This window comes from Mycobacterium sp. (assembly GCF_047975165.1).
GTDB lineage: Bacteria > Actinomycetota > Actinomycetes > Mycobacteriales > Mycobacteriaceae > Mycobacterium.
Map to the genome: position 1 here is coordinate 1 of NZ_JBKECZ010000024.1, position 42072 is coordinate 42072.

Genomic DNA, 42072 nt, shown 5'->3' on the forward strand with positions numbered 1-42072 from the left:
AGGCAGGGGGGTGAAATGGCAGCGGCGGCAGCGATGGCGGCTGTTCGCCCGGGGTCCCGCCCGGCGGCCCGGCGGCCCGGCGGCTCGTGTGCGGCGGGCGGCGTGCGGCGTGCGGCGTGCTGCAGGCGGCGTGCGGTGTGCGGAGCGGGCCTCCCGGGGCGAACACTGGCCCGCGAACACTGGCCCGCGAACACGCCGACCTCCTATCCTGGAAGGGCTGCCGGTGCAGACCGGAGACCGGAGCCCAGCGCTCGGAGCCCAGCGCCCAGAGCCCAGAGCGCAGCGCCCGGAGCCTGGCTCGTGGGTAGCAGGATGAGTCTCGGCACCCTACGGCTCGCCGGGACACAGAGGGCCCGGATCCGCGTGGACTTGCGGCGATGCGGACCGGCCGGTGTCGCACAGAGGCTAGGAGTCTAGGAGTCTAGTGTCAGCTCGCATTGCCAGGCTACGGCTCGAAGCCTTCGAGCAACTTCCCAAGCACGCTCGCCGGTGTGTCTTCTGGGAAGTCGACCCGGCAACCCTGGGAGAGGACGGCTACCTCGCGGATCCGGAGTTCGAAAAGGAAGCCTGGCTTTCGATGGTCATGTTGGAGTGGGGCTCGTGCGGGCAGGTGGCTACGGCCATCCCCGACGGCCGCAGCCAAGCCGACCCGCCCTGTCTGGGATATGTCTTCTATACCCCACCGAGGGCGGTGCCGCGGGCCCACCGGTTTCCGACCGCGCCGGTGTCGGCCGACGCGGTGCTGCTGACATCGATGGGAACTGACCGGGGCCAAGCCGACGACGACCTGCCGCACAGCCTCATCGCCGCCGTGATCGACGAAATGGTTCGCCGCGGCGTGCGTGCGCTGGAAGCGTTCGGGCGCACCGAGGCAGTTGCCGAGCTGCGGCCGGCGGACCCGGACATCCGACCGGTGCTGGAAGCCCTTGGCGACTGCTCCGTGGAGCACTGCGTGATCGCCGCCGACTTCTTGATCGACGCCGGTTTCGAAGTGGTGGCGCCGCACCCGTACTTCCCGCGGCTGCGACTGGAGCTGGACAAGGGGCTGGGCTGGAAAGCCGAAGTCGAGGCGGCGTTGGAAAGGCTGCTGGAAAACGCGGAACTCGAGCAACCGGTGGGAGCGGCTTCGGCCGGCAACGCGCTGAAGGCAGTCGATCTCGCCCGACCTCGGGGGCGGCGGTGGTGAATCGCTCCGGGGCGAGGTTTAGCCCGCTTGCTCGCGAGCGTAACGCCAGGGCGAAATCCGGAGCGCGAAATCGCAGCCACGTTACGCTCGCGAACGACTTGCACTCACTCCTGGGTCTTGAGCAAAATGTTCGAACTCAGGTCGAGCAACCGGTGGGAGCGGCTTCGGCCGGCAACGCGCTGAAGGCAGTCGATTCCGCGGATGGATACCGTAGTTGACGTGAAAGTTTCGGGCGTCCTGAGGATTTCAGGAGCCGGTTATACGGCTGGTCTGTTCGACGGACATTTCGTGTGCGAGCAGTTCGGCGAAAGTGAATGTGCCAGTGGGCCGGTCGTTCTTGCCCAGTAGATAGAGCCGCTTCACCGCTGCCAGAATCCCTTCGGCGACGACGTCCCGCACCTGTGTCGACACCAGCATGTCGCGATCGCGCGGGTTGGTCATATAGCCAACGTCGACCTGAACGGTGGGCATTCTGGTCAGACGCAACAGATCCCAGGTCCGCCCGTGAACGCGGCAGTCGCGTAGCCCGGTGCGAGCGACTATCTCCCGCTGGATGAAGTCGGCGAGGTTTCGCCCGATCGTGGATACCGACCCGTGGGAATTGCCGAAGTAGAAAGAAGCGACGCCGTTGGCTTCAGGGCGGGTTTGTGTTTCGCAACGGAGGCTGATCATCAGGTCCGCACCAACGGAATTGGCCATACCGGCGCGTTCGGTGTCAGACGGGCATCGATTGACGGCCCGAGAGAGGAATGTCTCCATGCCTATGGCCGCCATCCGGCCTTCGAGTCGACTCCCCAAGTCCCACAGTATGTCTGCCTCGCTGATCGGCCCCGACGAACTCGGGGTGAGCAGACCGTGATCGCTTCCGCCCCGCCCCGGATCGATGATGATCCGCTTACCCGACAGCCGGGGACCGGAGCTGCGAACCAGCTCTTCTTCGCGGATGGCATGCGGGGAACCGCCGCTGACCCTCGAACTCAGAAAGTACAGGGAGCGCAGCGTTTCCGGGCCGCAAATACCGTCCGCGGCCAGTCCGTACTCACGTTGGTAGGACATCAGCGAGCTGTGCGTCTGCAAACCGAAATACCCGTCGACCAAGCGCGTGTAGAAACCCAGATCTTGAAGCCGGGCCTGCAGGGTTGCGATGTCGTCGCCGTACAGGGGTGCGCCGAATTGATGGTAGAGAGTGCGCGCGCCGAGCCGGTAGGAGGCTTCCTTCAGTGCGCGGTAGGTGGCTTCACCGACGATGCCGTCCACCAGCAGTCCGCGATGCTGTTGGAAGGCGCGTATCCCATGGTCGAGTTCGGCATCGAACACATCGGCCGCAAGATGGCGGCCGGTGCTGAACTCCTCGTCGGGAGACTCCAGCATTCCCAGCGCGGCGAGGGCGGCCCGAATCTCGGCGACGGCAGCGCTGCGGTCGCCACAGCGCAGCACGTCGCGGTCCTCGCGGCGCGGACTCGGCATACCGATGGTCCTCCGAAACTAGTCGAGATCGCTGCCACCTGCAGCGCAGTCAACGGGCATTGTCTCAGATCATCAGCGATATCGGGAAACCCCAGGCCGCGCCGGGAGTCGATTCGCCGACGTGATGAGGCCGACGGGAGGCCAGCAGCAGGGATGCCCCCGGCCGCCCGCCCGCCGCCGCGACCGCTAACCGAGGCCGGGGACGGCGTCGGAGAGCTCGCGCAGCAGCGCCGCCTTGCCCTTGGCGCCGACGATCCGTTTCACCGGCTGGCCGTCCTTGAACAGGATCATCGTGGGGATCGAGACGACCTGGAAGTCGCGGGCGGTTTCGGGGTTGGCATCGACGTCGATCTTGGCGACGGTGAGGGTGGCCGAGTGCTCGGCGGCGATCTCCTCGAGCACCGGCGCCACCATCTTGCACGGACCGCACCAGGCAGCCCAAAAGTCAACCAGCACAGGCTTACTGCTGGACAGCACCGCGGTTGGGAAGGAGGTGTCGGACACCTCGGTGGTGGCGGACTTCTCGGAATCGCTCATCGCTTCGCTCCAATCAGGGTATCGGGCCGTCCGGTCGGTTCGTGCTCGGCAAGCCAGCGTTCGGCATCGATCGCTGCCGCACAGCCGCTGCCGGCCGCGGTGACCGCCTGCCGGTAGGTGCGGTCGACCACGTCACCGGCAGCGAAAACGCCGTCCATCGAGGTGCTGGTCGTGCGTCCCCGCGCCAGTACGTAGCCGTCCGGGTCGACGTCGATGGCGTCGCGCACCAGGGCCGAGCGGGGCTCGTGGCCGATGGCGACGAAAACACCGGTCACCGGCAGCGCCGTTTCCTCGCCGGTAACGGTGTCACGCAATCGCAGGCCGGTCACGGTCTGGTCGCCGTCCACCGCGACGACGGCCTTGTTGGTCACAACGGCGATCTTCTCGTTGGCCCGGACCCGGTCGAGCATGATCCGCGATGCCCGGAACTCCTCGCGGCGATGCACCAGGGTCACACTGCGTGCGAAGCGGGTGAGGAAGGTGGCCTCTTCCATGGCGGAGTCCCCACCGCCGATCACGGCGATGTCCTGGTCGCGGAAGAAGAAGCCGTCGCAGGTGGCGCACGAACTGACACCGCGGCCCAGCAGTTCCTGTTCGCCGGGCACGTGCAGATACCGGGGGGCCGCCCCCATAGCCAGGATGATCGCGCGCGCCCGGAATGTCTCGCCCTCGGCGGTGACCACCGATTTCACCGAACCGTCGAGCGACACCGATTCGATGTCTTCCATGCGCAAGTCCGCACCGAACCTGAGCGCCTGCTCACGCATTTCGTCCATCAATGCCGGTCCGGTGATGCCCTCGCGGAACCCGGGGAAATTCTCCACTTCGGTCGTGGTCATCAGCGCACCGCCGAACGAGGTCCCTTCGAAGACCAAGGGCTTGAGCTGCGCGCGCGCCGTATAGAGGGCCGCGGTATACCCGGCGGGACCGGAACCGATGACGATCACGTCGTGGATGGCTGGGGTGGAGTGCTCGGGCATGCGGGCCTTTCCGGATACGGGATCGCTCGGGTGATCTCAGATACTACGAACGCCAGCGTAGGCGGGGGTGTTCCCGGCAGTGAGCCGAGACACCTGGGTGCGGGCCGGCCATGCTCGCGAGCGTAACGTCACGGCGAAATCCGGAGCGCGAAATCGCAGCCCCGTTACGCTCGCGAACGCCGCACAGCCGCCGGACTCAGAACCCGACTACACCCATGAAGAGTCGGCAATCCCCGGGCCGGGCCGGGCCGGGCCGGGTTCAGCGTGGGACGACGGTGCTGGCCAGCAGGCCCGGGTCTGCGGCACTGCAATTCTGTGCCACGGCGTAGGCCACCACGGCTTGGTCGGTGTCCCCGGGCATGACCAGCAGGACACCGGGTTGGGCGCTGATCTCCACCGGCTGGGCGCCGAGCACCGGAGCGGAGGCCGGGTAGCCCAGCCCGTTGAGGCACGACGCGCGCACGGACACCTCGCCGAGAACCCCGAAGTCGGGTGGGCGGTGCAGCAGCGCGAGGATCTCGGGCCGGGAGAGGGGAATCACCGGCACGGCCGCGGATACGGTGATGTGGCCCGCGGTGGGCGATCCGCTCTGCGCGGCTGTGGGTTCGTCGAGCAGCTCCGCGGTACCGATACCGATCGCGGCGATGGCCGCGAACCCGCCCAGGACGCCGACGACGACCCGGGCCGGACGTGCAGCCGACCGCGCGGCATGGGGTGTGCGACCCTCGGCGGATCGCAGCGCTGCCAGGACCCCGGCGACCGTCTGCGGCGGGACTTCGGACGCGGATGCCCAACCGAGTGCGCCGATGTCGCCGCGGACTCGCTGTAGCGCCTGCCACGCCGAGGATGCCCGCGGATCGGTGCGGATCCGGTTGCGCAGGCGGGCCGCGGTGTCGTCGTCGAGTAGACCCGCTTGCAAGTCGGCGAGCAACTCGACGGTCAGTTCGGCGTCGTCGTCGGCGGCACTCATCCGCCCCAGTGTGCGGCATCGGCGTCGAGGTAGCACAGCAGGTGGGCAAGGCGGGCCCGTGCCCGGGCGCACCGGCTTTTGACGGTGCCTTCGGGGACTCCGAGCAATCGGGCGGTCTCGGCGATCGAGTAGCCCTGCATGTCGACCGCCACCACCGCGGCGCGTTGCTCGACGGACAGGCGCAGCAGTGCCTGCTGCACGCTGATCGCAGCCTCCACCCGGCCGGTTTCGTCGGTGGTCGGATATTCGTCGGTCAGCGGAACCACCGGCCGCCGCCGGGCGCTCCGCAGCCTGTCCAGGCAGGTGTTGAGCACGATGCGATGCAGCCAGGTGCCGACTTGTGCTTCGTACCGGAATGTGGCGGCAGCGCGGTGTGCTGCCAGCATCGCATCCTGAAGGGCGTCGTCGGCGTCTTCGGGGCTCAGGCTGGTCAACCGCGCCAGCCGGTGGAGCCGACGGTGGTGGCGCCGGAAAAGCTCGGCGAAGGCGTGTCGGTCGCCGGCGACATGGGCTGCCAGCAGGTCCGCATCGGTGTGTCGCCGGCGGCCTGCCGCACGCGGTCCTACTCCCGGGAAACCCACCGCCGGACCGTAGCGAATCCGGTGCCGGTCGGGCACTTCACCCGGTGGCTCAGGAAGCTGCTTCGACGGTGATTTCGGAGATCTCCGCCAGGCTCATGCCGTTGGTGGTGCCCAGGGTGGAGATCCACACCAGCAGATTCGAGGTCGGGTCGTCGGCGTCGACGTGAATCGTGTTGTGTCCGGGCTGCAGGGCGGCGGCCGGTGCCAGGGCCTTGGTCTCGTCCAGTTTGGACGGGTTCGGTGAGCTTGACGAGCGGAGCTCCACCTTCGTCCCGATGCTGGACACGTCGATGGTGACCACACCCACCTTCGTCGATCTGGGCAACTGCAACATCAGGCCCACACCGTTCTTGAAGGAGGGGAACGGCACCGGATCCGAGTAGACGTCGGTTTTCCACGCCGTCGTCGACTTGCCGTCTATCGCCAGCCCGGCGGTTCCGGGGTTGTCCGCTCCTCCGGCGGGGGAGAAGACGGTGGCCGCGGTGGGCTGGACCATGCTTCCTGGAGCCGCCAAGTCACCGGGCGAATCAGACGCCGACTGGCTCTCGTTGAGCCCGAGCTGGTCTCCCTGGAGTCCGCTGCCGAGGTCGCCGAAGATCCCGCGCACCACCGATGCCAGCACCAGCAACGTCACCAGCAGGGCGACGCCCCCGATAGCGGCGCCGATCACTATGTTGCGTCGGCGCCGCAAGGACGCGTTCGCGTCGCGCTCGTCTCCGCGCTCGGCTGGCCCGGCAGGCGTCTCCCCGCTGGACCCCAGCACCTCTGTGCCGCCTGCCACCGCATTCGCCGGCCGCAGCAGGTTCAGCAGGGTCGAGGCGGTGCGAATCCCGCCGTCCTGCTGCACCGATCGCGTGGCGACGGCAGAGATCTGGAACGGAATGGCGGGGTTTACCCGGTTCGGTTCGACGGGCCGGCCCTCGGCGTCGGTGTCGGCGGGCCGCAGGCCACTGCGCTCGCCCATCTCAGGCAGTGGCCACCGATCGATCAGCAGCGCATAAAGGCAGGCACCGATGCCGCGAATATCGTCCCGCGGGTTGGCGGCGGGCATGGTCGCCGGGTACGCCAGCACCACGTCGCCGTCGATGCTCACCCGTATCCGGCTGGGGTCATCGAGGGACAGCGCGACGCCGGTGTGGTGCGCGGACTGGGCTGCCGCCGTCAGCGCCTGCACGGCGCGGATGGCGCCCATCGCCGGCGGCGAGGTGTCGGCGACTTCCCGTAGCGAAGCGCCCCGGATCCATTCGGCGACGACCAGGCCGCCGGTGTCGATCTGGACGACATCGAGTACCCGGGCGATCCCGGGCTTGTCGATCTGGCTCAACCGTAGGGTGCGGGAAAGAATGTCCTGCACCACACCTTCGGGCAGGGCGCCCTCGGGGTCGACGAAGGTGAGTGCGACTTGACGGTCCAGAGCCGTGTCCAGAGCTTGCCAGAAGTGCAGTGGCGAGGTGCCGCCGTGGGAGATGAGCAGCCGGTAGCGTCCGTTGGCAATGCGTGCGCCGGGGACCAGGCCGGCCTCCTCGGCCGGCATCGGAGAATCGCCGAGACGTGAGTCCCCGGCCGGCTGGCGGTCGGGGATCGAAGGCGGTGGGGCGCTATCCGACGTGCGGTCGCTCACCTCCGGTCCTTTCGCTAGCCCGGCCGGGGTTGCCGGAGGTCGGGGCTGGATCGGCACCCCGCCCCCGCGGTCTCCCGGTGGGGACGAATTTCTCCGATCAGGGTACGCGACGCGGTGGTGCCGTGCCGAGACCGCAGCCTTCAACGGGGTCGGCCGGCTGCCGACCGTTTCAAGGGGGCGCTTGATGACCCGCAGCGCCGCAGTCGCCTCGGGGACCTGCGCACCGATCAGCACCGCGGCCAGGACGGGCACCATGATCACCGCCAGTGCCAGCAGGCGAAGCAGCGAACCCATGCCGCCGTAGGCGGTCCACCGATCCAGCCCGAGCAGCCGGTCGGCGACGAAGGCGATCAGGGCGGCCAGCAACGATGCCGCCGTCGTCACCAGGATCGTGCGAACCTCGGTCATCCCGAGCAGGGCGCCACCGCGGGGCCGTAGGCTGCGCCGTAACAGGATGTGGCCGACGATCGCACCAGCCAGGAAACCCAGGCCGTTGGCCGCTCCGAGCAGGCCAGCAACCAGGTCGCGGTTGGCGGTGAGGTGGGGCGCCAGTATCGATCCGAGGATCTTGACCGCGGTGATCACCACGATGATCGCAATCGGAGTCCAGGGTTGTTCGCGCGCGTAGAACACCCGCAGCTGCAGCAGGACCAGCGCGTAGGGGATCAGGGTGAACGCCGACAGCGCGATCGCGGTGCCCAGGTAGCCGGCGTCGACCTGGCCGAAATTCCCGTAGGCGAACAGCGCGCTGCCCATCGCCGGGCCGCCGACCGTCATGAACGCGACCGTCGGGATCAGGGTGATCATGGTGAGCCGGGTCGCCAGGGATAGATCGGCAAGCACAGCGGGGATGTCCTCGGCCGCGGCGTTGCGACTCAACCGCGGCATGACCACGGTCAGCACCGTCACGCCGATCATGCCGAACGGCAGCATCAGGACCAGCCAGGTGTAGTTATAGATCGCCGGACCGGAGGCGGCCGCCGTGCTGGCGATCTGGTTGCCCACCACCAGCCCGATCTGACTGATCGCGACGTAGAGCACCATCGCCGCCGCCATGGCGCCGAAGCGCTTGAGCCGTTCGTCGATGCCCCACAGCGGACGCAGACTGATGTGCTGACGCCGGATCGCGGCCAGCAGCACCGTAGCCTGGGCGAACACTCCCAGGGTGGTGCCGATCCCGAGCACCAGCAACTTGGGGTTGCTCATGTGCACCGGGTCGACGGAGAGTTCGCCGGGGACCGCCAGGTAGACCCCGAGTGTCGCGATCGCGACGACGTTGTTGACCACGGGCGCCCAGGCGGGCGGCCCGAACACGTTGCGGGTGTTGAGGATCGCCATGAATACCGAGGACAGTCCGTAGGCCAGCACCTGGGGCAGCAGAAGGTAGGCGAACGCAGTGGTCAACGGTTGGTTGACGGCCGGGTCGCGGCCAAGCATGAGGCGCACCAGCAGAGGCGCGGCCAGCACCGACAATGTGCTGGCCAGCACCAGCAGCGCGGTGGCCAGCGTGACCAGCCGCCGCACGAAGGCCGCTCCGCCGTCGGGGTCGTCCTGCTCGGCCCGGGCCAGCACCGGGACGAAGATCGCGGTGAACGTCGCTTCCAGCACCAGTGCAGCGACCAGGTTGGGCAGCTGATTGGCCACCGAGAACGAACTCGACAGGGCGGCACCCAGAATGGCCGCCAGCAGCACGATCCGGGCGAAGCCGGTGAGCCGGCTGATCAGGGTGGCGAACGCCATGCCCCAGGAACGCTGAACCAGGGCCGAGTCGGACAACTCCTCCCGCCGCGGCGCGCGGCTCATACTCGGTGCTCTTCTTCGATCCTGTCGTCCGCCGCCCGCCTGTGGGCATCTCGGTGCGGGATCGGGTGCGGTTGCTCGAATTGCCGGCCCGGTGGACCCGCGAAGTCGCCGGTTCTCTTCGTCGCCGGGCCCAGGCGATCCAGATCGGCGCGGTCGGGCTGGCCGCGGAAACGATGCCACAGCCGTCGCCCGGTCAGCAGCACCAGGATCGCCGCTGCGGTCATCGTGATCGCGAACAGCACCTGGCCGTAGGCGTTGGAATGCACCGACAGCCGCGCCGGCTCACCGAGTGCGGTGCCGTCCGGGGTGCTGAGCCCGACGTCGATGGCCACCCGCTGGGTGAAGTTGACTTCGATCGGCACGCGCAACGGCAGGTACCCCGGCGTCAGCTCGATCTCTCCCAGATCGGTGACCGTCATCCCGGGCGGGGCACTGATCTGCAGGCGCACCCGGATGGGTACCGTCAGGCCGTTGTGCAACACCAGTGGCAGCGGGCTGTGTTCGGTGGCCAACGTGTAGGAGCCGCTCGGTTCGACAATGGTCACCGACCTGAAAATGTCGTCGATCGTCTTCCCGGTGACCGACAGCCGCTGCTGAGCCAAGTCGTCGCGGGCATCGGGCGGAACCGACCGACTCAAAGTCCGGAGCATGTCCTCCAGCAGCGGTGCGGTGTACTGGGCGCCGGTCAGGCCGGTGCGCTCATCGGTCATCAGCGCCGACGTCAGGTCCTGGAGTCGACTCGTCTGCTCGGCGATCCGGCCGACGACATCGGAATCGAACTGGCCCCGTGCCGAGGGGTATCCGCCCGGCGGGTCGGGCTGACCGGAGTGGGTTGGCGCGTCGGCGATCAGTGCCGGCAGGGGGCGTGGCACGGCGAGCCCGGAATGGATGGCAGTGGCCAGGGCGGTCAGGATGGACTGTGCGTCGTCGGCGCGCAGGGTCCACGACCCCGGCGGCACCAGGAGTTCGGTGCGCGGTGAGACCTCCGGAGACAAGCTCCTCCACAGGATTGCACCGAGGGCGTCCTGGCGGCGTGCGGTGGCCGAATCGCGGTTGACGCCCACCGACAGGGATTTGTCCAGATACGCCGGGACGATCGGATTGGTCCCGGCCGCGGCCAGTGCGGCGCCGACGGCGGGGTCGAACGGTGCCACCACCACCCGCGCCGACAATCGGCGGGGCTCGATCTCGATCGGAGCAGCCCCCGCGGGGGCCGGGTCGGCGGCGGCCACTGCCACGGTGTCGTCGTTGGCGTCGAGCAGGGTGACGGTCCGGTCGGTGAGTGGACCGTCAGGCAGGACCGCGGTGCCGCGAAGCGACGCGACATCCAGTATTCGGTCGACGATGTCGGCGGGACTCGCGGTGGCGGTGTACCTGAGCCCGGGATTTGCCACCCGCTGCAACGCATCCAAGTCCGCTTGGGCATAGGGCAGCGCTACCACGCAGGTGTGCTTTGCGAGCGCGCGCAGCCGGTTGAGCCACAGGTTCGCCGCGGCCTGGCCGGTACCCGGATGCGTCGGGGTGCCGGGTAGTTGAGCGGGGCCGTCGGTTGCGTCGGACACCACGTAGCCGGCGGTCATCGCGTTGACGGTGACCAGTAGGTCCGGGTCGACAGCCAGGCACAGCGACTGGTTCACCGCACCGTCGGGATCGACGGCGCGGCTGGTGGCGAGTTCGGCCGAGGCCAGCAGCGCATCCAGCCGCCCGCCTCCGTCGAGCGAGGCAGCCAGTTCGTCATCGACCAGCCGCACCGGGACGGTGCCGCCGGGAACGCCGGGAGCGAGCCGGGGACGGTCGGCCAGCGGCCAGAGCATGGTGATCCAGACCGGTTTGGTGGTTTCCGGAGCCACGGCCGCGGCGATGCCGAGACCTTCCCCGGGTGGAACCCCCACCACGGGAAGCAGGAATCGCGCGTTCGTCAATCGGGAGGGCGCGCCGTAGTCCGGGGTCCCGTTGACATTGACCAGAATCGGGAAGACGCCCGGCCCGTCGATCCGCAGCGACGGTCCGGCCGACGGGCGCAGCGGGGCCGATAGGACGAACCGGGCTTGCTGGCCGCGTTTCAACTCGGGGGCCACCGCCACAACGTCGGCGGCGGGCTCGAAATCGTCGGCGCCATTGTCGAGCGTGGTGCGCAATTCGATCGACGATGCGACGGCGGGCGCGTGTTCGAGCCGGACCATCACATCGCGAACCGGCCGGTCGCCGATGCTGGTCACCGTGCCGGTGACTGTGACAAGCGGGTCGCTGCTGGTGGTGACCACGTCGGGGGTCACCTGGTCGATCCGGACCTGGACGAACGGCGTCGGCGTCGGCTCGCCGGCCTTGGCGCGGGGGGCTGACAGCGGGGCGGTGCACAACATCGCAGCACCGACGACAACGCCGGTCACTGCGGCGCCACGCGTCGCCCGGGGCCACCGAAGTCGGGCCGGCGTCACGGTCCCCGCCCGTTGCCGTTCTCCCGCCGCGCTGCGGAGTCGTTGGCGTGCCGGGTGCGCGAATGTGTCTGCGGGGTGCGGCGCGGCGAACTGGCCGGCAGTGGAGGTAGTGCCTCTTCGCCGTCGGTCTGCAGGGTGTCGATCAGTTCACCGGCGACCTCGGCCAGTTTGCGTTCGTCGGCGTAGGCCAGCCGCGACGGGAGTTCGTGCAGAGGTACCCAGGCCACCTCGGCGACCTCCAGGTCCTCATCGCAGAGCTCACCGCCGAGGAACCGCATCAAATAGTGGTGCACCGTCTTGTGTACCCGCCTGCCGTCGGTGACGAACCAGTAGTCGATGCGTCCGAGAGCCGCCAGGACGGTGCCGCGAACACCCGTCTCCTCGGCCACTTCGCGGATGGCGGTCTGCTCGGCCGTCTCGCCGAGTTCGATGTGCCCCTTGGGCAGGGACCACAGCATGCGGCCGCGCCGGTCGACTCGACCGATCAAGGCCGCGACCTGTTCGTTGCGCGGACCGTCGATTCCGTCGATGACCAGGCCCCCGGCCGAGGTTTCGTGGACAGTGCGCAGGCGTTCCGCTCGGCGCCTGGAGCGTCTCTTGGCCGCCAGCGCCGGGGACGGCGGGGGGCCGGGGGTTGCGGGGGAGTCGAGGTTTTCCGGGGAGTCCGGGTTTGCCGGGGCGGCGGGGGAGTCGGGGGCGGCGGGGGATGCGGGGGATGCGGGGGATGCGGGGGATGCGGGGGATGCGGGGGATGCGGGGGTGCCGGGAAGCCGGTCTCGGGCACGGCGTCCGGCGCTGCCGTCCGCCAGGCGCACGATCCCGCGACCGCGCCGCCGGCTCCGGCGCCGACGTGGTTTGGCCTGCTCGCCCTCCGACACCCCAGCGATATTAGCTGGTACAGCGGGGTTCCCCGGACGTACTCGCCGTGCGGGAGGTCTTGGAGAGGATCGGCGGCGGCACCCTCGGGGCCTGGCGTTCGCGCCGAGCGTGCAACTACTGCGAAAAATGGGCTGTTTTTTCACAGTAGTTGCACGTTCGGCGGGCGGATGCCCCCCACTAGGCTCAGTCAACGTGGCCGAACCCGTCCAGGACGCTGAGCTGCTGACCGCGGCCGCGGTCTCGCTGCACCGGCACGCCCCCCTGCTCAGTGCGCTCGGGTCGGCGTTTTGCGACGCCGGGCACGAGTTGTACCTGGTGGGCGGCTCGGTGCGGGACGCACTGCTGGGCCGGCTGAGCCCGGATCTGGACTTCACCACCGACGCTCGGCCCGAGAAGGCGCAAAGCATCGTCGAGCCGCTGGCCGATGCCGTGTGGGATACCGGCATCGAATACGGCACCGTCGGTGTCGGCTGCGGGGAACAGCGTCTGGAGATCACCACGTTTCGCGCCGACACCTACGACCAGGTTTCCCGTAATCCGGAGGTGCGCTTCGGGAATCGGCTCGAAGATGATCTGGTCCGCCGCGATTTCACGGTCAACGCTATGGCGGTGCGGATATCGCCGGCCGGGCCCGCCGAGTTTCTGGATCCGCTGGATGGTCTGACCGCCTTGCGGGCCAAGGTGCTGGACACCCCGGCCTCACCCGAGGTGTCCTTCGGCGACGACCCGCTACGGATGCTGCGCGCCGCACGCTTTGTGTCCCAGCTCGGATTCTCCGTGGCGCCGCGGGTAGTCGCGGCCATCGGCGAGATGGCTCCGCAACTGGCGCGGATCAGTGTCGAACGCATTGCCGCCGAGCTGGACAAGACACTGCTCGGCGAGCACCCGGTAGCCGGGATCGACCTGCTGGTCCAGACCGGCATGGGGGAGGTGGTGCTCCCCGAAGTCGGCGGTATGCGGATGGCCATCGACGAGCACCACCAGCACAAGGACGTCTATCAGCACTCGCTGACCGTGCTGCGGCAGGCCGTCGACCTAGAGGACGGCGACCCTGATCTGGTGTTGCGCTGGGCCGCCCTACTGCACGACATCGGCAAGCCCGACACCCGCCGCCATGAGCCCGGCGGCGGTGTGAGTTTCCACCACCACGAGGTGGTCGGAGCCAAGCTGGTGCGACGGCGCATGCGCGCGCTGAAATACTCCAAGCAGCTGGTCGAGGACGTTTCGCAACTGGTGTACCTGCACCTGCGCTTCCATGGATACGGTGACGGCAGGTGGACCGATTCCGCGGTGCGCCGCTATGTCACCGACGCCGGGCCGTTGCTGCCGCGGTTGCACAGGCTGGTGCGGGCGGACTGCACGACCCGCAACAGGCGGAGGGCGGCCCGGCTGCGCGCCAACTACGACCGGCTCGAAGAACGTATCGCCGAGTTGGCCGCACAAGAGGATCTGGACCGGGTGCGCCCGGATCTGGACGGCAACGAGATCATGGGGCTGCTCGGTATTCCGGCCGGCCCGCAGGTCGGCGAGGCTTGGCGATTCCTCAAGGAGCTGCGCCTGGACCGCGGGCCGCTGTCCCGCGAGGAGGCCACCGCCGAGTTGCTGGCCTGGTGGCAGACGCGCGGCAACACCTAGCCGGTCCCGGCGGAACCCCCGGCCACGTCGCGGCGTCGAAACCAGATATGGATTACTGCCTCGGCGGCGACGACGGTAGCGCCGCATTCTGGAATCATCAGCCCGATCTGGACCTCGACGGCGACGGCACCCTGGATGCGGTCGGGGTGGATCTCGACGCCGACGGGCTGCTCGACGACGCGCTGGCCGACTTCGACGCCGATGGTCTGGCCGACCACGCGGTTCTCGACCTGGACAACGACGGCAGTCCCGAAAGTTACTACACCGACGATGGTTTCGGGACTTGGGCGGTGGCCGCGGAACGTGATGCACCGATGCGCTGGACGGGACTGGACGGCGCCGATCACACCGGCGGTCCGCTGGTCGACTTCGACGGGTACGGCCGGCCCGACGACCGATTGTTCGACATCGATGCCGACGGTCTGGCCGACCGCGTGCTGTGCAGCGGACCCGGCGGAATTAGCGGATACGCCGACACCGACGGCGATGGCCGCTGGGACATCCGGCTATCCGACGCCGACGGCGACGGATTGGCCGACGGCGCTGCGGTGCTGTGACCGCGCCTCCGGCGATCTTGCCGGCCCGCCGGCCCGCCGGCACCTCGCCGCCGCGAACCGGCGGGCCGCGCCCACACCCCGGCCCGCCGGCTTCGCCCGGCGCATTGTGAGCGACTCGGTGAGCAGCCTCGTCGGCCGACCGTTTGACACCGGCCCGATCCTGGTGTGCACTTGGCAGTCTGTCGAGCTCCGCTGCCGTTGTCGTGGCGGGTGAAGTGACAGCGGGGGGCGAGCGTTCTACTTTTGCGCGGGCCCTTGCTTTGGGGGACGCGAAATATAAAGGGAGACGCAATTCAATGGTGAACGCAACAATTGTCACGCCGGAACTGCTGCGCAGTACCCAGCAGCGGATCGAGGCGCGATTACAGGAAGCTGCCGTGATCGCCAACCAGTACCTGAGCGGACACGAGAACATCATCAGCGCCACCGGATGGGCCGGTGACGCCGGAACCACCTCACTCAACACCGCCGGTCAGATCCACCACGATCTGCAGCAGATCATGACCGGTGGTCAACGGCTGGCGAACGGATTGGGCCGGGCCGCGGTCCTGATGGAGAACCACGAGGCCGACGCGGCGCACAACCTCAACGGTGTGTTCGGCGGCGGCGCCCAAACCGCCTGACACGAACCGCTTCCGTTCCAATCGACTTGACAGCAAGGAATCAACCGCAATGACAGACCACATCGTCTACAACCACGGCGCCGTCGTCGGCTTCGCCGGCGAAGTCGGCACGCAGGCCGCCCAATTGATGGAAATCCACAGCGACGTCCTGAACCTCACCCAGGCTCTCGGCGACTTCTTCCAGGGCAACGGTGCCACCGCGTTCTTCGACGCCCAGCAGCAGATGCTGCACGGCCTCGAGGACATGATCCAAACCGTCAGCCGACACGCCCACACCGTCCACAGCGTCGACGAGATGGCCCGGGCCACCGACGCGCAAATGGGCAACTTGTTCGCCTGACCTTTGCGATAGGCCCGAGACGCGAGGGGTGTCGGGCGGGCCGCGAGGCGCGGATGCCGCCTGCGCCCCGCACCTCGGGCCTATCGCCCACAGGGGGAAATATCGTGCTCACCACCACCGTCGACGGGCTATGGGCACTGCAAGTTCTCGCGGGCATCGAGACCGTTGCCCCCGAACTGGGATTGCGGCCGCATCTTCCCAGCGTGGAGTCCTGGCAATTGGCGCTGCGACACCCGATCGCCACCGACCTGCGCGCCGCCGGCGTCATCGACGACGGCGGCAATGTGGACACCGCGGTGCTGGAATGGCTGACTGTGCTGTCCCGCCGCGACATCGCCCTGTGCATCGACTTCCGGACACCCGGGGACGCCAACCCGCCACGGGCATTGCTGGCCAGATTCGCCCAGTGGTGGGTAGCTCTGGAACGCGACGCGGATCTGATCAGGATCAGCCCGGCGGGCACCGCGCACGCCGAGGACTCGGCCAGTGCGGTGCTCAACGCGCAGATCGAGCGACTGTGCGGGCCCAGCGACGCCGCCCGGCTGCGCCCGGTCACCCTGGACACCCAGGCGCTGCGGGCGGTATCGGCCGGCGCGCAGCCGATGTGCGACTTTCTCGGCGGTCAGGGCCTGGATCCCGACCAACTCCGAACGGTGATGCTGGCCGCGGATGACACCCGTTCGGCGAAGGCGTCCATTGTCGCCATCCAATCGGGTGTGGCGACCGGACGAATCCGCAGAACGCGGATCGAACAGGCCGCGGTGACCATCATCGACACGCCCGAAGGACGTGTGGTGGTTGAGGAAGTCCGGTCCGCCGGACGCGAATGGAACATCATCTCCCCGGGTTCGTGGGGCAACATCGCTGCCGCGGTCGACCACATGGTGCGGCGCCTGCCCGCAGACCGGGAATGGTATTCGTATCGAAAGGTTGTGTAGATGAGGGTAACTCAAGACAGTCATGGTGACACCGCGATCGATTCGTGGAGTGGAACGCCGGCGTCCGGGCAAGGGCAGGATGCCGCGGGGCGGGAGTTGCACCAGCATCAAGAGTCCGTATCGGGGACTTTGCGAATCTCCGACATGGTGTCACCGCGCAAGATTCCACCTGGCTCCGGATGGCGGAAACTTGTGTACCGCTTGTCATTCCAGAATGTCAACCTAGGCGAATCTCCTGCCGAGCGGCACTACCGGGACTTGCAGAATCGTATCCGTCGCCACATCCGCAAGCAGTACGTGATCGGTGTGGTGTCGGGCAAGGGGGGTGTCGGGAAGACGACGATGGCCGCCTGCATCGGTGGAGTGTTCCGGGAATGCCGTCCGGACAACGTCGTGGCGATTGACGCCGCCCCGGGATTCGGCACGCTAGCCGGCCGTATCGACGAATCTCCACCGGGAGACTACTCGGCCGTGCTGAACGACACGGATGTACAGGGTTACGCGGACATCCGAGAACATCTGGGCCAGAACAGTGTCGGGCTCGACGTATTGGCAGGCAACAGAGTTTCCGACCAACCCCGGCCGCTGGCTCCGTCGATGTTCACCGGTGTGCTCTCGCGGCTGCGCCGCACGCACACCGTCATTGTCGTGGACACCTCCGACGACCTCGAGCACCCGGTGATGAAAGCGGTGCTCGAGGCCTGCGATGCACTGGTATTCGTGTCGGGCTTGACCGCCGACACCTCGCTTCCGGTTACCCGGGCGATCGATCTGCTGCGGTCGATGGGCTACCACGAATTGGTCTCGCGAAGCACCGTTGTCCTCAACGACAGCCGCAACAAATTCGACGGGGATTCGCGTGACTACCTCGCCGAACGTTTCCGTCAATCCGGCGCCACCGTCGAATTCATGCCGTTCGACCCGTATCTGGCAAAGGGCGGGATCATTGACACCCGGCATGAACTGAAGAAGGCGACGCGGCTGCGGCTGTTCGAGATCGCTGCGTCCCTGGCAGACAAGTACATTCCCGATACCGACAGGCCGCGGTGATGACGACGGTCTCGTTCCCGGCGCGCTGTGCCGTCGCCGTTGTCTGCGGTGAGAACCTGCTCTCACAGGTCTATCCGGCATCGGTCGCCATCGAGGTATTCATCGACAATGTCGTCGAATTGGTCAACGATGAGCTGCGCCGCCGCGGGGTGGCCGGGCTGGAGCCGACCACCCGCTATGAATTGCAGAAGGCCAACGGAGTTCGGCTCGACGTAACCAAGACCCTCGGCGAACTCGGGGTGGAAGACGGCGCAACCCTGATCCTGGCGACCGCCGCCGAAGGCGATCCCTTCGAACCGCAATACGAATCACTGTCCACCGGCTTGGCGCGCGTGGGCAGAAGGCTCTTCGATCCGGTGACACCGCAGACAGCAGAGCACACGGCCCTGGCCATTATGGCCATGGTCATGCTCACTGTCCTGGGATTAGCGGTTCGGCAACGTATCTCGTCCGACATGATGGCGCCTGCCCTGGTGGCGGGAGCGGCCGGACTGTCGGCGGCGGCAGCGGCGGCGATGGTTCTGCGGTGGTCGCCGCATCGCACCGGTTTGTTCGACGGCCTGGCCTGGCCGGCCGTACCTTTGATCGCCGCCGGATTGGGAGCGGCTGCCCCGGGTCGGGTGGGGGCGGCTCATCTGTTCATCGGCGCGCTGGCGGCGGGGGTGTCGACGTGGGCAATCGCCGCGACGACGGGCCGTCGGATCACCGCGGCGTCGGCCACGGTGACGCTCTGCGCACTTGGCGGGGCGGTTGCCGCGGTGCGGATGTGGTGGCCGGTACCGGCGCAGTGGCTGGGAATGTGCCTGCTGGTCGCGCTGCTGTGGGTATTGACCCTGGCGCCGACGATCGCGCTGTGGGTGGCCCGTATCCGGCCACCCCACTTCGGTTCGATCACCGGGCGCGACCTGTTCCGGCGGAGCGCCGGACTGCCGCCGGATGCCGTCTCCCCGGTGGCCACGGCGACCGGGGGAGATGTGGAATCCGATATCACACCGCGCGGCAACCGCATTGCGACAGCGGCGATCCGCGCCAACGCCGTATTGACCGGGATGTGCCTGGGCGCCGCGACGACGCTACCCGCCGCGGTATGGGTCACCCTGATGCCCGGGGGTCATCGTGGGGCCGCCGCTGCGGTACTCGCCGCGCTGTTCGTCCTGATCTCCATCACCCGGGGCCGCGCCTTCGCGGACAAGCGTCAAGCTGTCGCCCTGGTCTGTGGCGCGGCAGCGGCAACGTGCACCGGCATAGTCAAATACGTGGTGCATGACCCGAGTTCGTCGGGTCATGCATTGTGGTGGGGAACCGCGCTACTGGGGGTATTCGCCGCTGCGGGGCTGCTTGCCGCATTGCTGGTGCCGGTCACGCGATTCACACCGCTGGTCAGAATGGCCGCCGAATGGCTCGAAATCCTGGCCATCATAGCGGCGTTGCCCATGGCTGCCTGGATCGGCGGACTCTTCACCTGGGTGCGCATGCGATGAAACCCCCTGCCCTCCAGCGCATCTGCGCGTTCGTCACGGTATGCATCGCGCTGGCCCTGTTGAACGGCCAGTCCGTAGCGCTTGCGGTTCCCCCGCCCAGCGTCGATCCGGGACGGGTACCACAGGATGCTACGCCGGCACCGGAGCAGCCCATGCGGCAAAGCAACATGTGTGCCCGGACGATCGCGGTAGCAGAACCCGACATCACGGCGACCGCGCCCGGTTTTGCCATGCTGAATGTGGCCAGCGCCTGGAAGTACTCGACAGGCAACGGAGTTGCCGTGGCGATCATCGACACCGGGGTCACCCCCGGCCCGCGGCTCAAGGTTGTTCCGGGCGGCGACTACATAATGGCCGGAGACGGCCTGCAGGATTGTGACGCCCACGGCACCATCGTGGCATCGGTGATCGGTGCCGCGCCGCAGGGAACGCCGATGCCGGCGCCGATGCCACCCCGGCCGGCATTCGCACCGCCACCTGCGGCCTCGGCGCCCCCACCCCCGACGACATCGCAGCCCGATACCGAATCGGCCAGCGGCACAGGGAATCCAGCCGTCACACCGGATGACGTCCCCGCAGTGCCGGGCCCTGGCGCGGGTGCGCCCGACGGCGTCGTCGGCGTCGCGCCGCACGCCGTCCTCATCTCGATCCGGCAATCGTCGCGGGCCTATGAAACCGTGAATCCGTACCCCGGCGACTCGGAGGTGCGCAGGAAAGCCGGTTCCATCGCCACGCTGGCGCGTGCGATCGTGCACGCCGCCAACCTGGGCGCCAAAGTCATCAATATCAGTGTGACGTCGTGTGTTCCGGCCGCAGACCCATTGGATCAGGCTGCCATCGGCGCGGCGGTCTGGTATGCCGCCACAGTCAAGGACGCGGTAATCGTGGCCGCGGCGGGAAACGACAGCGAGGACGGTTGCGTCCAAAATCCACAGTTCGATCCGCTGGACACCTCCGACCCCCGAGACTGGCACCAGGTGAAGACGGTGTCGTCGCCGTCCTGGTTCTCCGACTACGTGTTGTCGGTGGGGGCGGTCGACAACACCGGCGCGCCGTTGGCCAGAAGCCTGTCCGGCCCGTGGGTGGCGGTCGCCGCCCCGGGAGCCGGCACCATGGGGTTGTCTGCGCAAACCGGGGCGCCGGTGAACGCCTATGCGGCCATCCGCCCGGGCGAGAAGAACATGCCGATCTGGGGAACCAGCTTTTCGGCCGCCTATGTCAGCGGGGTCGCCGCGCTGGTACGCGCGAAGTTTCCGGAGCTTTCCGCCCACCAGATCGTCAACCGGATTCTGCAGACCGCGCACAATCCCCCTCGCGGGGTGGACAACCAGGTGGGCTACGGCGTGGTGGATCCGGTTGCCGCCCTGACGTTCGACGTGCCGGCGGGGGACCGCCTTGCGCCCGCGGCGCGGAGCCGAATCCTGACTCCCGCGGCAGCGCCGCCGCCGCCTGATCACCGAGCCCGCACCGTTGCCCTGGTGTTCGCCGCAGTGGTCGCGGGGGCGATCGCGGCCGCCGCCCTGGTCGCCCGGGCCGGGAGGCGACCGTGAGCGCACCGGCTCGGCTGACCACGATCACCGCCGTCCTCACCGCAGCAGTTGCCGGGTGGGCAATCGGTGGGTATGTCTGGGCCGCGATGGGTGTGGTATCCGGGGCGGCGGTGTTCGTGGTCCCGTGGCGAAGTCAGACGCCGTGGTCGTGGGTGATGCTGTGGTTCAGGCGAAACCACCCGATCGTTCTGGCGCAGCCTCTGACGGTAGCCAACGACAGGGCGGGCGGCGGCCTGCGGTATCAGGACGGGGTAGCCGTTGCCGTCATCCAGCTGTTCGGCAAGGCCCACGCGCCGACGTTCCTCACCGGCTCCAACACCACCGAGACCGAAAATACGTTTGACACACGGATTCTGCAGACCATGCTGCGGCAGAGCCTGGGACTGCGGATCGATTCGCTCAGCATTGTCAGCTCCGGTGCCCGTCGCCGGAGGACCGGTGACTACTCGCGCGTGTACGACACGCTCATCGGCACACCCCCGTACGCCGGCCGGCGTGAGACCTGGATGATAGTGCGCGTTGCCGCGCTGCCCAACGCCGGGTCGATGTCCGGGCGGTTCTCCATCGGATCAGCCACGCTGGCCGCCGCGCAGCGCATCTGCGCCGCGTTGCGCCAGCAGGGAATCCGCGCCAAAGTGGCCACCGCGACCGACATCGTCGAAATCGAGCGCAGGCTCGGAGCGGCGGCGTTGGCTGCCCCGAACCGGCGGTGGGGTTCGGTACGCACAGACGGCGGCTGGCTGACCAGCTACGGCTACCGCCCCGGCGACATCACGACCGGGGCACTCGCGCTTGCGTGGTCCACCGGGGCCGACGGCGTTACCCAGAACATCAGCTACTTCGGCGATGGGACCGCCTGCGCCACCGTAACTTTGCTTACCCCGCAACAGCCCACGGCAGCGCCGAGTGTGCTGTTGCGGCCGCTGTGCGGTGAGCAGGCACGTGGGATCGCCGCCAATCTCTGCGGACCCATGCCGGTGCTGCGAGGTGTCCGGCGGGGCATTCCGACGGGGCCGGTCGCCGTTCCCATCGGACCTTCGGGGGTATTGCTCGGAAAGGCCGGTGCCCGGAACCGCATGACGTTGCCGCTGGACGATCCGGCAGAGTCCAGCCGGGTGCATATCGCCGCGGAGGATTCGCTGGCCAAACGGATTGTGGTGCGCTTGGCCGCGGCCGGCGAACGGGTAACGGTGCACACCCGCGATGCCGGCCGGTGGGCCAGTGTCCGGATGCCCGACGTCATGGTCACCGACCGGGCCAAGCCGATGTCCGGCAGCACCGTCAGCGTGGTGGATGGCACCCTCACCCCGATTCCCCGGCCGAATACCGTGGTTTCCGTCGGTGGCCCGGACGCGCCGCACCGGGGTGCGGTCGATGTGCTCATCAGCCAGATCGGTCCGGCCACCGTCGAGGTCGCTGCCCGCGGCCGCGAATACATCGTGGAGATCGAACTGTTCCGAGCCGAGAACCGGTACGTATCTCCCGAGCCGGACTTTTTCGGAGCCGACGAACCCGCGCTGACGGGCTCGTGATGGCTGCCGTCAGCTCCACACCGGCTGCACGCAAGCGGTTCGATCAGGCAATGACGTTGTTGGACAGTGATTCCGATGCCGCGTTGGTGCGGTTTCGGGAGGCAACCGAGCTCGACCCCGCGATGGCCGACGCCTGGCTGGGCCGGGTCGCGGCCGGTGACGAGGAGCTGGCGACCGTCCAGCAGCTGTATGCCCATGGAGACCGCCTGCATCGGGAAACGAACCGCTTGGGCGTTGGGCTGTCCGTTCCGATCAAAGCGGGCCCCTATCTTTCGATTTCGGTGACCGAGTCTTCCCATGCGGGCCTGGCGCTGGCCAGTGCGCTGGTCGATGACCGACAGTACGAGAGGGCCGAAGCGTTGCTGGCCGACCCGTCGTTGGTGGACAGCGAGGAAAACCATCAGTGGCAGCGACACCTAACCGCCTACCTGATGTTCGCCGCGCAACGATGGCCGGATGTGATCGCGGTTGCCGCGGCGCCGCTGCCCGCTCAGGCGATCATCATGGACGCGGTCACCGCGGGAACCTGCGCCCTGGCAGCCCACGCCGCTGCGCATCTGGGACAGACGCGGGTCGCATTGGAATGGGCCGACAGGATCGAGGTGCGCACCTCGCACCCGAGTCCGTCGGCAAAACTCGGCCACACCGCGCAAACCGCGATCGATTCCGGCGAGTTCCCCTTGATAGCAGCCGATTTGGCCTATATCCGCGGGATGGCCTACCGGCAGCTCGGTGAGGAGCAACAGGCGCAGGTGTGGTTGTCCAAAGCTGCGATCAACGGTGCCCTGGTGGAGCCCGCCAAGCTGGCCCTAGCCGATCCCAGCGTGCAGTTGGTGGTGACCGACGAGGAAACCATCGGCAGCAGGACCGATAGGTGGGACGTCGGCACCCAGCGCACCGCGCAACAGCGGACCGAGGCCCAAGACGAAGACCGCCGCCGCGATCTGCTGGCGCAGGGACGCGCGCTGCTGGACAACCAGGTCGGGCTGGCCGACGTCAAGCGGGCGGTCGCGGAACTGGAGGATCAGATCGAAGTCCGGGCGTTGCGGCTGGCGGCCGGGCTTCCCGTGGCAAACCAAACCAACCACATGCTGCTGGTCGGTCCGCCCGGCACCGGAAAGACGACCACCGCGGAGGCCCTGGGCAAGATCTATGCGGGCCTGGGGATCGTCCGGCACCCGGAGATCATCGAAGTCAAGCGGGCCGATTTCTGCGGGGAACATATCGGGTCGTCGGGGCCCAAGACCAACGACCTCATCGGCCGTTCGCTGGGCCGCGTGCTGTTCATGGACGAGTTCTACTCCCTGGTCGAACGGCACCAGGACGGCCGGCCGGACATGATCGGCATGGAGGCGGTCAATCAACTGCTGGTGGCGCTGGAGGTCCACCGCTTCGACTTCTGCTTCATCGGCGCGGGCTACGAGCGGGAAGTCGACGAATTCCTCACCGTCAACCCGGGCCTGGCGGGCCGGTTCAACCGGCGACTTCGCTTCGAGTCCTACCGCCCGAACGAATTGGTGGAAATCGCGGTGCGCTACGGCACTCCGCGCGCCACCGTCATCGAGGCGCCCGCGGCGGAGGCGTTCGGTGCCGCTTGCACGACACTGGGTGCCTATCGGGCATCCGACGGATCGCACGGCATCGATGTGATGCACAACGGACGCTTTGCGCGCAATGTCGTGGAGCGCGCCGAGCGGCTCCGGGATTCACGGGTGGCTGCGCAGCATCGCACCGACAAGGGTTCGGTGACGATCGAAGACCTGCAGACGCTGCGCACGACGGACATGTTGACGGCGGTGGGCCAAGCCTGCGCGGAAAAACGGGTTCCGGTGGATCTTTGAGCACCGGGTCGGAAGCGGTGCCGTGCGGGTGCCGCCCATCACGGTCAGCAGTGTTTTTAGGGAGCTGCCAGCCAGCGGGTTAGTATTGGCATGTTGGCATGTCAGGCGGCTTTCGTCATATCGTCTAGGTTGCCGAAGCCAGGCCAGGGGCCGCCGTTCAGCGTTGCACGGACGCAGGCCGGGCCGGATTCGTTTTGCGGCCGGCCTGCCGACGGCGTTGGAGGCCGACGGGCCTGGCCGGCAATCCCGGGCGCAGCCCCGTCGATCCGGGACGGCGATCCGCAGGTCGGCGGTCCGGAAAGTCTGCTGAAGGGTTAGGTGGGTATGACGCCCAAGCGTGTCGGGCTATACAACGCCGCGTACGAACACGATTCGTGCGGGGTCGCCATGGTCGTGGACATGCACGGCCGGCGCAGCCGCGACATCGTGGACAAGGCCATCACCGCGTTGCTCAACCTCGAACACCGCGGTGCCGCGGGCGCTGAGCCGCGCAGTGGAGACGGTGCCGGCATCATGATCCAGGTTCCCGATGAGTTCCTGCGCGCGGTGGTGGATTTCCAACTTCCCGAACCGGGCAGCTACGCCACCGGGATCGCGTTCCTTCCGCAGTCGTCCAGGGACGCCGCGGCGGCGTGTGCCGCGGTGGGCAGGATCGCCGAAGCCGAGGGCCTGAAGGTGGCTGGCTGGCGCGACGTGCCCACCGACGACTCCTCGCTCGGCCCGCTGTCTCGCGACGCGATGCCGACCTTCCGCCAGGTGTTTATGACGGGTGCTTCCGGTGTCACGCTGGAACGGCGCGCTTACGTGGTCCGCAAGCGCGCCGAACACGAACTGGGCACCAAGGGCCCGGGGCAGGACGGCCCCGGACGCGAAACGGTGTACTTCCCGAGCCTGTCCGGCCGGACGCTGGTGTACAAGGGCATGCTGACCACCCCGCAGCTCCGGGCGTTCTACCTTGACCTGCAGGACCAGCGGATGACGAGCGCCCTGGGAATCGTGCACTCGCGGTTTTCCACCAACACCTTCCCGTCCTGGCCGCTGGCCCACCCGTTCCGCCGGGTCGCTCACAACGGTGAGATCAACACCGTCACCGGCAACGAGAACTGGATGCGTGCCCGGGAGGCCTTGATCGACACCGACGTCTTCGGATCGAAGGACGATCTGGAGAAGCTGTTCCCGATCTGCACCCCGGGGGCGTCGGACACCGCCCGTTTCGACGAGGTCGTCGAATTGTTGCATCTGGGCGGCCGCAGTCTGGCGCACGCGGTCCTGATGATGATCCCGGAAGCCTGGGAGCGCCACGAGGCGATGGATCCGGCCCGGCGGGCGTTCTACGAGTACCACGCGTCGCTGATGGAGCCGTGGGACGGCCCGGCGTCGATCACGTTCACCGACGGCACCCTGGTCGGCGCCGTGCTCGACCGCAACGGCCTGCGCCCCTCACGCATCTGGGTCACCGACGACGGCCTAGTCGTCATGGCGTCGGAGGCCGGGGTGCTCGACGTCGACCCGTCGAAGGTCGTCAAACGGATGCGGTTGCAGCCGGGCCGAATGTTCCTGGTGGACACCACCCAGGGCCGCATCGTTTCCGATGAGGAGATCAAGGCGGAGCTGGCCGCCGAGCACCCGTATCAGGAGTGGCTCAACAACGGCATGGTTCCGCTGGACAGATTGCCGGCCAAGAAGTACGTGCGCATGCCGCATCACCGGCTCGTCGTGCGCCAGCAGACGTTCGGCTACACCTACGAGGAGCTGAACCTGCTGGTAGCGCCGATGGTCCGGACCGGCGTCGAGGCACTGGGCTCGATGGGCACCGATACACCGATCGCGGTGCTGTCGAAGCGGCCCAAGATGCTCTACGACTACTTCCAGCAGCTGTTCGCCCAGGTGACCAATCCACCGTTGGACGCCATCCGCGAGGAGGTGGTGACCAGCCTGCTGGGTACCACCGGCGGGGAGCGGGACCTGCTCAGCCCGGGCCCGGGCTCGTGTCAGCAGATCGCGCTGCCGCAGCCGATCCTGCGCAATTTCGAGCTGGCCAAGCTGATCAACCTGGATCCCGACGACGTCGTCGACGGGCATCCGCATGGAATGCGTTCGACGGTGGTGCGTTGCCTGTACCCGGTCGCGAGCGGGGGAGCGGGGCTGGCAGCCGCGCTGGACGAGGTGCGCGCGCAGGCATCGGCGGCGATCGCCGACGGAGCGCGGCTGATCATCCTCTCCGACCGCGACTCGAACGAGGAGCTGGCACCGATCCCGTCGTTGCTTGCGGTCGCCGGCGTGCATCACCATCTGGTGCGTGAACGGACCCGCACCCATGTCGGTCTGGTCGTGGAATCCGGCGATGCCCGCGAGGTGCACCACATGGCGCTGTTGATCGGCTGCGGGGCGGCCGCGGTCAACCCCTACCTGGTGTTCGAGTCGATCGAGGAAATGGTCGATCGCGGCGCGATCGTCGGCCTCAACCGCCAGACCGCGTTGAGCAACTACATCAAGGCCGCGGGCAAGGGTGTGCTGAAGGTGATGTCGAAGATGGGCATCTCGACTCTGGCGTCCTACACCGGCGCGCAGCTGTTTCAGGCGGTCGGCATCTCCGCTGAGGTGCTCGACGAATACTTCACCGGGTTGGCCTGCCCGACCGGAGGCATCACCGTCGACGACATCGCCGCGGATGTGGCCACCCGGCACGCGCTGGCCTACCTGGACCGGCCGGAGGAGCGGGCGCACCGCGAGCTCGAGGTCGGGGGCGACTACCAGTGGCGCCGCGAGGGTGAATACCACTTGTTCAACCCCGAGACCGTGTTCAAGCTGCAGCACTCCACCCGCACCGGCCAGTACACGATTTTCAAGGAGTACACCCGCCTGGTCGACGACCAGAGCGAGCGGATGGCGTCGCTGCGCGGCCTGTTCAAATTCCGGGCCGGAGTGCGTTCGCCGGTGCCGTTGGACGAGGTCGAGCCGGCCAGCGAGATCGTCAAGCGGTTTTCGACCGGCGCGATGAGCTACGGTTCGATCTCCGCGGAGGCCCACGAGACGCTGGCGATTGCGATGAACCGCCTTGGCGCACGGTCGAACAGCGGTGAAGGCGGCGAGGATGTCGCCCGGTTCGAACACGACGCGAACGGGGACTGGCGGCGAAGCGCCATCAAGCAGGTGGCGTCAGGCCGGTTCGGTGTCACGTCGCACTACCTGACCAACTGCACCGACATCCAGATCAAGATGGCCCAAGGCGCCAAACCCGGTGAGGGCGGCCAACTTCCGGGCCACAAGGTGTATCCGTGGGTCGCCGCGGTACGGCACTCCACTCCCGGAGTGGGGTTGATCTCACCGCCGCCGCACCACGATATCTATTCCATCGAGGACCTCGCCCAGCTGATCCACGACCTGAAGAACGCGAACCCGTCGGCACGGGTGCACGTAAAGCTGGTCTCGGAGAACGGGGTCGGCACCGTGGCGGCCGGTGTTTCGAAGGCACACGCCGACGTGGTGCTCATCTCCGGCCACGATGGCGGTACCGGAGCTACGCCGTTGACGTCCCAGAAGCACGCCGGCGCGCCGTGGGAACTCGGTCTGGCGGAAACGCAACAGACCTTGTTGCTCAACGGTTTACGCGACCGCATCGTGGTCCAGGTCGATGGGCAACTCAAGACCGGCCGAGATGTGATGATCGCGACGCTGCTGGGTGCCGAGGAATACGGTTTCGCAACAGCTCCGCTGGTGGTGGCCGGCTGCATCATGATGCGGGTCTGCCACCTGGACACCTGCCCGGTCGGGGTGGCAACTCAGAACCCGGTGCTGCGCGAGCGGTTTACCGGCCAGCCGGAGTTCGTCGAGAACTTCTTCATGTTCATCGCCGAAGAGGTTCGGGAGTACATGGCACAGTTGGGCTTCCGCACCATCAACGAGGCGGTCGGCCAGGCCAGTGCACTGGACACGACGTTGGCACGCGCCCATTGGAAAGCGCACCGGCTGGACCTGACTCCGGTGTTGCACGAACCCGAGTCGGCCTTCATGAACCAGGACCTGTATTGCAGTTCGAGTCAAGACCACGGGCTGGACAAGGCGCTGGATCAACAGCTGATCGTGATGAGCCGTGAAGCCCTGGACACCGGGGCGCCGGTCCGGTTCTCCACCGCCATCGGCAATGTCAACCGAACCGTAGGCACCATGCTCGGACACGAGGTAACCAAGGCCTATGGGGGACAGGGGCTCCCGGACGGAACGATCGATATCACCTTCGACGGTTCGGCCGGCAACAGCTTCGGCGCCTTTGTGCCTCGCGGGATCACGCTGCGTATTTTCGGCGACGCCAACGACTACGTCGGCAAGGGGTTGTCCGGCGGTCGAATCGTGGTGCGACCGTCGGAAAACGCACCGAAAGACTATGTCGCCGAGGACAACATCATCGGCGGCAACGTGATTCTGTTCGGCGCCACCAGCGGAGAGGCTTACCTGCGCGGGGTGGTCGGCGAGCGGTTCGCGGTCCGCAACTCAGGGGCGCACGCGGTGGTCGAGGGTGTGGGCGATCACGGTTGTGAGTACATGACCGGAGGCCGAGTCGTCATCCTGGGCCGCACCGGCCGTAATTTCGCCGCGGGTATGTCCGGGGGAGTGGCCTATGTCTACGATCCGGGCGGTGAATTGCCCGACAATCTCAACGCCGAGATGGTTGACATGGAAACTTTGGACGCACAAGACGTCGAGTGCGTGTACGGCCTTGTCACGGCGCATGTCGACGCCACCGATTCCGTTGTCGGCGGGCGTATTCTGAACGACTGGAGCCGCGAGCAACGGCACTTCGTGAAGGTGATGCCGCGGGACTACCGGAAGGTGCTGGAGGCGATAGCCAGAGCTGAACGTGACGGAGCCGATGTCGACAAGGCGATCATGGCGGCCGCTCATGGCTGATCCCAACGGTTTCCTCAAGTACACGCATCGGGAGCTGCCCAAGCGTCGGCCGGTCCCGCTGCGGTTGAAGGACTGGCGCGAGGTCTACGAGGAATTCGATATCGAGGTCCTGCGCGAGCAGGCGACTCGCTGCATGGATTGCGGTATTCCGTTCTGCCACCAGGGCTGTCCGCTGGGCAACCTGATCCCGGAGTGGAACGATCTGGTGCGGCTCGGCCGATTTCGCGAGGCGGCCGATCGGCTGCACGCTACGAACAACTTCCCCGATTTCACCGGGCGGCTCTGCCCCGCGCCGTGTGAAAGCGCTTGCGTGCTGGGCATCAACCAGGATCCAGTGACGATCAAGCAAATCGAAGTGGAGATCGTCGAGAAGGCTTTCGGCGAAGGCTGGGCGGAACCGGTGCTACCGCTGTGCGAAACCGGAAAAGCAGTCGCAGTGGTGGGTTCGGGGCCGGCCGGCCTGGCTGCCGCGCAACAGCTGACGCGGGCGGGCCACAAGGTGACCGTGTTCGAACGGGCAAGCCGCATCGGCGGGTTGCTGCGGTACGGCATTCCCGAGTTCAAGATGGAAAAACGCGTTCTGGATCGTCGGCTGGAGCAGATGGCTGCCGAAGGCACCGAGTTCGTGACCGACGTCAACGTCGGCGAGGACCTGAGCGTGGAGAAGTTGCGATCCGACTTCGACGCGGTCGTGCTGGCCGGCGGCGCCACCGCCTGGCGCGATCTGCCGGTGCCGGGCCGCGACCTGGCGGGGATTCACCAGGCCATGGAGTATCTGCCGTGGGGCAACCAGTACGCGTCCGGTCAGCACGAAGGTCCGCCGCCGATCACGGCCGAAGGCAAGCACGTCATCATCATCGGCGGCGGTGACACCGGTGCCGACTGCCTGGGCACCGCGCACCGGCAGGGTGCGGCCAGTGTCCATCAGTTCGAGATCATGCCGCGCCCGCCCGAAACCCGTGCCGCGTCCACCCCGTGGCCGACCTACCCGTTGATGTACCGGGTTTCTTCGGCGCACGAAGAGGGTGGCGAGCGGGTGTTCTCGGTGAACACCGAGGAGTTCGTCGGGGTGGACGGCCGGGTCACCGCGCTCAAAGCCCACGAGGTGACGATGCAGGACGGCAAGTTCGTCAAGGTCGAGGGCTCTGACTTCGAGCTGGCGGCCGACCTGGTGCTGTTGGCGATGGGCTTCGTCGGCCCCGAGAAGCCGGGCCTGCTCGACGAGCTCGGGGTGCAGCTCACCGATCGCGGGAACGTGGCCCGCGGCCACGACTTCGATACGTCGGTTCCCGGGGTGTTCGTGGCCGGGGACATGGGCCGCGGGCAGTCGCTCATCGTGTGGGCGATCGCCGAGGGTCGGGCCGCGGCGGCCGGGGTGGACCGCTACCTGATGGGTTCGACTGCCCTGCCCGCCCCGATCGAGCCGACGGACGTTCCGCTGAGATAACGAGTCACACCAGCCACTTCTAAAACACTCGAAATTTTGCTGGCGAGCCATCCCGAGTTTGCCGTGTCACGGGTGTCTAATTGTTAGCGGGGCATCGTCACACCGTGGGGCCGGAGAGCAGGCCAGTCGAAGCTCCGAATGAACTGGTCGGTCGCAGGAGAGTTCACCATGTACTTGAATCCCGTTGCTCGGTCGCGACTGGGGCGGATTGCCTGGTCATACGTTCGGCACCCCATGAAGAGGCGGGAATTTCCGGCCCGGAGCGAACGCTTGGTGACGGCCGCGGACCTATTGCGGTTTGGTTGACCGCGTCTGCGGGGGTAGCGCGGGGGTCCTGCGGGGGAAGCGCGGGAGTAGCTCTGTCGTAGTTTGCTCGGCTTCGTCGAGGCGGCAGAAATGTGAGTCGTTCGCGAGCGTAACGTGGCTGCGATTTCGCCCGCCGGATTTCGCCATGGCGTTACGCTCGCGAGCCAGGGAGGCAGAGCCCCGAGTCCCGAATGGCTTCGGCCAGTGGCTCCATGACAGCGGCGTCGTGCGGCGGAAAGATGTAGACGATACCCAGATCCAAACCCACCTCCCCGAGCGCGGCCGCGGTGTCGATGAGTCGCCCATAGTCGCGGTCGGCTCCGAGCACGAGATGGGAGGAGAGGGTGATCTCCCTCGGGTCGCGTCCGATATCGGCGCAGCATGCCGCCAGCACATCGCGTTTGTGTGCGAACTCCTCGGGCGTGCCGCCCACGAAGTTCCAGTGCTGCGCGTAGCGGGCAGTGATCGGCAACGTCCGCCGTTCGCCGCTGCCGCCTATGGCGATCGGCGGGTGTGGCCGCTGCGGCCCCTTCGGTTCGTTGTAGGCATCGGTGAGCTGGTAGTGCTTGCCGGCGAAAGTCGTTTTCTCCTGGCTGAGCAGGCCGACCAGCACCTGGCAGGCCTCTTCGAACCGGTCGAACCGGTCCTTAAGGCTGCCCAGTTCGATACCGTACGCACCCGACTCCTCCTCGTTCCAGCCGGCGCCGATCCCCAGTTCGAGCCGCCCGTTGGAGATCACATCCAGGGTGGCAGCCATGTTTGCCAGCACGGCGGGATGACGGTAATGGATACCGGTGACCAAGGTGCCCAGCCGCAGCCGCTCGGTGGCCTGCGCCAGTGCGGCCAGGGCGGTCCAGCCCTCCAGGCAGGGGCCGCTGGAATCGGAGAAAATCGGATAGAAGTGATCGAAGGTCCAGCCGGACTCGAACACGTCGATGCCGTCGGCGGCCCGCCAGAGCGCAAGCATCTGCGGCCAGGTGGTGTTCTGCGGTGAGGTTTTGAATGCGAAACGCATAAATCCGACGGTAGTCCGTGCCCCTGCCGGGCAACTAGAATCGGCAGCACTATGACACCGGCGATTTTGGGAATCGACACCAGGCTGACGCTGCTGGCGGCCGGACTGATCTTCCTGCTGGCGCTGGGTCTCGGGGTGTGGAAATACCGGCAGATCACCCTTGCCGCCGATCACCGGGCGCACCCCTACACCGACATCGCCCATCGGGCGGCGCTGCTGTACGCCTTCGCCACGATGCTTTTCGCGGTGTTCGTCGAGCTCAGCGCCTGGCCGGCCTGGGTGAACCTGACGGCTACCGGGGTGGCGGTGTTCTTCTTCGTCGCCGCCATCGCGACGTACATCCTGCACGGTGCGCGCCGCGACACCACCAACCAGTTTGCGCACCCGGTCGCGGGGACGGGATTCTTCATGGCCCTGTTGATCGCCGGTGAGATGGGCGGCTTTTCGGTGGTGCTGGCCGGGTTCGTGGCGGCGCAGTTCTTCTGACGCGTTCGGGTGCGCGCCGGCCCCGCAACCCCGGGGATCAACTGTAGATGCTGCCGATCCAGATGTGCACCAGGGTGTCGAGCACATGCTCCTCCGGAACGCGGGCCTGTTCACCGGCGAAGGAGGCGAACAGGGTCCGCTCGTTCATCAGGTTCAGAGCGGTGGCGAGGTCATGGCTGGGCAGGGTGTTCGGCGCCGCGCCCAACTCGCGCTCGGCGTCGATCTGCGCAGCGGTGAAGGCTATCCACTTATTCATGAATGCCGTCCAGAGGCCCCGCAACTCCGGGTTCGTGTCCTTGGCGGCTATGCCGGCTCGGGTCACCGCCCGGTGGCATCCGAACGTCTGGAAGAAGACGTTGATGCCGATCCGCCACTTGTTGCGACCGGACTCACCCAGGTCGGCGCCGAGCGATTCCAGTGCGGCGTCGGCTTCGGTGACCACCCGGCCCAGCAGAGTCAGCAGCACCGCGTCCTTGGAAGGGAAGTAGAAGTAGAAGGTCGGTCGGGAGATCCCCGCACCCTTGGCCAGGTCGTCGACGGAGATGTCGGCCAATGGCCGGGATTCCAGCAATTGCTCGGCGTGAGCGAGAATCGCGGACTCGCGGTCATCGCCGGACGGCCTCGAGTTGCGCCGAACGCGGGGATGCGGCAGTCCGTTCGCGGGGGAAGTCGCAGGGAAGCCGGCCACGGCCGTCAGCCTACAGTGTGTCGACAATTTCGACGTACTGTTGGCGTAATCGACAATGTGTTGATACCTTGGCGTCTATGACTGAGCACATTGATGTCGCCATCGTGGGAGCCGGCATCTCGGGGGTGAGCGCGGCCTGGCATCTGCAGGACCGTTGCCCGAGCAAGAGCTACGCGATCCTGGAGCGACGCCCCAGCATGGGGGGCACCTGGGATTTGTTCCGCTACCCGGGAATCCGCTCCGATTCGGACATGTACACCCTGGGATTCCGCTTCCGGCCGTGGACCGGAAGTCAGGCGATCGCCGATGGCGGACCGATTCTCGACTACGTCAAAACCACGGCCTCGATGTACGGCATCGACAAGCACATCCGTTTCAACCAGCGGGTGGTGGCGGCCGACTGGTCGAGTGCGGACAACCGCTGGACCATCCAGATCGACAGCGATGGCGAGTCACGCAGGCTCACCTGTTCGTTCCTGTTTCTGTGCAGCGGCTACTACAACTACGACGAGGGCTACGCGCCGACGTTCACCGGTTCCGAGGATTTTGCTGGACAGATCATCCACCCTCAGCACTGGCCGGCCGACCTCGACTATCAGGGCAAGAACATCGTCGTGATCGGTAGTGGCGCCACCGCAGTCACCCTGGTTCCCGCCCTGGCGGCTTCCGGCGCCGCGCACGTGACGATGCTGCAGCGCTCGCCCACCTATATTGTGTCGCAGCCGGGAGCCGACGGCATCGCCGACCGGCTCAACCGATGGCTCCCGGATTCCATGGCCTACAGCGCAATTCGCTGGAAAAACCTGCTGCGCCAGGCCGCCGTATATGCGGCCTGCCAGAAGTGGCCACGACAGATGCGGAAGACCCTGATGGGCCTGGTGCAACGGCAGTTGCCGCAGGGATACGACGTGCGAAAACATTTCGGCCCGAACTACGGACCCTGGGACCAACGGTTGTGCCTGGTGCCCGACGGCGACTTGTTCCGCAGCATCCGGGATGGCAAAGCCGACGTGGTCACCGACACCATCGAGCGGTTCACCCCGGAGGGCGTATTGCTCGACTCGGGCCAGCAGCTTCCGGCCGACATCATCGTCACCGCAACGGGACTGAATCTTCAGCTGTTCGGCGGCGCGACCACCGCGGTGGACGGTCAACTGGTGGATCTCACCCAGACCATGGCCTACAAGGGCATGATGCTGTCGGGCATTCCGAACATGGTGTACACGGTCGGATACACCAACGCCTCCTGGACGCTGAAGGCGGATCTGGTTTCGGAGTATGCGTGCAGGTTGTTGAACTATATGGACCACAAGGGATTTGACGCGGTTGCGGTAGAAGACCCGCCAGCCGACGTCGAAGAGCGGCCGTTCATGGACTTCACGCCGGGCTACGTGACGCGCTCGCTCGACGAGCTGCCCAAGCAGGGTTCGCGGACACCGTGGCGGCTGAACCAGAATTACCTGCGCGACATCCGCCTGATCCGGCGCGGACGGGTCGCTGATGAAGGACTGCGGTTCTCCAGAAAACCTGTGGCGGTATCGGCTTAGCCCCGGTGAGCCGGCGGGCCTTCGGTCGCGCTCCCGGCGGCGACGACGACGATGCCGTCGTCGTCGCTGTGGGCAAGTTCACCCGCGCGGAAGGTCACCCCGCCCAAGGTGACTTCGACATCGCGTTCCCCGGCGCCGGTTTTGGTACTTTTCCGAGGATTGGTGCCGAGAGCCTTGATGCCGATACCGATTCCCCGCAGCGCTACGGCGTCCCGAACCGCGCCGTACACGATCAATCCAGCCCAGCCGTTCGAGCGGGCCAACTCGGCGATCACATCGCCCACCAACGCGGTATGCAGTGACCCGCCACCGTCGATGACGAGCACACCGCCGTTGCCCGGTTGTGACAGAAGAGATTTCAGCAGCGCGTTGTCCTGAAAACAACGAACGGTGCGGATCGGTCCGGCGAATTCAGGCCGCCCGCCGAATTGGCGGAATTGCAGATCGCAACTGCGGGCGTCGGGGCCGATGGCGTCGACCAAGTCGGCCGTCGGCCGGAATACCACCACGGCCCGGACTACCTCAGCGCCGGCGCAACTGCCGGACGAGCAGCACGGCGAGCAGGCTCATGACGACGGCCACGGCCCACGGCACCGGGGACGGCGGGGCGCCGGGCTCCGGTTGCCCCTCGGGCAGCGGGCTCTCCGCGGTGTCCACGGCCGACTTCGCCCGCGCCGCCGCATCCTTGGCGGCCGCCGCAACCTGCCCATTGGTCTGCGCGGACGGCTGGACGCCGGAGGGTTTGGCCGCCGTGGGTGCGGGGGGCGTGGCTGGTTTCTCAGCTGGCTTCGCAGCGGGTCCCGCAGCCTTGGCTGCGGCTTTGCCGGTTTTGGCGGGTGCCTTCTTGGCGGTCTTGGCGGGTGTGCTCTTGCCGGGTGCCTTCTTGGCGGCAGCTTTCTTCCCGGGTGCCTTCTTGGCGGGTGCCTTCTTTGCCGGTGGCTTGCCGGCCCGCGGAGCGGGCTCTCCTGGGCGCTGGGGTTGATCCGCTGAATCTGCCATGCGGCCGCTCCTTTGCTGCTTTGTCGTCGGGTCCGGGCTCGCGCAACGATCGGATCCCATCATGCCAGGGCTGACGGGCGTCAGACCCATCGACCGCGGGGGCTCCCCAGGTGCCGAAAGGTGCGGACGCCTCAGCCGACTCCGAGCCGTGCCAGCAGGTCGCCTTCGATTCCGTCAAGTTGCGTCGCGATGGCTGCGTGGGCTTCTCGACGACGTTGGCCGGGCATGCTCTCGGCGGCGGTCACCGCGACGGACAATTCGGATAGCTTTTCGCCGATCGCCGCGACGAACTTCTTGGTCTCGGGATCCTTCGGCTTCTTCTGCCCCACGCTGCGCACGGACTGCTCGGCTCCGGCGATACGCGCCGACAATCTGGCGCCGTCCCCCGAGAACTGCCCGAACGCCGACAGCGGAACACCCAACTGTTCGGCCCGGCGCTGGTCGATCAGGCCCCGAGCCTCGATTGCACCCCGGTAGACCAGTGGGGCCAGCACCGGCGCCAGCAGACGCGACACCGTCAGAGTTCGGCGGAGCCGGGTCGGTGACAGCAGCCTGCCGTCGCGCGCGGCCCGGAGTTCCATCTCGGCGACCTTCACCGCCGCGCGGTCGCTGTCCTTCTGTGCCCTGAGCTGGGCCCTGATGGCCTTGTCGGAAGACCTTTGCGCGGACTTGATGCGACGGCGCTCGTTCTTTGCCGACAGTCGTGCCTCAAGCCTGGCGCGGGTCTTGAGCGCGCGGGCCTCGGCGCGGCGGGTTGCTCGGCTCTTTCGTGTGCGGAACAGGCCCATTGCCGACCGCCTCCCGGCTTCTCGTGAATGATCGCGACGCGTGCGCTACAGCGTGGGGCCAACCCTAATCCCGGTACTCCCGCAGCACATCGTCAGGTCCTGTCCGACCCGGTGGCCCAGCGGTCAGGGATCGAGCCCCGCGGCGCGGTGCAGCTCCTCGATCTGTTCGACGACCATTTGCTGCGCCTCCGCGGTCAGTCCCTGGGCCAGTACCGCGATACGGCGCACCCCGGCGTCGCGAACTGCGTCGTAGAACTGCAATTCCTTGTCGAGCTTCTCGTAGTACGCGTCGTCGACGAAGAATGTCGGCTTGATACGGAAGAAGTTGGCCAGCGCGGTCATGGTCGCCGACGACGGGTTGGTGCGATTGCCTGAACGGAGCTGAGACAGGTACGGGGCCGACATGGTGATGCCTTCCGCCTTGAGCGCCGCGATCACCTCCGCGGAGGAATGCGGACCCCGCCCCGGGGGATACACCGTGTCGAACAAGCGGTTCAGTCGGGCGGCGAACGTCGTGCTCATCGATATGACCTCCACCAGAGCGAAAAACTCCGGGCAGCAACGAAGAGATGTTTGCTGACTATGGTAGCGACCGTAGCCGCCCGCAACCAGACGCAGACCCCGGTGTATGCCCTGAGTTCGAACATTTTGCCCAGTACCCAGCCTCGATTTTTCGCGCCGGTGGGGTTCACGGGCTGTGAGTCGTTCGCGAGCGTAACGTGGTTGCGATTTTGCGCTCCGGATTTCGCCCTGGCGTTACGCTCGTGAGCAAGCGGGCTCGGCCAGCGCGGCGATCAGCGGTCGTTCCGGGAAGTCGGCGACATCGGCCATCGACTGCGCACACGTCTCCCGGGGGCAGCCGGCAGGCCGGTTCAGGCGGCCAGCAGCATCGCCAGGATCGCTGTGTCGGGGTGGCTGATCGGGTCAACACCGACACGGCTGACCATCGAGGTGATGGTGCCGTCGGACTCTGCCTCCACCCACGCTGCCCGATGTTCGAGTCCCAAATAGGGCAGGCCGGGTAGCAACAGACATCCCGACGCGGCCCCGGCGCATTCGGGGAGCGAGGGCGTCGTCTCCGACGGCGGATGCAGCATCAGTAGTGCCGGAGGCTGATGTTCCCCGAAATAACCTGGCTGAATAGCCTTTTCGCCGACCACCGTTCCCTCTGCCACTACCAGGCCCACGGTGTCGGGCCGCGGTTCATCGGGCAGCTCCTCGCGGGCACCGAATACCGTGGTGGTGGACAGCAATCCGGGCAGAGAGGCGACTCGGACCGCGACCATCAACAGTTGGGCCCACTCCTTGGTGGAATCGGGCCAGCGTCCGGAGATCACGAAGCCTTTCAGTGCGCCACGCGCATGAAAGGGGGCTACTCCGATAGGACCACTTGATCCGGCATCCATCTCGCCCTCCGCAACGCTTCCATCCGAAGTGACTACGCTGGTCGATCGACGTAAATCTAGCCTGAATAACCAAGGATGCGCGGCCTTTTAGCGGTATGCAACCCGACACGGCGACGGGACGGCTTCGTTGCGAACCGGTAGTTCGAGGCATTCCCGCCGGAAAACGACGAGGGCGCCGCGCGAGTTCGCGCGACGCCCAGGCCGGTGCGGCGGGTATCAGGGGAAGAGCAGCCCGGAGGTTTTCGAGGTTGCCGCCGTGTAGCGATCCGCAACGTCGGCCCAGTTGACGACGTTCCAGAACGCTTTGACGTAGTCCGCCTTGACATTCTTGTATTGCAGGTAGAAGGCGTGCTCCCACATGTCGACCTGCAGCAGCGGGATGATGCCCAGCGGGACGTTGGCCTGCTGGTCGTAGAGCTGGAAGGTGAGCAGCTTGCCGCCCAGTGTGTCGTAGCCCAGGACCGCCCAGCCCGACCCTTGCAAGCCGTTGGCGGCCGCGCTGAACTGTGCGCGAAACTTGTCGAACGAACCGAACTGGTCGTCGATAGCGGCGGCAAGGTCACCGGTCGGCTTGTCACCGCCGTTGGGCGACAGATTCTTCCACCAGATCGAGTGGTTGACGTGACCCCCGAGGTGGAAAGCCAGGTTCTTCTCGTTGAGGAAGATCGCCGCGTGGTCGTCCTTGGCGCGAGATTCTTCGAGCTTGGCGACCGCGTCGTTCACTCCTTTGACGTACGCCGCGTGATGCTTGCTGTGGTGGATTTCGTTGATCTGGCCGGAGATGTGGGGTTCCAGCGCGCCGTAGTCCCAGTCCAAGTCGGGCAAGGTGTAGTCAGCCACGACATTCCTTCCTTCGATTTGCGGATCGTCCATGGGTCGAATCTTTGACTTCCCAACACAGGGTCGTCTGACGTAGTCAACCCTGCTGCTTGACAGCCTATTCCGTAACGATTCCGCGGAGGATTCCGCCGGGTGTTCCCGGCCGGACCGTGGTCAACCCCGAAAGATCACGTCAGGACGATGAGTACCAGCACGGCCAGCAACGCCAGGGCGATGAAGCCGGCGCGCAGGGCGGCGACGACGTAGGTGTGTCCCCAAGTGGGCGATGTGGAGTTCCACGTAGGCGGATTTGGTCCCGGGCCGAGCGAATGGATGGCCATCAGGCACCTTCCTCACTTGTGTGTTCAGTCCGCGACCGCTGGTGTGGGACCAATCACATCTATAGAGATGCTGACGGTAATCATATCGCCAAGATCACATCTTGAAAAACCCCCGATGAACAATGGCCTGCGGACGTCGCCGGCGCCGGCGGCCCGAAATCGCGGGTCCGCCTTCGCCCGGACGGTGCGTCACCGGGCTCAACGTGGGGCAGGTTGTCCCCAGCAGACCTGAAAACCGGCCGGTCACGGTCATGTTTGCCAACTCCGTCCGCTGTGGATCGATCCAGGGGAATTGTGCAGACCGACTCAGGTCGCCGGGATGCGCCGTGCCCTGACGGCCGGGTAGGTGGCTGTCGCACCGCGCAGGTCCGTCGTGCGTCGTGTGTCGCCCGTCGCGGTTAGGCTGGTCGTTGTGATTCAGGCGTGCTCGCAGTGCGGCACTCGGTGGAATGTGCGTGAGCGTCAGCGCACGTGGTGCCCCCGCTGCCGCGGAACACTGATGCGGCCGCAGGCGGACGTGCCCGCCGGACCATCGGGGGTGCCTAGCCAGCGGCCCCCGGCGGCAGGGGTTGCCGGCAGGGGCGCTCCGCGGATTCCGCCCGGATTTCGCTGGATCGCCCTGCGACCCGGGGTTTCGCGGCGGGCGGGCCCGGGGCGACGGCCGCTGGGGCCGACGCCGCGCTACGCCGCCGTACCGCGTTGGGGCCTGATCGATCCGGCGCGATACCTGGTCCCGGCGCCCGTGGCTGAGCAACAGACGCAGACCGGACCGCCGGCGGAGCGGGTCCGCGCCGTGCTGTTGGCCACCCAGATGGTGTTCGCCGCAGCGGCACTCGTCTATGCCGGACGGTATGTCCTGCTGATCATCAACCGGGAGACCCTGTTGAACTCCGTGCTGGCCTTGACCGCGGACTGGATGGGCATCGCGGCCAGTGGGGCCGCCCTGGTCGCGGCGGCGGCCGCGTTCGTGGTGCTGGTCCAATGGTTACGTGCCCGGCGGGCCGCCGCATTCAGCCACCACGGTCTGCTCGAGCACCGCACGGCCCGCCGGCTCTGGGCCGGATGTCTGCTGCCTTTCGTCAACCTGGTGATGGCCCCGCTGTATGTCATCGAACTGGCGCTGGTCGAGGGCCACTATCGGCGAATGCGGAAACCGATCATCGCCTGGTGGCTCATCTGGGTTCTCAGCTACGCGGTGTCGCTGTTCGCCATCGCCACCTGCCTTTCCAGCGATGCACAGGGCATCGCCAACAACACCGTCGCGGTGACGATCGGGTATCTGGTGGCGGGTGTCACCATCGCCGCGGTGTCGCGGGTCTTCGAGGGCTTCGAACGCAAGCCCGTCGTGCGGCCCGCTCACCGGTGGCTGGTGGTGGAATCCGGTCGGCCGGAGAAATCCACACCATCTGCGTCGTCCGCGGTGGTTGAGCCGGAGGGGCGGCAACCGGCAGCATAGGGCTATGACGCGGCCGGACGAGGCCTCAGCCGGGCACCCTTTCGTGGTTGCCCACCGCGGCGCGTCGTCCGCACGTCCGGAACACACGTTGGCTGCTTATGAGCTGGCACTCAACGAGGGCGCCGACGGCGTCGAATGCGATGTCCGGCTGACCCGTGATGGCCACCTCGTCTGCGTCCACGACCGCAGACTGGATCGCACCTCAACCGGGGAGGGTGTGGTCAGCACGACGACGCTGGCGCAGATGCGCGAATTGGAGTACGGGGTCTGGCATGACAGTTGGCGTCCGGACGGCACCCACGGCGACACCGGACTGTTGACGTTGGACGCGCTGGTCATGCTCGTGTTGGACTGGCATCGGCCGGTGAAGATCTTCATCGAAACCAAGCACCCCGTGCGCTACGGCCCGTTGGTGGAGAACAAGTTGCTGGCTTTGCTGCACCACTTCGGCATTGCCGCGCCGGCATCGGCCGATCACTCCCGCGCGGTCGTCATGTCGTTTTCGGCTGCCGCGGTCTGGCGGGTCCGACGCGCCGCACCGATGCTGCCGACGGTGTTGCTGGGCGAGTCGGGGCGCTACCTCGCCAGCGGCGCGGCCACCGCCGTCGGCGCAACCGCGGTGGGGCCGTCACTGGCCGCGCTGCGCGACTACCCGCAGCTCGTCGACCGTTCGGCCGCGCAGGGCCGGTCGGTGTACTGCTGGACCGTCGATGACCACGACGACATCGACTTCTGTCGCGAGATCGGGGTGGCTTGGATCGCCACGAACCATCCCGGCCGCACCAAGTCTTGGCTGGCGACCAGCGAATCCACCGACTGACTCACGACCCCTATCGGGGGCCACCGGCAACGGGGGGCGCCCCGGGTTCCGCCGATGGCTTCGGAACCTCGCGCGCGACGAAGTTCTCGAGTTCGAACAGATCGGCCCCGGCCCGGTCGGCGACTCGTACCAGCGTCGCCATCAGGGCCACCTCTTCGACCTGCTCCTTGAGGAACCACTGCACGAATTGTTCACCGAGGTAGTCGCCCTCATCGCGGGCCACCGCGGTCAAGCGGCTGACCTGGTCGGTGACGGCGCGTTCCTGCGCCAGTGCGAGCGCCAATGCGTCGCGGGGCAGGTCGAAGTGGTTGCGCACCGGCTCCGCCCCCGGGATTTCCACGGGGAGGCCGCGGTCGAGCAGATGCCGCACGATCATCATCGCGTGACTACGCTCCTCGGCGGCCTGGGAGTAAAAGTGATGGGCAAGTTGCGGCAGATCTTCGCTGTCGAAAAAAACGGCAATCGCCAAGTATTGTTGTGCTGCCGTAAACTCGGCGTAAATTTGGTCCTGGAGTAAGCCGTGAAATTTTGTCTTGTGCTCGTCGCGATCAGTCATACCTAAAAGGTTATCCCTGGTCACCCTGCTGCTGCAACGACGGATGCCCTTAGTCAGGAAAGGTTTTCCTAATTTTATTGGAACACCATTGCCTTTTCCCGAAGGCAGGCTTGCCTAAATTGTATGGCTCGTCATTAGTGAACCTGAATCCGGCGGCTGAATTCACCGGTCTGTTTGGACGGGGTCCGATGCCCGATGCCCGATGCCCGATGCCCGATGCCCGATGCCCGATGCCCGATGCCCGATGCCCGGTGCCCGTTGCCCGGAGCCCGTTGCCCGTTGCCCGGTGCCCGTTGCCCGGTGCCCAGGCTTCACCCTCGGCGCAGTGATCCCCTGCCGGTGGATTCAAACCTGAGATCGGACACGCTCTCCGAGATTCTGCTTCGTTAGGTCTTTGAACTGTGGGTTTGCTTGGTCGGGTGGCCGGTGTGGGGTAGTAGGCGGGTAGGTTCTCGCGGTGGCGTCCGTGCGGAAGGCGCGC

The 42072-nt window shown here is 67.0% G+C and carries 35 protein-coding genes; 17 read left to right on the forward strand and 18 right to left on the reverse strand.

Translation table 11 applies throughout. The features are described from left to right. Nucleotides 1-424 precede the first annotated feature (424 nt). Complete coding sequence (locus ACK5M9_RS01620; protein ID WP_416891464.1) at nt 425-1186, forward strand: acetyltransferase; 762 nt, start codon at nt 425-427, stop codon at nt 1184-1186. Nucleotides 1187-1432: 246 nt separating this feature from the next. Here the strand turns inward: ACK5M9_RS01620 and ACK5M9_RS01625 are convergent, their stop codons facing one another. The 8 genes from ACK5M9_RS01625 to ACK5M9_RS01660 form a co-directional block, all read right to left on the reverse strand. Next, nucleotides 1433-2653, reverse strand: coding sequence for an N-acetylmuramoyl-L-alanine amidase (locus ACK5M9_RS01625; protein ID WP_416891465.1), 1221 nt, complete (start codon nt 2651-2653; stop codon nt 1433-1435). A gap of 186 nt (nt 2654-2839) precedes the next feature. Further along, entirely contained in the window at nt 2840-3190 is a 351-nt protein-coding gene (gene trxA / locus ACK5M9_RS01630) for a thioredoxin (protein ID WP_416891466.1), read from the reverse strand. Further along, complete coding sequence (trxB, locus tag ACK5M9_RS01635) at nt 3187-4170, reverse strand: thioredoxin-disulfide reductase (RefSeq protein ID WP_416891467.1); 984 nt, start codon at nt 4168-4170, stop codon at nt 3187-3189. The genes trxA and trxB overlap by 4 nt, the downstream gene beginning before the upstream one ends. A gap of 259 nt (nt 4171-4429) precedes the next feature. Further along, a complete protein-coding gene (locus ACK5M9_RS01640; RefSeq protein ID WP_416891468.1) occupies nt 4430-5140 on the reverse strand; it encodes a hypothetical protein in 711 nt (236 codons plus the stop codon). Next, complete coding sequence (gene sigM, locus ACK5M9_RS01645; protein WP_416891469.1) at nt 5137-5721, reverse strand: RNA polymerase sigma factor SigM; 585 nt, start codon at nt 5719-5721, stop codon at nt 5137-5139. The genes ACK5M9_RS01640 and sigM overlap by 4 nt, the downstream gene beginning before the upstream one ends. A 49-nt stretch (nt 5722-5770) precedes the next feature. Beyond that, a complete protein-coding gene (gene murJ, locus ACK5M9_RS01650; protein WP_416891470.1) occupies nt 5771-9145 on the reverse strand; it encodes a murein biosynthesis integral membrane protein MurJ in 3375 nt (1124 codons plus the stop codon). Continuing rightward, complete coding sequence (locus tag ACK5M9_RS01655) at nt 9142-11583, reverse strand: hypothetical protein (RefSeq protein WP_416891471.1); 2442 nt, start codon at nt 11581-11583, stop codon at nt 9142-9144. The genes murJ and ACK5M9_RS01655 overlap by 4 nt, the downstream gene beginning before the upstream one ends. After that, a complete protein-coding gene (locus ACK5M9_RS01660; protein WP_416891472.1) occupies nt 11580-12461 on the reverse strand; it encodes an NUDIX hydrolase in 882 nt (293 codons plus the stop codon). The genes ACK5M9_RS01655 and ACK5M9_RS01660 overlap by 4 nt, the downstream gene beginning before the upstream one ends. 193 nt (nt 12462-12654) lie before the next feature. Between ACK5M9_RS01660 and ACK5M9_RS01665 the strand changes: the two genes are divergently transcribed. From ACK5M9_RS01665 to ACK5M9_RS01720, 12 genes are all read left to right on the forward strand, one after another. Beyond that, complete coding sequence (locus ACK5M9_RS01665) at nt 12655-14097, forward strand: CCA tRNA nucleotidyltransferase (protein WP_416891473.1); 1443 nt, start codon at nt 12655-12657, stop codon at nt 14095-14097. A gap of 47 nt (nt 14098-14144) precedes the next feature. Continuing rightward, on the forward strand, nt 14145-14654 hold the full coding sequence (locus ACK5M9_RS01670) for a pullulanase (protein ID WP_416891474.1): 510 nt from the start codon (nt 14145-14147) through the stop codon (nt 14652-14654). 299 nt (nt 14655-14953) lie between these two features. Further along, nucleotides 14954-15277 carry a WXG100 family type VII secretion target gene (locus ACK5M9_RS01675; RefSeq protein ID WP_416891475.1) on the forward strand — a complete coding sequence of 108 codons (324 nt, stop codon included), beginning with the start codon at nt 14954-14956 and terminating at the stop codon, nt 15275-15277. A gap of 49 nt (nt 15278-15326) precedes the next feature. Continuing rightward, nucleotides 15327-15617: a WXG100 family type VII secretion target gene (locus ACK5M9_RS01680; protein WP_416891476.1), complete on the forward strand. Its 291-nt coding sequence runs from the start codon at nt 15327-15329 to the stop codon at nt 15615-15617. A 104-nt stretch (nt 15618-15721) separates the two neighbouring features. Continuing rightward, nucleotides 15722-16555, forward strand: a complete 834-nt coding sequence (locus tag ACK5M9_RS01685) for an ESX secretion-associated protein EspG (RefSeq protein WP_416891477.1) — start codon at nt 15722-15724, stop codon at nt 16553-16555. After that, nucleotides 16556-17605, forward strand: coding sequence for a MinD/ParA family ATP-binding protein (locus ACK5M9_RS01690; RefSeq protein ID WP_416891478.1), 1050 nt, complete (start codon nt 16556-16558; stop codon nt 17603-17605). Beyond that, entirely contained in the window at nt 17605-19086 is a 1482-nt protein-coding gene (gene eccD, locus ACK5M9_RS01695) for a type VII secretion integral membrane protein EccD (RefSeq protein ID WP_416891479.1), read from the forward strand. The genes ACK5M9_RS01690 and eccD overlap by 1 nt, the downstream gene beginning before the upstream one ends. Further along, entirely contained in the window at nt 19083-20636 is a 1554-nt protein-coding gene (locus ACK5M9_RS01700; RefSeq protein ID WP_416891480.1) for a S8 family serine peptidase, read from the forward strand. The genes eccD and ACK5M9_RS01700 overlap by 4 nt, the downstream gene beginning before the upstream one ends. After that, nucleotides 20633-22168 (forward strand): type VII secretion protein EccE, encoded by a 1536-nt coding sequence (gene eccE, locus ACK5M9_RS01705; protein WP_416891481.1) that lies wholly within the window; start codon nt 20633-20635, stop codon nt 22166-22168. Before ACK5M9_RS01700 ends, eccE begins: the two co-directional genes overlap by 4 nt. Next, nucleotides 22168-24009 carry a type VII secretion AAA-ATPase EccA gene (gene eccA / locus ACK5M9_RS01710; RefSeq protein WP_416891482.1) on the forward strand — a complete coding sequence of 614 codons (1842 nt, stop codon included), beginning with the start codon at nt 22168-22170 and terminating at the stop codon, nt 24007-24009. The genes eccE and eccA overlap by 1 nt, the downstream gene beginning before the upstream one ends. A gap of 324 nt (nt 24010-24333) precedes the next feature. Then, nucleotides 24334-28917, forward strand: a complete 4584-nt coding sequence (gltB, locus tag ACK5M9_RS01715) for a glutamate synthase large subunit (RefSeq protein WP_416891483.1) — start codon at nt 24334-24336, stop codon at nt 28915-28917. Next, nucleotides 28910-30364 (forward strand): glutamate synthase subunit beta, encoded by a 1455-nt coding sequence (locus ACK5M9_RS01720; RefSeq protein WP_416891484.1) that lies wholly within the window; start codon nt 28910-28912, stop codon nt 30362-30364. The genes gltB and ACK5M9_RS01720 overlap by 8 nt, the downstream gene beginning before the upstream one ends. 457 nt (nt 30365-30821) lie before the next feature. Here the strand turns inward: ACK5M9_RS01720 and ACK5M9_RS01725 are convergent, their stop codons facing one another. Then, the gene (locus ACK5M9_RS01725) at nt 30822-31685 is read right to left on the reverse strand and encodes an LLM class F420-dependent oxidoreductase (RefSeq protein WP_416891485.1); all 864 of its coding nucleotides are present in this window, start codon (nt 31683-31685) and stop codon (nt 30822-30824) included. A 51-nt stretch (nt 31686-31736) separates the two neighbouring features. Here ACK5M9_RS01725 and ACK5M9_RS01730 point away from each other — a divergent pair, with 51 nt between their 5' ends. Further along, nucleotides 31737-32171, forward strand: coding sequence for a hypothetical protein (locus tag ACK5M9_RS01730; protein WP_416891486.1), 435 nt, complete (start codon nt 31737-31739; stop codon nt 32169-32171). Between the two features lie 37 nt (nt 32172-32208). Here the strand turns inward: ACK5M9_RS01730 and ACK5M9_RS01735 are convergent, their stop codons facing one another. Then, nucleotides 32209-32859: a TetR/AcrR family transcriptional regulator gene (locus ACK5M9_RS01735; protein WP_416891487.1), complete on the reverse strand. Its 651-nt coding sequence runs from the start codon at nt 32857-32859 to the stop codon at nt 32209-32211. Between the two features lie 77 nt (nt 32860-32936). Here ACK5M9_RS01735 and ACK5M9_RS01740 point away from each other — a divergent pair, with 77 nt between their 5' ends. Next, on the forward strand, nt 32937-34406 hold the full coding sequence (locus tag ACK5M9_RS01740) for a flavin-containing monooxygenase (protein ID WP_416891488.1): 1470 nt from the start codon (nt 32937-32939) through the stop codon (nt 34404-34406). On the opposite strand, the gene rraA is transcribed toward ACK5M9_RS01740, so the two are convergent. The 7 genes from rraA to ACK5M9_RS01775 form a co-directional block, all read right to left on the reverse strand. Further along, nucleotides 34403-34915, reverse strand: a complete 513-nt coding sequence (rraA, locus tag ACK5M9_RS01745; RefSeq protein ID WP_416891489.1) for a ribonuclease E activity regulator RraA — start codon at nt 34913-34915, stop codon at nt 34403-34405. The genes ACK5M9_RS01740 and rraA overlap by 4 nt on opposite strands. A gap of 13 nt (nt 34916-34928) precedes the next feature. Further along, entirely contained in the window at nt 34929-35405 is a 477-nt protein-coding gene (locus tag ACK5M9_RS01750) for a nucleoid-structuring protein H-NS (protein WP_416891490.1), read from the reverse strand. Nucleotides 35406-35536: 131 nt separating this feature from the next. Continuing rightward, on the reverse strand, nt 35537-36193 hold the full coding sequence (locus ACK5M9_RS01755; RefSeq protein ID WP_416891491.1) for a DUF6474 family protein: 657 nt from the start codon (nt 36191-36193) through the stop codon (nt 35537-35539). A gap of 123 nt (nt 36194-36316) precedes the next feature. Continuing rightward, nucleotides 36317-36715, reverse strand: a complete 399-nt coding sequence (locus ACK5M9_RS01760; RefSeq protein ID WP_416891492.1) for a transcriptional regulator — start codon at nt 36713-36715, stop codon at nt 36317-36319. Between the two features lie 350 nt (nt 36716-37065). Continuing rightward, nucleotides 37066-37599, reverse strand: a complete 534-nt coding sequence (locus ACK5M9_RS01765; RefSeq protein WP_416891493.1) for a peptidase — start codon at nt 37597-37599, stop codon at nt 37066-37068. A gap of 216 nt (nt 37600-37815) precedes the next feature. Then, nucleotides 37816-38439 carry a superoxide dismutase gene (locus ACK5M9_RS01770; protein ID WP_416891498.1) on the reverse strand — a complete coding sequence of 208 codons (624 nt, stop codon included), beginning with the start codon at nt 38437-38439 and terminating at the stop codon, nt 37816-37818. 167 nt (nt 38440-38606) lie between these two features. Further along, the gene (locus tag ACK5M9_RS01775) at nt 38607-38759 is read right to left on the reverse strand and encodes a hypothetical protein (RefSeq protein WP_416891494.1); all 153 of its coding nucleotides are present in this window, start codon (nt 38757-38759) and stop codon (nt 38607-38609) included. Nucleotides 38760-39171: 412 nt separating this feature from the next. Between ACK5M9_RS01775 and ACK5M9_RS01780 the strand changes: the two genes are divergently transcribed. Beyond that, a complete protein-coding gene (locus ACK5M9_RS01780) occupies nt 39172-40215 on the forward strand; it encodes a DUF4328 domain-containing protein (protein ID WP_416891495.1) in 1044 nt (347 codons plus the stop codon). Between the two features lie 4 nt (nt 40216-40219). After that, the gene (locus ACK5M9_RS01785) at nt 40220-41035 is read left to right on the forward strand and encodes a glycerophosphodiester phosphodiesterase (protein WP_416891496.1); all 816 of its coding nucleotides are present in this window, start codon (nt 40220-40222) and stop codon (nt 41033-41035) included. A gap of 10 nt (nt 41036-41045) precedes the next feature. Here the strand turns inward: ACK5M9_RS01785 and ACK5M9_RS01790 are convergent, their stop codons facing one another. Then, entirely contained in the window at nt 41046-41591 is a 546-nt protein-coding gene (locus ACK5M9_RS01790) for a ferritin (RefSeq protein WP_416891497.1), read from the reverse strand. Nucleotides 41592-42072: the final 481 nt, after the last annotated feature.

Bases quoted from the DNA above. Each gene is read 5' to 3' on its own strand.
- ACK5M9_RS01750 (WP_416891490.1), bottom strand. From the start codon at position 35,405: ATGGCAGATTCAGCGGATCAACCCCAGCGCCCAGGAGAGCCCGCTCCG.
- ACK5M9_RS01740 (WP_416891488.1), top strand. From the start codon at position 32,937: ATGACTGAGCACATTGATGTCGCCATCGTGGGAGCCGGCATCTCGGGG.
- eccD (WP_416891479.1), top strand. From the start codon at position 17,605: ATGACGACGGTCTCGTTCCCGGCGCGCTGTGCCGTCGCCGTTGTCTGC.
- ACK5M9_RS01755 (WP_416891491.1), bottom strand. From the start codon at position 36,193: ATGGGCCTGTTCCGCACACGAAAGAGCCGAGCAACCCGCCGCGCCGAG.
- ACK5M9_RS01760 (WP_416891492.1), bottom strand. From the start codon at position 36,715: ATGAGCACGACGTTCGCCGCCCGACTGAACCGCTTGTTCGACACGGTG.
- ACK5M9_RS01625 (WP_416891465.1), bottom strand. From the start codon at position 2,653: ATGCCGAGTCCGCGCCGCGAGGACCGCGACGTGCTGCGCTGTGGCGAC.
- trxB (WP_416891467.1), bottom strand. From the start codon at position 4,170: ATGCCCGAGCACTCCACCCCAGCCATCCACGACGTGATCGTCATCGGT.
- ACK5M9_RS01730 (WP_416891486.1), top strand. From the start codon at position 31,737: ATGACACCGGCGATTTTGGGAATCGACACCAGGCTGACGCTGCTGGCG.
- ACK5M9_RS01690 (WP_416891478.1), top strand. From the start codon at position 16,556: ATGAGGGTAACTCAAGACAGTCATGGTGACACCGCGATCGATTCGTGG.
- ACK5M9_RS01700 (WP_416891480.1), top strand. From the start codon at position 19,083: ATGAAACCCCCTGCCCTCCAGCGCATCTGCGCGTTCGTCACGGTATGC.
- gltB (WP_416891483.1), top strand. From the start codon at position 24,334: ATGACGCCCAAGCGTGTCGGGCTATACAACGCCGCGTACGAACACGAT.
- ACK5M9_RS01725 (WP_416891485.1), bottom strand. From the start codon at position 31,685: ATGCGTTTCGCATTCAAAACCTCACCGCAGAACACCACCTGGCCGCAG.
- eccA (WP_416891482.1), top strand. From the start codon at position 22,168: ATGGCTGCCGTCAGCTCCACACCGGCTGCACGCAAGCGGTTCGATCAG.
- murJ (WP_416891470.1), bottom strand. From the start codon at position 9,145: ATGAGCCGCGCGCCGCGGCGGGAGGAGTTGTCCGACTCGGCCCTGGTT.
- ACK5M9_RS01785 (WP_416891496.1), top strand. From the start codon at position 40,220: ATGACGCGGCCGGACGAGGCCTCAGCCGGGCACCCTTTCGTGGTTGCC.
- ACK5M9_RS01775 (WP_416891494.1), bottom strand. From the start codon at position 38,759: ATGGCCATCCATTCGCTCGGCCCGGGACCAAATCCGCCTACGTGGAAC.
- ACK5M9_RS01670 (WP_416891474.1), top strand. From the start codon at position 14,145: ATGGATTACTGCCTCGGCGGCGACGACGGTAGCGCCGCATTCTGGAAT.
- ACK5M9_RS01640 (WP_416891468.1), bottom strand. From the start codon at position 5,140: ATGAGTGCCGCCGACGACGACGCCGAACTGACCGTCGAGTTGCTCGCC.
- ACK5M9_RS01680 (WP_416891476.1), top strand. From the start codon at position 15,327: ATGACAGACCACATCGTCTACAACCACGGCGCCGTCGTCGGCTTCGCC.
- ACK5M9_RS01765 (WP_416891493.1), bottom strand. From the start codon at position 37,599: ATGGATGCCGGATCAAGTGGTCCTATCGGAGTAGCCCCCTTTCATGCG.
- trxA (WP_416891466.1), bottom strand. From the start codon at position 3,190: ATGAGCGATTCCGAGAAGTCCGCCACCACCGAGGTGTCCGACACCTCC.
- ACK5M9_RS01720 (WP_416891484.1), top strand. From the start codon at position 28,910: ATGGCTGATCCCAACGGTTTCCTCAAGTACACGCATCGGGAGCTGCCC.
- ACK5M9_RS01790 (WP_416891497.1), bottom strand. From the start codon at position 41,591: ATGACTGATCGCGACGAGCACAAGACAAAATTTCACGGCTTACTCCAG.